49 protein-coding genes and 1 rRNA gene (1 of these 50 running past the window's edge) are annotated in these 57,671 nt (G+C 51.2%); 18 read left to right on the top strand and 32 right to left on the bottom strand.

Going from position 1 to position 57,671, the window contains the following annotated elements; translation table 11 throughout:
* From AB4876_RS14060 to AB4876_RS14125, 14 genes are all read right to left on the bottom strand, one after another.
* Window positions 1-214, bottom strand: a 16S ribosomal RNA gene (locus AB4876_RS14060); the annotation flags it as partial.
* Window positions 215-878: 664 nt separating this feature from the next.
* Window positions 879-2,171 carry an adenylosuccinate synthase gene (locus AB4876_RS14065; protein WP_368382414.1) on the bottom strand — a complete coding sequence of 431 codons (1,293 nt, stop codon included), beginning with the start codon at window positions 2,169-2,171 and terminating at the stop codon, window positions 879-881.
* 49 nt (window positions 2,172-2,220) lie between these two features.
* Complete coding sequence (locus AB4876_RS14070; protein ID WP_368382415.1) at window positions 2,221-3,393, bottom strand: ATP phosphoribosyltransferase regulatory subunit; 1,173 nt, start codon at window positions 3,391-3,393, stop codon at window positions 2,221-2,223.
* 35 nt (window positions 3,394-3,428) lie between these two features.
* Window positions 3,429-3,596, bottom strand: coding sequence for a DUF2065 domain-containing protein (locus tag AB4876_RS14075; protein ID WP_438273418.1), 168 nt, complete (start codon window positions 3,594-3,596; stop codon window positions 3,429-3,431).
* A 137-nt stretch (window positions 3,597-3,733) separates the two neighbouring features.
* The gene (hflC, locus tag AB4876_RS14080) at window positions 3,734-4,609 is read right to left on the bottom strand and encodes a protease modulator HflC (RefSeq protein WP_368382417.1); all 876 of its coding nucleotides are present in this window, start codon (window positions 4,607-4,609) and stop codon (window positions 3,734-3,736) included.
* Between the two features lies 1 nt (window position 4,610).
* Window positions 4,611-5,750, bottom strand: coding sequence for an FtsH protease activity modulator HflK (hflK, locus tag AB4876_RS14085; protein ID WP_368382418.1), 1,140 nt, complete (start codon window positions 5,748-5,750; stop codon window positions 4,611-4,613).
* Window positions 5,751-5,852: 102 nt separating this feature from the next.
* A complete protein-coding gene (gene hflX / locus AB4876_RS14090) occupies window positions 5,853-7,169 on the bottom strand; it encodes a ribosome rescue GTPase HflX (protein ID WP_368382419.1) in 1,317 nt (438 codons plus the stop codon).
* 31 nt (window positions 7,170-7,200) lie between these two features.
* Window positions 7,201-7,458 (bottom strand): RNA chaperone Hfq, encoded by a 258-nt coding sequence (gene hfq, locus AB4876_RS14095; RefSeq protein WP_008250581.1) that lies wholly within the window; start codon window positions 7,456-7,458, stop codon window positions 7,201-7,203.
* Between the two features lie 118 nt (window positions 7,459-7,576).
* Entirely contained in the window at window positions 7,577-8,491 is a 915-nt protein-coding gene (gene miaA, locus AB4876_RS14100) for a tRNA (adenosine(37)-N6)-dimethylallyltransferase MiaA (protein ID WP_368382517.1), read from the bottom strand.
* Window positions 8,492-8,537: 46 nt separating this feature from the next.
* A complete protein-coding gene (gene mutL, locus AB4876_RS14105; protein ID WP_368382420.1) occupies window positions 8,538-10,403 on the bottom strand; it encodes a DNA mismatch repair endonuclease MutL in 1,866 nt (621 codons plus the stop codon).
* Complete coding sequence (locus AB4876_RS14110; RefSeq protein ID WP_368382421.1) at window positions 10,403-11,737, bottom strand: N-acetylmuramoyl-L-alanine amidase; 1,335 nt, start codon at window positions 11,735-11,737, stop codon at window positions 10,403-10,405. The genes mutL and AB4876_RS14110 overlap by 1 nt, the downstream gene beginning before the upstream one ends.
* On the bottom strand, window positions 11,724-12,188 hold the full coding sequence (tsaE, locus tag AB4876_RS14115) for a tRNA (adenosine(37)-N6)-threonylcarbamoyltransferase complex ATPase subunit type 1 TsaE (protein WP_301029219.1): 465 nt from the start codon (window positions 12,186-12,188) through the stop codon (window positions 11,724-11,726). The genes AB4876_RS14110 and tsaE overlap by 14 nt, the downstream gene beginning before the upstream one ends.
* Complete coding sequence (locus AB4876_RS14120) at window positions 12,172-13,716, bottom strand: NAD(P)H-hydrate dehydratase (RefSeq protein WP_368382422.1); 1,545 nt, start codon at window positions 13,714-13,716, stop codon at window positions 12,172-12,174. Before AB4876_RS14120 ends, tsaE begins: the two co-directional genes overlap by 17 nt.
* Window positions 13,717-13,818: 102 nt before the next feature.
* The gene (locus tag AB4876_RS14125) at window positions 13,819-14,481 is read right to left on the bottom strand and encodes a DUF4197 domain-containing protein (RefSeq protein WP_368382423.1); all 663 of its coding nucleotides are present in this window, start codon (window positions 14,479-14,481) and stop codon (window positions 13,819-13,821) included.
* A 372-nt stretch (window positions 14,482-14,853) separates the two neighbouring features.
* Between AB4876_RS14125 and queG the strand changes: the two genes are divergently transcribed.
* Window positions 14,854-15,924: a tRNA epoxyqueuosine(34) reductase QueG gene (gene queG, locus AB4876_RS14130; RefSeq protein WP_368382424.1), complete on the top strand. Its 1,071-nt coding sequence runs from the start codon at window positions 14,854-14,856 to the stop codon at window positions 15,922-15,924.
* 70 nt (window positions 15,925-15,994) lie between these two features.
* Here queG and AB4876_RS14135 read toward each other — a convergent pair whose 3' ends face one another.
* Window positions 15,995-17,851, bottom strand: a complete 1,857-nt coding sequence (locus tag AB4876_RS14135; protein WP_368382425.1) for an autotransporter domain-containing protein — start codon at window positions 17,849-17,851, stop codon at window positions 15,995-15,997.
* Between the two features lie 191 nt (window positions 17,852-18,042).
* Window positions 18,043-18,588: an oligoribonuclease gene (gene orn / locus AB4876_RS14140; RefSeq protein ID WP_368382426.1), complete on the bottom strand. Its 546-nt coding sequence runs from the start codon at window positions 18,586-18,588 to the stop codon at window positions 18,043-18,045.
* Window positions 18,589-18,769: 181 nt separating this feature from the next.
* Between orn and rsgA the strand changes: the two genes are divergently transcribed.
* The 3 genes from rsgA (at window position 18,770) to asd (ending at window position 21,671) form a co-directional block, all read left to right on the top strand.
* On the top strand, window positions 18,770-19,780 hold the full coding sequence (rsgA, locus tag AB4876_RS14145; protein ID WP_301029355.1) for a small ribosomal subunit biogenesis GTPase RsgA: 1,011 nt from the start codon (window positions 18,770-18,772) through the stop codon (window positions 19,778-19,780).
* Window positions 19,781-19,949: 169 nt separating this feature from the next.
* The gene (locus AB4876_RS14150; RefSeq protein ID WP_368382427.1) at window positions 19,950-20,795 is read left to right on the top strand and encodes a sulfurtransferase; all 846 of its coding nucleotides are present in this window, start codon (window positions 19,950-19,952) and stop codon (window positions 20,793-20,795) included.
* A gap of 24 nt (window positions 20,796-20,819) precedes the next feature.
* The gene (asd, locus tag AB4876_RS14155; protein WP_368382428.1) at window positions 20,820-21,671 is read left to right on the top strand and encodes an archaetidylserine decarboxylase; all 852 of its coding nucleotides are present in this window, start codon (window positions 20,820-20,822) and stop codon (window positions 21,669-21,671) included.
* An 83-nt stretch (window positions 21,672-21,754) separates the two neighbouring features.
* Here the strand turns inward: asd and epmA are convergent, their stop codons facing one another.
* Together epmA and efp are read right to left on the bottom strand one after the other, a co-directional pair.
* Window positions 21,755-22,708, bottom strand: a complete 954-nt coding sequence (gene epmA / locus AB4876_RS14160) for an EF-P lysine aminoacylase EpmA (RefSeq protein ID WP_368382429.1) — start codon at window positions 22,706-22,708, stop codon at window positions 21,755-21,757.
* Window positions 22,709-23,278, bottom strand: a complete 570-nt coding sequence (efp, locus tag AB4876_RS14165; protein ID WP_301029231.1) for an elongation factor P — start codon at window positions 23,276-23,278, stop codon at window positions 22,709-22,711.
* A gap of 48 nt (window positions 23,279-23,326) precedes the next feature.
* Here efp and epmB point away from each other — a divergent pair, with 48 nt between their 5' ends.
* The 3 genes from epmB (at window position 23,327) to AB4876_RS14180 (ending at window position 28,271) form a co-directional block, all read left to right on the top strand.
* Entirely contained in the window at window positions 23,327-24,340 is a 1,014-nt protein-coding gene (gene epmB / locus AB4876_RS14170; RefSeq protein WP_368382430.1) for an EF-P beta-lysylation protein EpmB, read from the top strand.
* Window positions 24,341-24,414: 74 nt separating this feature from the next.
* Window positions 24,415-26,220 carry a cyclic-di-GMP receptor FimW-related protein gene (locus tag AB4876_RS14175; RefSeq protein ID WP_368382431.1) on the top strand — a complete coding sequence of 602 codons (1,806 nt, stop codon included), beginning with the start codon at window positions 24,415-24,417 and terminating at the stop codon, window positions 26,218-26,220.
* Window positions 26,221-26,264: 44 nt separating this feature from the next.
* Window positions 26,265-28,271, top strand: a complete 2,007-nt coding sequence (locus AB4876_RS14180; protein ID WP_368382432.1) for a sensor domain-containing phosphodiesterase — start codon at window positions 26,265-26,267, stop codon at window positions 28,269-28,271.
* 56 nt (window positions 28,272-28,327) lie between these two features.
* On the opposite strand, the gene serB is transcribed toward AB4876_RS14180, so the two are convergent.
* Window positions 28,328-29,539: a phosphoserine phosphatase SerB gene (serB, locus tag AB4876_RS14185; protein ID WP_368382433.1), complete on the bottom strand. Its 1,212-nt coding sequence runs from the start codon at window positions 29,537-29,539 to the stop codon at window positions 28,328-28,330.
* 119 nt (window positions 29,540-29,658) lie between these two features.
* On the opposite strand from serB, the gene AB4876_RS14190 reads away from it, so the two are divergent.
* A complete protein-coding gene (locus AB4876_RS14190; RefSeq protein WP_368382434.1) occupies window positions 29,659-30,879 on the top strand; it encodes a hypothetical protein in 1,221 nt (406 codons plus the stop codon).
* Here the strand turns inward: AB4876_RS14190 and parC are convergent.
* On the bottom strand, window positions 30,876-33,134 hold the full coding sequence (parC, locus tag AB4876_RS14195) for a DNA topoisomerase IV subunit A (RefSeq protein ID WP_368382435.1): 2,259 nt from the start codon (window positions 33,132-33,134) through the stop codon (window positions 30,876-30,878). The two genes, AB4876_RS14190 and parC, sit on opposite strands and share 4 nt — an antisense overlap.
* Window positions 33,135-33,314: 180 nt before the next feature.
* On the opposite strand from parC, the gene AB4876_RS14200 reads away from it, so the two are divergent.
* Window positions 33,315-33,557, top strand: coding sequence for a hypothetical protein (locus AB4876_RS14200; protein ID WP_368382436.1), 243 nt, complete (start codon window positions 33,315-33,317; stop codon window positions 33,555-33,557).
* 130 nt (window positions 33,558-33,687) lie between these two features.
* On the opposite strand, the gene AB4876_RS14205 is transcribed toward AB4876_RS14200, so the two are convergent.
* Complete coding sequence (locus tag AB4876_RS14205) at window positions 33,688-34,158, bottom strand: hypothetical protein (RefSeq protein WP_368382437.1); 471 nt, start codon at window positions 34,156-34,158, stop codon at window positions 33,688-33,690.
* Window positions 34,145-34,579, bottom strand: coding sequence for an OsmC family protein (locus AB4876_RS14210; RefSeq protein WP_368382438.1), 435 nt, complete (start codon window positions 34,577-34,579; stop codon window positions 34,145-34,147). The genes AB4876_RS14205 and AB4876_RS14210 overlap by 14 nt, the downstream gene beginning before the upstream one ends.
* Before the next feature lie 333 nt (window positions 34,580-34,912).
* Here AB4876_RS14210 and AB4876_RS14215 point away from each other — a divergent pair, with 333 nt between their 5' ends.
* The 4 genes from AB4876_RS14215 (at window position 34,913) to AB4876_RS14230 (ending at window position 40,237) form a co-directional block, all read left to right on the top strand.
* Window positions 34,913-36,403: a WS/DGAT/MGAT family O-acyltransferase gene (locus AB4876_RS14215; RefSeq protein WP_368382439.1), complete on the top strand. Its 1,491-nt coding sequence runs from the start codon at window positions 34,913-34,915 to the stop codon at window positions 36,401-36,403.
* Between the two features lie 53 nt (window positions 36,404-36,456).
* Entirely contained in the window at window positions 36,457-37,233 is a 777-nt protein-coding gene (locus tag AB4876_RS14220) for an SDR family NAD(P)-dependent oxidoreductase (RefSeq protein WP_368382440.1), read from the top strand.
* A gap of 104 nt (window positions 37,234-37,337) precedes the next feature.
* Complete coding sequence (locus AB4876_RS14225; RefSeq protein WP_368382441.1) at window positions 37,338-38,912, top strand: long-chain-fatty-acid--CoA ligase; 1,575 nt, start codon at window positions 37,338-37,340, stop codon at window positions 38,910-38,912.
* A gap of 170 nt (window positions 38,913-39,082) precedes the next feature.
* Window positions 39,083-40,237 carry a tetratricopeptide repeat protein gene (locus AB4876_RS14230; protein WP_368382442.1) on the top strand — a complete coding sequence of 385 codons (1,155 nt, stop codon included), beginning with the start codon at window positions 39,083-39,085 and terminating at the stop codon, window positions 40,235-40,237.
* Window positions 40,238-40,286: 49 nt separating this feature from the next.
* Here AB4876_RS14230 and AB4876_RS14235 read toward each other — a convergent pair whose 3' ends face one another.
* From AB4876_RS14235 to AB4876_RS14245, 3 genes are all read right to left on the bottom strand, one after another.
* Window positions 40,287-43,001 (bottom strand): TonB-dependent receptor domain-containing protein, encoded by a 2,715-nt coding sequence (locus AB4876_RS14235; protein ID WP_368382443.1) that lies wholly within the window; start codon window positions 42,999-43,001, stop codon window positions 40,287-40,289.
* 98 nt (window positions 43,002-43,099) lie between these two features.
* Window positions 43,100-44,794, bottom strand: a complete 1,695-nt coding sequence (locus AB4876_RS14240) for a beta-helix domain-containing protein (protein ID WP_368382444.1) — start codon at window positions 44,792-44,794, stop codon at window positions 43,100-43,102.
* A gap of 373 nt (window positions 44,795-45,167) precedes the next feature.
* On the bottom strand, window positions 45,168-45,749 hold the full coding sequence (locus tag AB4876_RS14245; protein ID WP_368382445.1) for a hypothetical protein: 582 nt from the start codon (window positions 45,747-45,749) through the stop codon (window positions 45,168-45,170).
* Window positions 45,750-46,151: 402 nt separating this feature from the next.
* Between AB4876_RS14245 and AB4876_RS14250 the strand changes: the two genes are divergently transcribed.
* Window positions 46,152-47,348, top strand: coding sequence for a cytochrome P450 (locus tag AB4876_RS14250; protein WP_368382446.1), 1,197 nt, complete (start codon window positions 46,152-46,154; stop codon window positions 47,346-47,348).
* On the opposite strand, the gene AB4876_RS14255 is transcribed toward AB4876_RS14250, so the two are convergent.
* On the bottom strand, window positions 47,345-48,856 hold the full coding sequence (locus AB4876_RS14255; protein ID WP_368382447.1) for a PQQ-dependent sugar dehydrogenase: 1,512 nt from the start codon (window positions 48,854-48,856) through the stop codon (window positions 47,345-47,347). The two genes, AB4876_RS14250 and AB4876_RS14255, sit on opposite strands and share 4 nt — an antisense overlap.
* Before the next feature lie 208 nt (window positions 48,857-49,064).
* Here AB4876_RS14255 and AB4876_RS14260 point away from each other — a divergent pair, with 208 nt between their 5' ends.
* Window positions 49,065-49,328: a hypothetical protein gene (locus AB4876_RS14260; RefSeq protein ID WP_368382448.1), complete on the top strand. Its 264-nt coding sequence runs from the start codon at window positions 49,065-49,067 to the stop codon at window positions 49,326-49,328.
* A 54-nt stretch (window positions 49,329-49,382) separates the two neighbouring features.
* Here AB4876_RS14260 and AB4876_RS14265 read toward each other — a convergent pair whose 3' ends face one another.
* Together AB4876_RS14265 and AB4876_RS14270 are read right to left on the bottom strand one after the other, a co-directional pair.
* Complete coding sequence (locus tag AB4876_RS14265) at window positions 49,383-49,721, bottom strand: HopJ type III effector protein (RefSeq protein WP_368382449.1); 339 nt, start codon at window positions 49,719-49,721, stop codon at window positions 49,383-49,385.
* 27 nt (window positions 49,722-49,748) lie between these two features.
* A complete protein-coding gene (locus AB4876_RS14270) occupies window positions 49,749-50,801 on the bottom strand; it encodes an AraC family transcriptional regulator (RefSeq protein ID WP_368382450.1) in 1,053 nt (350 codons plus the stop codon).
* 140 nt (window positions 50,802-50,941) lie between these two features.
* Here AB4876_RS14270 and AB4876_RS14275 point away from each other — a divergent pair, with 140 nt between their 5' ends.
* Window positions 50,942-52,117 (top strand): alkane 1-monooxygenase, encoded by a 1,176-nt coding sequence (locus AB4876_RS14275; RefSeq protein WP_368382451.1) that lies wholly within the window; start codon window positions 50,942-50,944, stop codon window positions 52,115-52,117.
* Window positions 52,118-52,183: 66 nt separating this feature from the next.
* Here AB4876_RS14275 and AB4876_RS14280 read toward each other — a convergent pair whose 3' ends face one another.
* The 4 genes from AB4876_RS14280 to pomA form a co-directional block, all read right to left on the bottom strand.
* Window positions 52,184-52,699, bottom strand: coding sequence for a hypothetical protein (locus AB4876_RS14280; protein ID WP_368382452.1), 516 nt, complete (start codon window positions 52,697-52,699; stop codon window positions 52,184-52,186).
* A 136-nt stretch (window positions 52,700-52,835) separates the two neighbouring features.
* Window positions 52,836-53,366 (bottom strand): hypothetical protein, encoded by a 531-nt coding sequence (locus tag AB4876_RS14285; RefSeq protein ID WP_368382453.1) that lies wholly within the window; start codon window positions 53,364-53,366, stop codon window positions 52,836-52,838.
* 299 nt (window positions 53,367-53,665) lie between these two features.
* On the bottom strand, window positions 53,666-54,508 hold the full coding sequence (locus AB4876_RS14290; protein ID WP_368382454.1) for a flagellar motor protein MotB: 843 nt from the start codon (window positions 54,506-54,508) through the stop codon (window positions 53,666-53,668).
* Window positions 54,509-55,279 (bottom strand): flagellar motor protein PomA, encoded by a 771-nt coding sequence (gene pomA / locus AB4876_RS14295; protein WP_368382455.1) that lies wholly within the window; start codon window positions 55,277-55,279, stop codon window positions 54,509-54,511. It abuts the gene before it with no gap.
* Between the two features lie 307 nt (window positions 55,280-55,586).
* Here pomA and AB4876_RS14300 point away from each other — a divergent pair, with 307 nt between their 5' ends.
* Together AB4876_RS14300 and AB4876_RS14305 are read left to right on the top strand one after the other, a co-directional pair.
* On the top strand, window positions 55,587-56,465 hold the full coding sequence (locus AB4876_RS14300; RefSeq protein ID WP_368382456.1) for an alpha/beta fold hydrolase: 879 nt from the start codon (window positions 55,587-55,589) through the stop codon (window positions 56,463-56,465).
* A 1-nt stretch (window position 56,466) separates the two neighbouring features.
* A protein-coding gene (locus tag AB4876_RS14305; protein WP_368382457.1) for a transglutaminase-like domain-containing protein crosses the window boundary here: on the top strand, window positions 56,467-57,671 show its 5' portion. 262 nt of this gene lie beyond the right edge of the window; 1,205 of the gene's 1,467 nt are visible here — the first part of the coding sequence; the start codon lies at window positions 56,467-56,469; the stop codon falls past the right edge of the window.

Here is a 57,671-nt window from a genome sequence, read left to right on the forward strand (position 1 = left end):
TGGAAGGTCCGAAGATCCCCTCCTTTCCCCCGTAGGGCGTATGCGGTATTAGCTCGAGTTTCCCCGAGTTGTCCCCCTCTACTAGGTAGATTCCCACGCGTTACTCACCCGTCCGCCGCTGTCTTGAATAGCAAGCTATTCTCAACCGCTCGACTTGCATGTGTTAGGCCTGCCGCCAGCGTTCAATCTGAGCCATGATCAAACTCTTCAGTTTAATCTTTTACATCAGCTTTCGCATGATGGAACCGTTTCGCTTTGCCAGCGCTACGATTCAAAATCTCGGCTCAGAAACGTTAATCTACAAAAATTCATTTCTGCATTTATGTAGGTCACTTGTTTCTGAAAATTGCTGTCGCAATCTCAACCAACAAGCACCCACACGAATTATCTAATCTCGTCTTGTTAAATAGCTCAAAACCGCCGGGGTTTTGATGTCCGCTTGAGTTATTACCCTTAAGCGAGGAGGCGTATTATATACATCTTAGCCTCGGTAGCAAGTAGTTTTTTAAACTTTCTTACCACCTCAACCGCTTCGTTTTGCTGCTTCCCTCACCTCGGTGAAGTCCGCGTCAGCAGTTGAGGAGGCGCATTATAGACACGCCAGCTTGGGAGTCAACACACTTCGCAAAAGAATTTGAAATACTTGTATAGCCGCTTATTAAACGAGCAAGCTGACTACTTATCACTCAAAAATCTAACATTAGCGGTCATTAAACAAACAAAGGGAAACCACGTAAGCTAGTAAATCGAACAGAGTATTTCACGAGAGTAGTCGCGAACAAGCCCGTCCACCCAACGAACAAACTTTTGATCTTGAAATTTTTTGCAAAAAAAAACCACCCGAAGGTGGTTTTTTGTCGTCACAACCTTTTTATAAATTAATCAAAAGGGTGACGCAGCACAATTGTCTCTACACGATCTGGGCCAGTTGAAATAATATCAATCGGCACACCGACAATTTCTTCTATGCGGCGAATATATGCCCGCGCTTTTTCTGGCAGCTCTGCAAGCGACTTAGCACCCACGGTAGATTCCGACCAACCCGGCATATCTTCATATATAGGGGTAATAGTGTCGTAGTCTTCACAGTCAAAGGGTGCTGCAATCGATTCACCGGCGGGATTTTTATAATCCACACACATACGAATGGTTTCGAGACCGTCCAACACGTCCAATTTAGTCAAACACAAGCCAGTCACGCTATTAATACGTACAGCTTGACGCAAGGCCACACCATCGAACCAGCCACAACGGCGAGCACGCCCTGTTGTTGCACCAAACTCATGCCCCTTCTTAGCTAGGTAAGCACCAACATCATCGAACAGCTCAGTAGGGAACGGACCACTACCAACACGCGTGGTGTAGGCTTTGGTGATACCTAGAACATAATCCAGATACAAGGGACCAAAGCCGCTTCCGGTTGCCGTACCACCTGCAGTGGTATTGGACGAGGTTACATAAGGATAGGTGCCGTGATCGATATCTAACAGCGAGCCTTGCGCGCCCTCAAATAAGATATTGGCACCATCTGCACGATACTGATGCAAAGCACTGGTGACATCAGTGACCATAGACCGCATTTCTTCGGCCATGCGCAATGCATCGTCGAGGGTTTTTTGGTAATCAACCGCTGCCACTTTGTAGTATTCGGTCAGCATAAAGTTATGGTATTCCATAACTTCTTTTAGCTTCACTGCGAAACGCTCGGCATTATACAGGTCGCCCAAGCGTAAACCGCGACGCGCCACTTTGTCTTCGTAAGCGGGGCCAATGCCGCGCCCAGTGGTGCCTATCTTTGCTTCACCACGCGCAGCTTCACGAGCCAAATCAAGGGCAACGTGGTAAGGCAAAATCAAAGGACAAGCAGGGCTCAAGCGCAAACGCTCACGCACTGGCACACCCTTAGCCTCAAGCTCAGCCATTTCTTTTAAAAGAGCATCCGGTGCCAAAACCACACCATTGCCGATCAGGCAAGTTACACCCTCGCGCAGGATACCTGACGGAATCAAGTGCAATACGGTCTTTTCACCACCGATAACCAAGGTATGACCAGCATTGTGGCCACCCTGAAAACGCGCGACAGCTGCCGCTTGATCGGTAAGCAAATCAACGATTTTGCCCTTGCCTTCGTCGCCCCACTGGGTGCCAAGCACCACTACATTCTTGCTCATATCCGCTTCTCTGGACAAAGGTTAGTCAACTGACCCACAGTACGCAGGCCTAATCTCGCAATGGTGTAAGACACCACTGTCCTTCGTGTTTGCCAACCAACCGGTCACATGTCGTATCGACATCTTGACCCGGCAGGCCGCAAATCACCCGCTCACCCGCATCCCGCAGAGACTGAACAAACAGCCACTGCTGAGGATCCGAGTCATAGGGTGCAAACACTGCCGACGGCTCTTTCACCGGCGACAACAATTCTAACAATGCTTTAAGATCTATACTAAAACCGGTAGCCGGACGAGCGCGACCAAATAGCACGCCAATATCGTCGTATCGACCACCTAAGGCCAGCGCCTGACCGTGCTCGCGCACCAGCGCCGAAAACACTACCCCAGTGTGGTAGTGAAGCCCACGCAACTCAGCCAAATCGAAGTAAAACTTGATATCGCCAATACGCAGCGCCAGAGCGCCGGTTAACTCTTCTAAGCTTGCGATGGCCGCGATCGCCTCGGGTATATCTGCGAACAATGCTCGCCCCCGACTCAGCACATCTACACCGCCATGCAACTCATTCAATTCCAGCAGCTGTTTGGCGACATTCGCAGAGACCGGCAGCGCTGCAACAAACAACTTCAATTCAGTTTTTGCTTTGCGCTGCAAGATATCGAAATAACGCGCCTCTTGCTCGGCACTTAAGTTCGCAGCCTTCACAACCGCACGATAGATACCAACATGACCGGTATCCAAGGTGATGCCATCTAAGCCGGCAACTCGCAGCGTTTCTAGCATTAAGCAAATGATTTCTAAATCACTTGCCGGACTATTATCACCATACAATTCTGCGCCCAACTGAATCGGCGAACGCGATGCCAGCGGCTGTTTCGGCTTGCTATGCAAGACGCTACCGGCATAACACAGCCGGACCGGGCCTTCGCGACCAAGACTATGAGCATCTATTCGGGCAGCCTGCGGCGTTATGTCAGCACGCAAGCCCATCATTCGACCGGTTAACTGATCAGTCACCCGAAACGTAAGCAAATCAATATCACTACCCAAACCAACCAACAGTGATTCGGTATATTCCAACATCGGTGGAATAATTAACTCGTAGCCCCAGCGCTTATACAAATCCAAAAGCTGCCGGCGCAAAGCTTCTACCTGTGCCGCTTGGGCGGGCAACAGTTCCTCTACACCATCTGGGAGTAACCAACGATCTACCGAAGTCATACGTGTTTTTTGCTCTCTTTCTCTGCCATCAGACGCTAGCGCAACAAGCTTAATAAAATAAGCCCCGCCAACATACTCACTAAACCGGCAATACGCACAGATCGACTGTCCATATCCGCCATCCGGTATGCCAATAAACGCCAGCGCTCAGGGCTGAGGAATGGCAGCAAACCTTCAATAATAAGCACCAGACTGAGAGCCACTGACAGTTCCTGCCACATGCGCTTTGCCTGCTACAAACATAAAAAATCCGCGCTGACCGTAGGGGTTTAGGCCTCGGAACAACCCGGATGCGTGAATGATACCACACTCCCCGCCGCAGCGAGGAGCGAAACAAGGCTTACTGCTTACTACCGCCCTGCTTCAGGTAACGAAAGAATTCACTTTTGCTGTCAACCACCAACAGATCACCTTTATTGCTAAAGGAAGACTGGTAGGCGCTAAGACTGCGCAAGAAAGCGTAGAACTCAGGGTCGCGATTATAAGCGGCCGCATAAGTGCGCGCAGCCTCGGCATCACCTTCACCGCGCAAGATTTCAGAGTCTCGATAGGCGTTTGCACCAATAACCGTGCGCTGACGATCTGCCGTGGCGCGAATTTTTTCAGCTAACTCACGGCCAGTCGAGCGATGCTCACGAGCTTCACGCTCACGCTCTGATTTCATCCGATCAAATACCGACTGACTTACCTGCGACGGCAGATCAATGCGCTTCACCCGCACATCAACCAACTGAATACCAAATTCCGAGGTGGTAATCTGATTCAGGTCGCGAGTTAAATCCGTCATCAACAGATCTCGCTCACCAGATACAACCTCATGAAACGTCCGCTCGCCAAATTTATTACGCAAGCCGGTATTAATCCGCTGAGCCAACAAACCTTCGGCACGACCTTCTTCGCCATTGGTTGCCGTGTAATATTTCTGGGTATCGATTACCTTCCACTTAGCGTAAAAATCAACATCCAGAGGCTTTTTCTCAATGGTCAAAAACCGCTGAGTAGGCGCATCCAAGGTAAGAATACGACGCTCAAATTTACGCACCATGTGCACGAATGGCGTTTTGATGTGCAGCCCCACACTAATATCGGGATCTACCACTTCACCAAATTTGAGCAACACACCGCGCTCAGTTTCACGCACGATATACAGCGAGTTTAAGGCCAATACGATAAACCCAAGCAGAACTACAACAATCGTAAAATTACGTCCGCCCATGTTAACGACCCTCCCTACGCGTACTTTGGCTATCGCGACGCAATTGCTCAATAACCTTGTCAGTCAACTGCCTCACGTCCGGCTCCGAAGCCGTTTGACGCGTTACCGCCGCTTTATCCATCAACTTATCCAGCGGCAAATACATCATATTATTACCGCCATCAACATCCACCATCACCTTAGTGGCATCACTGTACATAGTTTCTAAAGCATCGATATACAAGCGCTCACGAGTTACCTTCGGCGCCTTACGATATTCGTCGTAAAGGTTTACAAAGCGTTGCGCCTCACCCTCGGCTCTGGCTAGCACTTGCTCTTTATAGGCTTGCGCCTCTTCAAGCTGACGCTGAGCCGCACCGCGGGCCTCAGGAATAATGCCATTAGCATAAGCCTCAGCCTCATTCTTTAGACGTTCGCGATCTTCCTTAGCACGGGTTACGTCATCAAAGGCATCTTGCACCTGAGATGGCGCCTGCGCGTCTTCAATATTGACCTTAGCAACCAAAATACCGCTCTGATAGGTATCCAGATAACCCTGAAGACGCTGCTGAGTATCGATCGCAATTTGCTCACGACCTTCAGTAATAACCTGATCCATTTTTGAACTGCCAACCACGTGGCGCAGCGAGCTTTCTAGCGCATGCTCCAAACTCAGCTCAGGGCTTTTCACCTTAAGAAGAAAGTTAGCTGGATCCGACACTGTGTACTGCACCGACAAAGCGACATCAACGATATTCTCATCTTCGGTCAGCATCTGGCCGCGGCTCGCAATACCTCGCACTTTAGTGACATTGATTTTATTCACTTCGTCCATTAACGGCGGACTCCAGCGCAAACCAGGCATTACTGTCTCATGGTAGACTCCAAGGCGCAGAACCACGGCGCGCTCTTGCTGGTCAACTTGGTAAAATCCAAACAAGCCCCAAACGGCTAGCGACAATACCGCAACAACACCCAAGGCTCCGGCGCTGAGATTAAAATCACCGCCACTGTTGCTACCACTGCCTTTTTTGCCGTTACCGAAAATACTGTTCAGCTTTTCCTGCAGCTTTTTCAGAGCCTCATCTAAATCTGGCGGCCCTTGGTTATTTCCACCCCAAGGATCATTATCTTTACCGCCACCCGGTTCATTCCAGGCCATAGCCCTCTCCTATCGATTATCGTTGTGGTTCGCTATTTTTATGCCGCAGCCAACTTGTGCTGCGGAACGCCCGCGACATCACGACTTTGTCCGGCGGGCAGTCTAGCAGAATTCTTCCTTTGTGCTAACCGGACGACTAGAGTCCAGCGACGCTTCTGTAACTGATTCGCCAGCGAGTATTCGCTGCCAATCCGCCTCTGGAAGCCGTATTTTTAAGCGCTGAGAGCCATCATCATGCATCTCTTCGACCAATACCGCGTCGAGATTAAATAAGCGTGCGCGTAAGCGGCCCTGCGCTGCAGTTAAAGTAATACTGGTTTCACAAATTTCATTGCCAAGTAATTCACTCAAGGCTTGGTAGAACAGGCCCAAGCCTTGATCATCACGCGCCGACAACCACACCCGCACAGGAAGACCAGCTTCGTCACGCTCAATACGAGGCTCACTGCCAATTAGGTCAGTTTTATTGTAAACCTCGAGAATGGGAATATCCGCAGCGCCAATTTCGGCGAGCACATTCATCACCTGCTTCATATTGTCTTGGCGCTCTGGGTCAGCGCAGTCTACAACATGGATCAACAAATCAGCGATGACCGCCTCTTCCAAGGTCGCCCGAAACGCTTCAACCAACTTATGTGGCAGGTGGCGAATAAAACCAACTGTATCCGCCAAGATAACTGGCCCAACATCGTCCACCGTAATCCGGCGTACAGTAGGATCCAAGGTCGCAAACAACTGATCGGCAGCATAGACACTGGAGGTCGTTAACACATTAAACAGTGTCGACTTCCCAGCATTGGTGTAACCCACCAACGACAAAGCCGGAATCTCAGCTCGCCGCCGCGCTCGCCGCGCCTGCTCACGCTGGCGCCGCACTTTTTGCAAGCGCGATTGAATAGCGGTAATTCGCGCCCGCAGTAAGCGGCGGTCGGTCTCTAACTGGCTCTCGCCAGGACCGCGCAAACCAATGCCGCCTTTTTGGCGTTCGAGGTGAGTCCAGCCCCGCACCAGACGCGTCGACATATGCTGCAGCTGAGCCAGCTCAACCTGCAATTTGCCTTCATGGGTGTGAGCGCGCTGCGCGAAAATATCAAGAATAAGACCGGTACGGTCAAGCACGCGACATTGTAATTCGCGTTCGATATTGCGCTCTTGGCTTGGTGACAAGGAATGATTGAAGAGCACCAGCTCGCCTTTATTGGCGATCAGCGCATCACGAATCTCTTCGAGCTTTCCGGTACCCACAAATAAGCGCGCATCCGGACGTTTACGAGACCCCGTTATAAATGCAACTGGGTCGCCTCCTGCAGAGGTGACCAGCTGCACAAACTCATTGGAGTCTTCGCGCTCGTCTTCACTGTGAAAATCCAGGTGCACCAGTATTGCGCGTTCACCAGAATTAGGTCTTTCAAATAGCAAGGACGAACCTCAAATCAACAAATCGCCGTTATTATGCGTCTTCTTGCTCTTCGTCGTCTTCTGGCGGGTGCGCCATCGGCAAACGAACAACACGCGACGGAACCACGGTAGAAATGGCGTGTTTATAGACCATTTGACTAACCGTATTTTTTAGCAGCACTACAAATTGGTCAAAAGACTCAATTTGGCCCTGTAATTTAATGCCGTTAACCAGATAGATAGAAACCGGAATGCGCTCCTTGCGAAGAATATTCAGGTAAGGGTCTTGTAAGGTATGCCCTTTTGACATGGTGGACCTCCTGTATGCCCAAATCGGGCGTTGATAAAACGTATCAAAAAGCAGTATTAGGATCGCAAACCCAACAACAAGTTCGCAAACAGACTGGGTAGCGTCCAGTATACCTAAGTTATCGCAATTCGGCAGTGCCAGAATGCGCTAACACGGAATTTAGTTGCAAATCAACATTGCCGCCGGTCTCTAGCCACTGCAGGTCTGGCCAGCCGCGCAGCCATGTCAACTGCCGCTTTGCCAACTGCCGCGTGGCAATCAAGGCCCGTTCGAAAGCCTCATCAAGAGAGTAATCGCCGCGTAAATGCTCCCATACCTGCCGATAGCCCACCGCACGAATTGCAGGCAGATCAGCATGAAGATCACCTCGCGCCATTAAGGCCGCTACTTCCTCAACAAAACCCTGAGCAAACATCTGCTGTAGGCGCTGCTCAATACGCTGGTGTAAAACACTGCGCTCCGGCGGTGCAATGGCAAACTGACACACCCGATACGGCAAAACCTGCTCAGCTTGCTGAGCCTGCCACTCGGTCATGGTAACACCACTTATGCGATAAACTTCTAGAGCTCGGGACAAACGCTGGGAGTGGTTTGGATGTATCCGCTCCGCCGAAGCTTCATCCACCTCAGCCAGCAAGGCATGAACCGCGGGCCAACCTTCGGCCTCGGCTATGGTATTAATCTCCGCCCGCACCTGCTGATCGGCGGGCGGCATATCCGCCAAACCTTCCAGCAGAGCCTTGTAGTACAACATAGTGCCGCCAACCAAAACAGGGATCCGCCCCGCCACCGTGCTTTTGGCCATGGCCGCCAGTGCGTCTCGGCGAAAATTCGCAGCGGAATAGGCCTCACTTGGGTCGCAAATATCAATCAATTGATGAGGGTAGCGCGCAAGGGTTTCAGCATCCGGCTTGGCGCTGCCAATATCCAAGCCGCGATAAACTAAGGCAGAATCAACACTAATCAAATCACAGGGCAGGCGCTCACTCAGCGCCAAGGCCAGGTCAGTTTTACCAGCAGCAGTCGGGCCCATCAAAAAAATGACGGATGGCAAGGTCTCAATAGAATTACTCACCTGATCAGCGACCACGCAAAAACCACTTATCCAGCTCAGCAAGACCAACCTGCACCCACGTCGGCCGACCGTGATTGCACTGCCCGCTGCGCTCGGTGGCCTCCATATCCCGCAACAAGCCATTCATTTCCGGCAAGGTCAGGCGCCGATTGGCGCGCACCGAACCGTGGCAGGCCATGGTCGATAAAATTTCATTGATGTGAGCCTGTATGCGATCAGTACTGCCAAACTCCAACAAATCCGACAGCACGTCTCTGACCAGCTGCTCCACAGAGGTATCGGCCAGAATCGTCGGCAATTCCCGCACAATAATAGATTCGGCGGCGGCACGCTCTAGGCGCATACCCAGTTCAGCAAAGACCTCAGCATGCTGCTCAGCACAATCGGCCTCGCGCTCACTCACCGCCAAATTCATAGGCACCAGCAAGGGCTGACTGCGAATCCCCTCACCTTCACGAGCGTTTTTCATCCGCTCGTAGGTTATGCGTTCGTGGGCGGCGTGCATATCGACCAGGACCATACCCTGCTGATTTTCAGCCAAGATATAAATGCCTTTCAGCTGGGCAAGGGCATAGCCGAGGGGTGGCGCGGCACTGTCGTCTGCCGGTGCAACACTGTTTGGCCCCGCCTGCAAGCGCTGATAATTTGCCCGCTGATCTGCCACCCCCGCGTTAGAACGAGGAGTATATGACGAGCTGTACTGGGGCTGAAATGATGTCGGCGCCGCATTAAATGCACCCGCACTTGGCGCCGCCAAAGAGGCCGACCCCGCCTCGCCCAAGGGCATAGCCGCTTGGGTTTCCGGCATCGCCATTAGCGATTCGCCGCCATCCGCTGCAATCGCAGCCTGCTGAGGCACAGTGTCTGGCCGCACATCAGCAAGTACTTTATGCAAAGTGCGGAATATAAAGTCGTGCACCGTGCGGCCGTCGCGAAAACGCACTTCGTGCTTGGTCGGATGCACATTTACATCCACCGCCGCGGGCGCCAACTCCAGATACAATACAAAGGCGGGGTGGCGACCATGAAAAAGTACATCACGGTAAGCTTGGCGAACCGCGTGCACCACCAAGCGGTCGCGCACATAGCGGCCATTCACGTAAAAATGTTGCAGATCAGCCTGGCTGCGTGAAAAACTCGGCAGCGCCACCCAGCCCCACAACCGCAGGCCCACCGCCTCTCGGTCGATATACAAGGCCTGCTCCATAAAGGCCGGCCCACAAACAGAAGCCAAGCGCCGCTCTTGCTCAAGCTGGTTGTCGGCGGGCTTTAAACTGTGCACTGCGCGGCCATTGTGACGCAGGGAAAAGCCAACATCGTAACGGCTCAAGGCCTGACGCTTGACCACTTCTTCAAGATGATTAAATTCGGTTTTCTCAGTGCGTAAAAACTTGCGCCGCGCAGGGGTGTTAAAAAACAAATCCCGTACTTCTACAGTCGTACCTCGCGGATGCCCCACTGGCGCCAGCACAGTTTCCATATCTCGGCCCTCACTGCGCGCCGACCAGCCAGACGTCGCACCCTCTTGGGCTGTACTCAAACACAAGCGCGACACCGAGCTGATACTCGCGAGCGCTTCGCCGCGAAAACCAAGACTGGCAACCGACTCTAAATCTTCCAGTACCGAAATTTTGCTAGTGGCGTGACGACTGAGCGCGAGAGGCAAATCATCTTCGGCAATTCCTAGGCCGTCATCGCGAACCCGAATCAATTTAACGCCGCCCTCTTCGATATCCAATTCGATGCGGCGCGCGCCGGCATCAAGGCTATTTTCGAGGAGCTCTTTAACCACAGAGGCGGGGCGCTCAACTACTTCCCCCGCGGCAATTTGGTTGGCCAAACGGGGATCTAATAAACGAATTTTAGTCATTACGAAGCGGGAATCTGTATTTTTTGACCGACGCGGATACTACTCCCCGACAGTTGATTATGACGTTGGAGGTCGCCGAGGGGCACATTATAGCGCTGCGCAATGCCAGACAAGGTGTCGCCCCGCGCAATAGTGTATTCACGAATACCGGCCGTAGACGGCCGGCCAGCGGGGATATCACCGCGCTTTAAGGCTGCAAAATAGGTATCTGGCGGCGGGCTCTCTCTAAAGTAGCGGTCGATACCCTCAAAAATAGCTAAGGCCATACTGCTCTGGTAACTGCTACTTTTCAGTTTGTTCGCCTCACCTGGATTAGAAATAAAACCAGTCTCAACCAGCAGCGAAGGAATATCCGGCGATTTCAATACCGCAAACCCCGCCTGCTCTACGCGTTTACTATGCAGCCGAGAAATTTTAGACATCTCGCCCAATAGCTGGGCGCCAACACTAAGACTCGCATCGAGACTGGCGGTCATCGACAGGTCAGTTAACACCCCCGCCAACACTTGGTCTTTATCCGACAAGCTCACACCACCCACCAAATCGGCGTCGTTTTCGCGCTGAGCCAAAATTCGCGCCGAGGCACTGGTCGCCCCACGCTTCGATAAAGCGTACACCGAGCTACCATTGGCTTGTGGGTGAGTGAACGCATCAGCATGAATAGACACAAAAAAATCGGCTTGAGCCTTGCGAGCAAGATCTCGGCGCTTAGCCAAGCCCACATAATAATCGCCGTTGCGAATCATCACCACGCGGTAGCCCTTCTTGCGTTCAAAGCGCTCTTTAAGGCGCGAGGCGATCTGAAAAACAACATCTTTTTCTTTAACTCGGCCAGGGCCAATAGCACCAGGGTCTTCACCGCCGTGACCCGCATCGATGGCTATAACCACATCGCGCTGCGAACTAGTTTCTACGCTTTTAATCACCTGAGCTTCGACAGATTCGCCCTTATCTAAAAAGTCCACCACTAGGCGATCGTGCAAATCGCCACTCGCGGCTAATAAAAAGCTGCGCACTTGCACCTCAGCACTCAGGTCAAACACAATACGCAGAGCACCGCCGGGCTTGTCGGCATGACGCAAACCCGTCACCGGGCTGTTAGCAAACTGTAATTTTTTAGTGTCTGCGCCCAGCGTGGTGCTTTGAATATCAATAACCAGGCGATTGGGATTACTGAGAGTAATTAATTCATGACTGACAGGACCACTTAGATCAAAAACCACGCGGCTGTGATCGGGTGCTCGCCAAAATCGAACGTCGCGAATTTCGGCCGCCTGAGCGGCAGCGGCTACACAAAGTAGGCAAGTCAGGACAACACTGTTAATCCGTTTCATATTCGCTCAATTGCGCCAAGATTTGCTGCCCGCGTGGCGTAGCACCACTCGCGACAAGGAGGCGACCCGCTCCCTGCACCTCAATGCTAACCATTATATCGGCCAATGGCAAAACACCTGCGCCACGCTCAGGCCATTCGACCAAGCATACCGCGTCGCCATCGAAATAGTCGCGAATCCCCATATACTCCAACTCTTCCGGATCGCCAAGACGATACAAGTCGAAATGATACACACTGACCCCAGCCGCCTCATAGGGTTCAACAATGGTATAGGTAGGGCTCTTTACCGCGCCCACATGCCCAAAAGCCTGCAATACGCCTCGGCAAAACGTGGTTTTACCCGCGCCAAGCTGGCCACCGAGATACACCACAGCCCCGCCCTGCAAAGCCTTGCCCAGCCACATACCTGCCGCGACTGTGTCGGACTCGCCATCAAGATAACGCTGCATAGCCGTTTATTACACCTCGTAACTGATCAATTACATCGCTGGCCAACATGCCGCGCTCGCCCGCCTCAGCGGCAATATCCGCTGCCTCAGCGTGTACCGCAACACCAAGACAAATCGCACGCTGCGGGGATAAACCTTGGGCCACTAAACTGCCAATCACCCCCGACAGCACATCGCCCATGCCGCCGCTCGCCATACCAGGATTACCACCACTGCACAGATACAGCGCGGCATCAGTCGCGACAACGGTACCGGCACCCTTCAACAGCACGCTTGCAGCAAAGCGCTGGGCCAGCATACGCGCCGCAGCGAACCGGTCAGCCTGCAGGCTAGCAGTGCTGCACGCCAGCAACCGCGCCGCCTCGCCAGGATGGGGTGTGAGTATACGTGGCCCGTCGTGAGAAAACAGGAGCTGGGGTTCGCTGGCAATTAAATTTAAAGCGTCGGCATCAAACAGCGTTGGCTTATTGGCCGCTAACGCCGCCACTAATAACTCCTTTCCCCACGCCTGCTGCCCCAGGCCCGGCCCAACCACTACTACGCTGGCCTTGGCTAAAAGTGGCTGTAACTCATGAGCACTACCAACACCATGTGCCATTAATTCTGGCCGCGCGGCTACTAACGCCGCGATATGTTCAGGACGCGTGGCGCACGACACCAAGCCCGCACCACTGCGCGCAGCCGCGCTAGCAGCCAATAGCGCCGCCCCCGCCATGCCATAATCGCCACCCACCACCAGCACATGACCGGCCAGGCCTTTGTGAGCATTGCGGGGTCTTGGCCCCCACTGCGCCAACATCGCCGGCAAATTCAAATGACTAACCGCGCCATCAAGCTGCGCCGCCGCCAGTGTAGTGTACACATCTCTGGGCACCGCTAAATCGGCAAAACTGAGCTCGCCCACACAGTCGAGGGCATCTAGGGTGAACAAGCCGCGCTTTAAGCCTATAAAACTTAAGGTTTGGCTGGCCCTGACCGCAAGGCCCAGTATTCGACCAGTATCACTGCACAGACCAGAGGGCGTATCAATGGCCAGTACTGGAACGTTGGTGGTATTGATGGCTTGAATCGCCAAGCCGTATTGCTCGCGCACCTCACCACGCAAGCCAATGCCGAGCATGGCATCCACCACCACGCTATTTTCAGCAGGCAGCTCACCTCGCCACGGTGTCACCGCCACCCCCGCCCGCTGCGCCCACTGCCATGCCAAAGCAGCATCACCACCAAGCGCGGCTGGCGCCGCCAGGGCCCACACCCGCACCGGCAATCCCGCCTCAGCGGCCAGAGCCGCAAGCACATAGCCATCGCCGCCGTTATTGCCACCACCACAAAACACCTCGATAGGCGAATGATCTGGCCAGCATTGCTGCACAAGATCGAAAGCGGCCTGCCCAGCGCGGCGCATCAATTCAAAGCCCGCTATACCACTAGCAATTGCTAAACGATCTAACTCCCGAACCTGCGCAGCGGTGTACAGTAGCTGCTCTGGGGCAACGGCCTTTCTTGGCGATAATTGTGGCTGCGGCATACCATGACGTCCCGAATACGTAAAATACCTCTTTATCATAGCGCAAGCGGGCACCGGCAGTCCGACACTGCGTGCCGGCTGCCCTATATCACGCCTAGCTTATTACCGCGGGCTGGCGACGATACTGTTCAGCGAATCCCGAATGGCCAACTCCTTTATCGCCACTTTTTTGAATAAACCAGCGGCGGCCTGTTGGGCCACGTACTCCCCCAATTGATCTTGGGAAACCGCTTGTTCTGCCGCAGCTTGTTCGCCAGCAGCCGCTGTGGGATCTAGCACTGCACCGGTTTTTTGCTGAGCGTCCAGCAAATCGCCATACAATTGAATAGCGCCATTGACCGCCAAACTTTCCTTCACTGCCGGCAACAGAGCCAGCTGCACCGCCGAGCCACCCTCGGCCATTAACAGCTCTGTGGCTGCGCTCTGAGGAGAATTCAACAGTTTTTGCAGGGTATCGGCATCCATATTGGCCACAATGTTTTTCAGAATCGGCCCAGCGACAGGAATCGCGTTTTCGGCCGCGCGGTTCATCAGGGTTTCCAGTAACGCCGCTTGCGGGTTGTCATGAAAATCCCGCGCCACATCTATCACCAAGCCCAAGGGCGGCGGCAGCAGAATTCGCACGATGGGATCATCCAAGAAACCACCTTTAACCGCCAGCTGCCTCGCCACCAAATCAATCGCTGAGCTTAATTTTTGAGCAAATTGATTAGCCAGCATTTGCTGAAACTTGGCCTGAGCAGCCATAGACATATTTTCGAACATTGACGCACAGCCAGACGTCAGGAGCATTACCAACACAAGGGCAATTACACGCAATTATTAAATACCTAATAGTGAAAACACGAAGGGTTTGCCTAATCGGCGGTACTTTCTAACACATAGATCCAACGTCCCCGTAGGACCACGAATGAAAGCCCCGCTCCTTGGCGAAGGTTCACGGTTTTTAATGAATCCAAAACCCGCGCCCCATTGACCGCGACTATTGAATCTAGTTCGCAGGCGGGGGCGGCGGCATTCAAAATTCCACCGACTACAATAGTTTTACGCAGCTAAAAATGCCGGCAACATACGGCGACTTCCCAAATGTGTAAAATACCTGCCTATCGTAGCGCGCAAGCAAGCACTGGCAATCTAATGACCCAAACCTCCTCCGAATTCAACCTACTAGCACAGCAAATTAAAGACTGGGGCCGCGAGTTCGGTTTTGCCCATATTGGTATTAGTCCCGCCAGCAATGAGGCCCATGCCCAGCGCCTGCGGGAGTGGCTCAACAAACAATATCATGGCGACATGACTTACATGGCCGAGCGCGAGGGCCTGCGCGCCGCACCCGCCGAGCTCCACACCGGTACCATACGGGTGATAAGTGCCCGCATGGATTACCTGCCCAACGCCGAAAATATGAACACGGTACTCGACAAGCCAGACAAGGCCTATATCTCCCGCTACGCGCTGGGCCGCGACTACCACAAACTTATTCGCAAACGCCTGAGCCAACTCGCCGAAAAAATTAGCGGCATCGCTGGCGGGCAGCACCGCGCCTTTGTCGACAGCGCCCCCGTTTTGGAGCGGGGCTTTGCCGAGCAAGCGGGCCTGGGTTGGATTGGCAAAAACAGCATGCTGATCAATAGCAAAGCGGGCTCATGGTTTTTCTTAGGCGAAATTTATACTGATCTGCCGCTACCTATCGATCCGCCCCAAGAAACCGGACATTGCGGCAGTTGCCGCGCCTGCCTAGACGACTGTCCTACCGGCGCCATTGTGGCGCCCTACCAAGTTGATGCTAGGCGCTGCATTTCTTACTTAACAATTGAATTGAAAACCAGTATTCCGGAGGAGCTGCGACCACTGATGGGCAACAGAGTATTTGGCTGCGACGACTGCCAGCTGGTATGCCCGTGGAACAAATTTGCGCAAAGCACCGCCGAAAAGGATTTTTCGCCCCGCCACCAGCTGGACAATAGCGACTTAATTGAACTGTTTTTATGGGATGAGAAAACCTTCTTAAAAAACACCGAAGGCTCCGCCATTCGCCGTATTGGCTACCAGCGCTGGCTGCGTAACCTAGCGGTAGGCTTAGGAAACGCTCCTGCTAGCAAGGCTGCAATTAACGCCCTTAAGCAACAGAGATCAAATGCCGAGAGCATCGCGCTTGAGCATATCGATTGGGCATTGGAACAATTAAAGGAAAAAGCAGCGCCATAATCAGCGCTGCGAACTCGTCGGACATCGGGCTTTTAGCTTCTCCCGCCTCCCATCAAGCGTTTAGCGACTCTTAAAACGGCCGCGAATAATTCAACATCACGCTCTCACGCCCCTCACCCTCATCATTGTAATTCAGGTTCAGCGCCACTCGCGCCTTATCAATACTCACCGCCGCGCCCAAACTTACATCAGCAAAACTATCGCCATCATTCTGGTAGCTCGGCAAGCGGTAACTTGAATAGCCTAAGTTAGTATTGCGAATCTCAATAGTCTCATCAGCGTCCTCTTCCTCAGACACAGCAAATGCTTCTGCGTACAGGCTAAAGTTTTCATTTAAAGCTGCATTGGCAAGCATACCGAGACGGAATTGGCGACTTACACGGCTCTGCTCTCCCCACTGGTAATTCGATACCTCGCCGCCGGATTCCTTATAACCGTCAACCTTGCTGTTTAACCAGCGCAGTCCAAGTGCAGGCGCCAAACTTACGGTTTGTGAAGACAGCATGTTATAGGCGAGCTGACCATCTAAATGCCAACCGTGGCCATCGGTCCCACCCGTGGCCGTCAGGTTTTGGCTGCCGAGGCTAAATTTACGATCAATGTCGCTGTAGTCCACCACATTCAGACCAACGCTGCCTTCGGCAAGCCAGCGATCCTCCCGGTAATTGACCAAGCCACTAAAGCCAACACTGGTCGCCGCAATTTCACTGCCATCGGTATTTAACTCATGATCGGCCATACTAATTGCCGCCCCCAAACTCAAGCCTGGTGACACCGAGCGACTAAGACCCAAGGTTAAATGTTTAGACTCCTGATCGCCGCCCGTCGGTTCATCACCTGTTGCGCCGCTGGCGCTAATAAACAGACGATCACCATCTGCTAACCAGCGATTTTCGCGCATTACCTGAACCAAGCTTTGCTGCTGAGTGCGCGCAATACCCAAGCCTAAGCTAGGCACCTGGCCGACAACCTGAGGCGCCATTACAACGTCGATCAAATAATCACCGGTAATCGCGCCAAGACGTGCGGTTGGATGCACCCCGTCATTGAATAATAGTTTATCAGGGTTGGGATTTGAGCCGTCGATGCCGTATACCGGATGCTCGACACAACCGGGAGAATTAGTGCCCCCAGGTGCCACACCATCATTGAAACACATATAACGCTGATCAAAACCACCAACACTACCGTTGGCAAAGCCATAGACCTCTGCATTATCAGATACGTAACTAATTAAGCCAGCAAGATCGACTGGAATAATATTGGCACCACTAAAATTTGCATAAGTCTGCACCGCTTGATTAAAGCCTGCCGCGCCGGCAGATACCGTCGCAGCATAACCTGGCGTGAGTGCGTTTTGGGCCTGCGCGGCGGCGGTTTTACCAAGATCAGGCAAGTTACTGAGCATAATATAGCGACCACCAGCATTACTTAATGCCGTCACCCCGGCTATCAAGGTTTGTGCCGAAGCAATAATAGTCGCTTGGCTATTCGCTGTGCCGTTGAGGAAATCATTGCCGCCGCCGTCAATCAAGATCAAGGCATTGCGATTTATCCGCGGAAATTCGGTTAAATAAGCCGCCCTCGCTACTGCCCCACCGGCGGGCAGTGCTAAACCAGTACCGTTAATTGAGTTGAGGATATCCGCTGTTTCATAGCCACCGACCGCATAGTTTGTGCCGCCGCCGACCGCCGGATTAGTTGCTAAACCGAGCGCCTTACCCAGATGCTGAGGTGCAATTTCGGCATAAGCACCCGTTGAAAAATTACCGCTGCCGTCGTCGACGCGGTTGGTAAAACGCAAACCTAAATTGCCAGAGTCCATCAGGCTATCGCCGAAAATTAGCAATTCGTCAAAGTAGCTTTGCGCTGAAACTTGGGTACAACACAGCAGGCTTGCTGCGCAGAGTGCGGTCAGTTTTTTCATATTGGTTTCCCCTTATTATTGTTTACAAGATAGTTGATATATCTGTTTTCGCTAGTGCGACATAAAACTTCGCAAAATGCCCAACGAACAAACATGCAACTACATTATAAAAACAACAAGAAGACCCTATGTTGTCAGTGACAACAATAGGGGTTTATACCGACAGGGGGGCCGCAGCCAACCTAAAACTCTTAGGACATACGAATAAAATGTTCGCGGTAATATTGGAGCTCGACAATCGAGTCACGGATATCGTCTAAGGCCAGATGCGCGCCGGACTTCTTTAAGCCCTTCATCAACTCCGGACGCCAGCGCCGCGCCAATTCTTTCACGCTGCTAACGTCGAGATTGCGGTAATGAAAGAAGGCTTCTAGCTCGGGCATTTCTCTAGCCATAAAGCGTCGATCTTGGCAGATACTATTGCCGCACATTGGCGAAGCACCCTTCTCGACGTGTTTATCCAGAAAGGCGAGGGTCAGGCGTTCGGCCTCTAGCGCGGTAATGCAGGTGTCTTGCACCCGTTTAACCAAGCCCGACTCGCCGTGCTGGCGCGTATTCCATTCATCCATTGCCGCGAGCACCTCATCGGGCTGATGAATCGCCAGTACTGGACCCTCAGCCAACACATTGAGATCGCTGTCGGTGACCACGGTGGCAATTTCAATAATGTGATCATTGAGGGTGTCTAAGCCAGTCATTTCCAGATCAATCCAAATTAGATTCTGTGCTTTAGCCATGCTGATGCCTCTGCTATATAAAAAATGGGTGTATTGAATGCCATCCAAACCGCGCCGCGTCTGCGCATAAGGCTGTACAAAACTAGAAATGATGGCTAAACACGCGGTGTCTATCACGCCACAGTGTCGATTATATCAGCTCATGGGTTAAGATGACGCTTCTCCGGCGAATGACGTGTCTATGACCAAACGCAAACTCAGCCGCCAGCAACGCTGGCGGATAGAAAAAGTTCAGGCCGAACGCACCGAGCGCGCAAGCAAACGCGACAGCCGCGCCGACCAAGCCTTAAACGAGGGCGAGCTTGGCCCAGAGCAAAGTGGCCTGATCGTTAGCCATTTTGGCCAGCAGGTCGAGGTCGAGGGTGACGGTGGTCAGCGCCAGCGCTGCCATGTGCGAGCACAGGTTGAGGGTTTAGTCACCGGCGACCGCGTTACATGGCACGAGGGCAAGCCCACCGGCGTCGTGGTCGCCTGCAACGAGCGCCGCAGCCTATTGCAACGGCCCGACAATCACGGCAAGCTTAAACCAGTCGCTGCCAATATCGATCATATCGTGATCGTAATTGCCCCCGAACCCCGCGCCCACGCCAATCTTATTGACCGCTACTTGGTTGCTTCCGAGGCCATAGGCATTCGCCCGATCTTACTACTCAATAAAACTGACTTAGTTAACGAAGAGAACAGCGACTACCTTAACTCCATGCTCGCTCGATACGAGGAAATAGGCTACCCAGTCACTCGTGCCTCGACGGAATCCGAGCACGGACTCGACGAGCTGAAAGCCACTTTACGCGAACATATCAGCGTGTTCGTTGGCCAATCTGGGGTGGGCAAATCCTCGCTGGTTAACAGCTTACTGCCTGGCACCGACACCCGTATTGGCGCGCTGTCTGAAGCCACAGCTAAGGGCCGGCACACCACCACGACTGCCAGACTTTACCATTTCCCCGATGGCGGGAGCCTTATCGACTCACCCGGTATCAGGGAGTTTGCGCTGTGGAATATGGATCGCGAAAAAGTATTGGCGGGCTTTATCGAGTTCAGACCGTTCCTAGGTCTGTGCCGTTTTCGGGATTGCAAACACGAGCACGAACCGCGCTGCGCACTGCTTGCCGCGGAGGCCGAGGATAAAATTCGCCCCGAGCGCATGGCCAGTTATCGGCAAATTATTGACAGCCTCGGCGCGCAATAATTTACCGCCACTAGTCGCTCCTGTGAGTAAAATCGTATATACAGTGTCGTAATTTTAAGACTCGGCGTTTTGCATCACACTACCGCCGGCGGAAACGGGCCATTTAAATCACATCACACTAGCCTGTACTGCTACAATTCACCAAAAATCAGCGAACACATTACTTATTATGAAAGACTGGCCATTAGTTATAGAGGCGACCCAACTCGCCGACTCACTCCACGAGCCCAATCTGCTTATCTTAGATACCAGCAGCGCCGACAATTACGCCAAGCACCACGTGCCTGGCGCCGTTCACATTGCGCCAGCAGAGCTGCAGTGCGGCATAAAGCCGGCAGTTGGCAAGCTGCCCTCCGTTGAGCAGTTACAGGCGCTATTTTCGCGAGTTGGCCTAACGCCAGACAAACACGTTATAGCCTATGACGATGAGGGCGGCGGCTGGGCTGGGCGACTAATCTGGACCTTAGACGTGATTGGCCACCGCAATTATTCCTATTTAAACGGCGGCTTGCAGGCGTGGCTCAATGGCGGCCACCCCAGCGAAGAGGTGGCTAATTTACCACCGCCAAGCGAAGTTGAAATTATCCTCGACAGCGCCCCGATTGCCGAGATTGAGGATTTTATCAGCCTGCTCGACAACGGCCAGCTGGCAATCTGGGACGCTCGCTCTCCAGAGGAATATCGCGGCGAAAAAGTTCTGGCACAGCGTGGCGGACATATACCCGGCGCAATCAATCTCGATTGGCTAGAACTGATCGATCGCGACAATCATATGCGCCTGAAAGACCTGAAGGCAGTGCAGGCCAAGCTCGATATACTCGGCCTCAGCGCCGACAAAACCATTATCACCCACTGCCAAACCCACCACCGCTCTGGCCTCAGTTACTTAGTGATGAAGATTCTTGGCTACCCTCATATCAAGGGCTACCACGGCTCATGGGGCGAATGGGGAAATCGCGACGACACCCCAATTGAAATCGGCGACCGCCCGCAAACCAGCGCTCAGCAACCCTAAAACGCTACCCAGAAGGAAGGCTCAGTGAACATCGCGTTTATTATTTTGCAGTACCTGCTACCCCAGCATCTGCTGTCTCGGCTTGTTGGCAAATTAGCAGAAACTCAAATCCCCTGGCTAAAGGATATTTTAATTAGCCGCTTTATTCGTCAGTACAAGGTCGACATGAGCGAGGCCGCTGACCCCGACTACCGTAATTACAGCAATTTCAATGCCTTTTTTACGCGAGCATTAAAAGAGGGCGCGCGGCCTATTGCAGCAGCACCCCAAGACATTGCCTGCCCCGCCGACGGCGCTATCAGCCAACTGGGTCAGATCATTGACGGGCGAATTTTCCAAGCCAAAGGCCAAGATTACAGCTTGCTGCAATTACTCGGCGGCGATCGCGAGTCCGCAGCTTTATTTGAAGGCGGCAGCTTCGCCACGGTGTATTTGTCACCGCGCGACTACCACCGCGTGCACATGCCGCTCGCTGGCACCCTGCAATCTATGAGCTATATTCCCGGCGCGCTATTTTCGGTAAATACCACCACCGCGGAAAATGTGCAGGGCTTATTCGCCCGCAATGAGCGCGCTGTTTGCTTGTTTGAGACCGAAGCTGGGCCAATGGCGGTTATCTTAGTCGGCGCCATGATCGTGGCGGGAATTGAAACCGTTTGGGATGGGCAAATTGCACCACCACCCAGCGGCATAAAAATCACCGACTACCGCAAAGGCGCAAGAGAAATTCATTTAGAGAAAGGCGCCGAAATGGGCCGCTTCAAACTCGGCTCCACCGCCATCGTGTTGTTTGGCAAAGACCGCGCGCAGTGGGCGGAGAAATTTGCAGCGACAACACCTACCCGATTGGGAGAGACTTTGGGCACCCTCAAGTAATTCGGAAAACGCTGAACGGGAGACGAGAGACAAAACTGTATTCAGGCCCTTGCACCTCCCGTAATGCGTCTCCCGAGCAAAGATCACACACTCTCAAGCGGGAACGCGATCACCTCATCTATTCTCTCAGCACCGCAGGCAATCATTGCCAGCCGATCAAAACCAATCGCCACACCGCTGCACTCCGGCATTTTCGCCATTGCCTTGAGTAAATAGCGATCTATCGGCGGCAAGTCTTGTCCCGCTGCAGCGCGGCGGGAATGATCGTCACTAATACGCCGCACCAGCTCGCCGGCATCGCGCAGTTCATCATAGCCATTGGCTAACTCCATCCCCGCGTAAAAAGCCTCAAAACGACGCGCTACGCGCTGACCATCGCCATTCACAGCTATTTTTGCCAGCGCCGCCTGCGTTTCGGGAAAGTCATAAACAATACTGATTTGCTTAGGATTCAATGCGGGCTCAACTACCGACGACATCAGCAGCTGCAACCACAGATCGCGATCGTCGCTGTCAAAGCTGAGATCCAGATGCTCCATTGCACAAGCTTTTAGCTGATCTAGACTAGCCGCATGGGGGTTTAATCCGCAATGCAGCTCAAACACCTGCTGATACGTCATCTGCGCAACATCCGCATCGCCGACGGCCAACGCAACGACCGCCACTACCTCGTCAATCAAGGCATCGAGGCTCATGTTCGGGCGATACCACTCGAGCATAGTGAACTCTGGATTGTGGCGCCGGCCCCGCTCACCGCGTCGAAACGCTTTGCAAATCTGATAAATTGGTCCACTACCGGCCGCCACCAAACGCTTCATGGCAAATTCAGGGGAAGTTTGCAAATACATCAGCCCCTCACCGGACGGTGATTGGGCAGAAACAGCTTCTATATTGGGATCAGTAACGGGCGCAGAGGCGAGCAGCGGGGTCTCGACTTCAAGCACCCCGCGCGCCGCAAAAAAACCGCGAATTTGACAGAGAAGCTGGGCGCGACGGCCCAAGGCCGTAAAATCGGCAGTGGGCCGCCACTCACTCATTTAGCTTTTAACTCGGTTCTGATATTCACCAGTGCGGGTATCGACCTTGATCACTTCGCCTTCGCTGAGGAATAAAGGCACTTTTACCACTGCGCCGGTACTCAGGTAAGCGGGCTTAGTACCGCCTTGCGCAGTATCACCCTTCACACCGGGGTCGGTCTCAACGATGGGCAACTCAACAAAATTGGGCGGGGTAACCGAAAGCGGTGCGCCGTTATACAAAGTCACTGTGCACACATCTTGCTCTTTTAACCACTGAGAGGCATCGCCAACCGCTTTAGTGTCGGCTTGAACCTGTTCAAAGGATTCTGGATCCATAAAGTGGTAAAATTCGCCGTCGTTATAGAGATACTCCATACTTTGGTCAATAACGTCGGCGCCTTCCAGTGATTCGCCAGACTTAAAGGTGCGCTCCCACACTCGACCAGAATTGAGATTGCGCAGACGCACTCGGTTAAAGGCCTGACCTTTACCGGGTTTAACAAATTCATTATCTAGAATAGAACAGGGCTCGCCATCGAGCATAACTTTAAGCCCGTTACGAAATTCGTTAGTTGAATAATTGGCCATGATTCTCCTCAGCGGCTATGTTGAAAACCGTAGATTAAAAAGGCAACAATGATACCCCTTATCACCGCAATTTGGCAGACTGAAAGCTGGCAACGGCAAATGCAGCAGATGATTCGAGATCCAGAGCAGCTTTTTAGCCGCCTTGGTTTAGACATTGCCGACCGCCCCGATCTTGCCGCAGCACTCGCACAATTCCCGCTGAGAGTCACAGAAGCCTTTATCGCCAAGATGCAAACTGGTGACTGGAACGACCCGCTGTTACTGCAAGTATTGCCACAAGCACAGGAAATGACACCCCAGGCCGGATTTGTTGACGACCCCCTCGCCGAGCTCGATGCGAACCCCGTACCAGGCTTAATCCACAAATATCACGGCCGCGTACTACTCATTACCAGCCCCGCCTGCGCCATTCACTGCCGCTACTGCTTTCGCCGCAACTTCCCCTACAGCGCCAACAATCCCAGCCAACGGGATTGGCAGCAGGCGCTTGACTATATTGCTGCGCATCCAGAGATCAACGAAGTCATTCTCAGTGGCGGCGACCCGCTCGCCGCGAGCGATGATTATTTACACAAATTAATCAGCCGTATTGCCAGCATCCCCCATGTCGACACCCTGCGCCTGCACACACGACTGCCGCTGGTGCTACCCGCGCGAATTACCCCTGAGCTAATCGCAACGCTAAGCCGGCATCGCTTGCGCACTGTTATGGTGATTCACTGCAACCACGCCAACGAAATAGATAACGCAACTAGGAATGCCCTCAGTGCGCTGCAAAAAGCGGGAATAACACTGCTAAATCAAAGTGTTTTACTTAAAGGAATTAATGATAATGTCGATACTTTAATTACGTTAAGTCGTCGGCTGTTTGAAGTTGGCGTTATGCCCTATTATTTACATGTATTGGATAAAGTTAGGGGGGCAAGCCACTTTGACGTGAGTGAACACCAAGCGCAAACGCTAATGCGGGGGGTCTTGGCTGGTTTACCGGGCTATTTAGTACCACGCTTAGTGAGAGAGGACCCCCATGCAAGCAGTAAACGACCACTTGCGCTATTATGAATTAACGCGTAAAAACATAGACTTAATACACAAACTTAAAATATGTGCTTTGAGACTGCGGAAAATATCAGGATATGATGAATAGTAGCTCAAAACTCGCTGTGACCCTACCCAAGTACAATCGCGACACCCACAGCCAGTTTGCTCTAAATGCCAACGCGGTAAACACCTGGTTAAGCAGCCTGCCGCTCGCTAATCTCGGCGAATCTACCCGCCAGCTGTTTCAGGCGCTGTCGGAGCTTAGTCACGTCTCTTGCAAAGCCAAAGATCGCTATGAGATTCTTGAAAAAATTCGTCCTCAGGTGCATTACGTCACCAAGGGACTATCGCAACATTATCTAAACAAGCCGATTATTCTGCCCGAAAAAACCCAGAAAATCGTACTGCTAGCCGACACCTTAAACACGCAGCTGGCCACTGCCTACTGCCAAGCTTTCCAAGGCTTTGAGTCTGAGAATCGCCTGCTGCGCCCCAAAGAGGCAATGGCGACCTGCCTGCACCGCGCACTAACCGAATACAGCTGTATTTTACTCCGCAGCTACCAGCTTTACCGCAATTGTCACAGCGGCTTCTGGCTAAACCTGCACCGCATTTACCACTGCGCTCGCGTTATGAAGCTGTTTAAAATCAAAGTTACCGATGCTGCTCATGGCAATGGCGCTGTAGTTCAGGCGTATTTACGTCCTTTAATGCTGGCCTGTAGCCGCACGCATCAATTACCCCAACGCCATATTGAAGACATATTCAAAGCCCTCAATGCCTGGACCGGCTTCATTGAACTTCGCGATGACCGCTTAGAAAGCTGCGTGTTTTTACTAAACCCAACAGAAGACAATCAGCCGGTATATCGAGAGTTAGCACAAAATGCCCCCGCACTAGGCTGGCTTGGCATCGACACTAAGTTAATACTTACGCAGGGCGGCGCTCTCTCTAGCAATCCCTCGCCAGCTCGCAAAGCCGATGCTGCGGATCACTTGCCAAAAACTGTTATAGACCACATTTCGATCGCTTGGAATGCAGCCACCTCGCGAGCCGCTGAACGGGTGCCCTGTGACGAGCCAGTGCTGATTACCCTCGGCATGAACGCCACCCACTATTTTGTGGCCAACCAAGTTGATTTTGAACAATTCCAAATTGATCGCGATCAAGCCGAATCCCGCCCAGCCCCCTATTTAAACAACAAGAAAGCAGCGGATAGCTGGGGTGACAGTGGCGGCTTAGATACTCGCGACGTCGACAGCAATACCAAAGAGCATTTGGATATCGACTTTGACCAACAGCCACAGCACATAGAAACCATCAGCTACAGTCTCCCCACTAACGGCAGCAGCAGCCCAGCACCAGATACCAGCTATCAATACCTGCGCTCAAGAATTCTCGATGCCAGCGGTGCCGGTTACCGCTTGGAATGGCCTGAGTCGTCGCAAATTCGCATCCGCACAGGGGAGTTGCTTGGCGTCAAAGCCGACGACCACGACGGCTGGCGTATTGCGGTAGTGCGCTGGTTGCGCAGCGACGATATTCACCAAATTGGCATTGAGACGATTGCCTCTACCGCCACACCCTATAGCGTGCGCCTAGTGAACTCAGGATTAGCTGTTCAAGATTACCAACGCGCCATGCTTTTGCCGGGCGGGCAGCTCGCTAAAAATCCACTATTACTACTATCTAGTGTCACCGGCTTCGCCGAAGGCCAGACCGTCGAGCTAGTGCGTCCCGGCCATGCTATGCGGGTAAAACTAGACAAAAAAATAGAGGATTCCAATGCCTTTAAATTATTTACCTTCCAAGATATTTCGCGTCACGCGAATAAACTGGACGTAGCTGACACAGACACAAACAATAAAGGTGACTTCAACCAGCTCTGGGAAATACTGTAAGCTACTCCAGCGCGCACTCACCACTGCCACCTTAATGAGTTTCTATGAGTAACGACACCGCCATCAATATCCTGCTGTTTTGCCTTGCAGACAATGATGCCGAACAAATTATTGCCTGCTGTCGTCGCGCGGGAAGAGTTGCCCACACCCACACATTGGAAACTGGCGAGCAACTCAGCAAATCCATTTCTACTAAACACTGGGATGTTCTTGTCTTTGACGCCGAGCGCTCGCAACTTGATGTGCAGCGCTGCGGACATTTACTGCGCAAACATCAGATTGATCTTCCAATCATTTACATGGGCGAAGGCGACCCATTGAGCCCCCCCGACCCCGCTGTGGTCGACATTATAAGCAAATACAACATCCCCCAGCTCGTCAGCGCTGCGCTGCGCGAACAACGCGGCCAAGTCATACGCCGAAATTTAAAAGCCAGTGAAAACGCCCTTCGCGAAGCCGAACAGCGCAATGCACTGCTGCTTAGCGACCACCAAGATCCGCTCGCGTATATCACCGACGGTATGGTCATTTACGCTAACCCTGCCTTCTGCGAGCTGATGGGCCGGCAAGACCTAGACGGATTCCCCATTGTTGATTTAATAACCAACAAAGATCAGGACCGATTTAAAAATGCGTTAAAAAAGCAGCAACTCCACAAAGAGCAGCAGCGGCTCGAAATCTGCTTCGCCCGCGACGATAGCAGTGAATACAAGAGCCTAATCACTTGCAATAGCGCAACTTACGACGACGAAGAATGCGTGCAACTCACTCTGCACGATGATGACAGCAAGCACCAAGTTGGCGGCCTGGATCTAAGCACCCAAATGGCCAGCAAATTCCGATTCCAAGAAATCTTGCAAGAATTCATAGAGAACGAGCGCAATAGCGACTCATCTTTATTACTGCTGTCGGTCGACCACTTTAGTAAACTTCGCCAAAGCTCCAGCCTGCTAGATGTTGAGACCTTGCTGACCGCCGTCAGCAAACATGTTCGCCACATTATGCCCGCCCAGCATTACGGTCGCGTGTCCGACGATATGATCGCCGCCATTGGCCACCACGTGAGCAGTGACGCCGCATTAGAGATGGGCCTTGAGTTGTGCAGGGTCATTGAAAATGACATCTTTGAAATTAAAAAGAAATCTCTTCAGTGCACCGTGAGCGTGGCAATTACAGCAATCAACCACCTCACACCACCCCGCGCCGGCTTGTTACTAGACAATACTTTCCACGCCGTAGAGAAAATATATCTCAGCGGTGGCAATAATGCGGCAATCACCAGCCGTGAGCGCCAGCAACTCAGCGGTAAAGAGTCAGTAAGCTCGGTATTTAGCGAAGCCTTGGCTCAAAACCGCCTCGCCCTAGTATTTCAACCCATGATAAATCTCGGTGACGCCGACGGTGATCACTACGAAGCCTCGCTCGAGATAAAAGACTGGACCGAAGGCGATGTGACAGCAGGAGAATTGCTTCGGGTCATCGAGCAAGAGCCAGAAAACAATAAGCTCGACCACTGGATTGTGGTAGAAGCCACCAAGCAGCTCGCCAAAGAACGCCAAGCTGGGCAAGATCTAAAACTGATCATCAACCTTAGCGGCAATGTATTTCACGATCCCGAATTTTGTTCATGGCTGAGCGTTGCCTTTAAAGCAGCTGGCCTGCCGCCGTCTTCAGTCATACTGCAATTTAATGAAGAGAGCATCGCCAGCGCCTTAAAACCGGCGCTAAATTTTACTCAACAATTACAGAAAATGGGGTCTGCGCTTAGTGTTCGCAATTTTGGTAGAGCCAAGAAAGGCAATAAATTTCTTGCTCACATCCAGCCTCATCTCGTAAAGCCTGGGTTCAGAAAAACCGACACGCCAAGTAATGAGCAGATTAAAACGATTGTTGAGCAGGCTAAAGTGCTAAAGAGTCGAGTACTGATACCCAATGTTGGCAGCGCAGCCACCCTCGCCATGCTGTGGCAATTGGGCCCCGACTTTATTCAAGGCAGCTATGTAAATGAACCGATGCCGACAATGAGTTACGAATTCGCGGCATTTAACTAGGTCTCTTACTTCGATATTCGCAGGCTCAATAAAAACCAAGCCTGCGAGCTCTACGATCAGCCTGTCAAACGGTCACTAATCCCCAAGAGATATAGAATTCCATCCAAGCCTAAGGTGGAGATCGACTGCTTGGCATTTTCCCGCACAATAGGCTTAGCCCGAAACGCGATTCCCAAACCAGCAATACTCAACATAGGTAAGTCGTTAGCACCATCACCAACCGCGATAACCTGCTCTAAATTCAAGCCTTCACGCTGGGCAATCTCACGCAATAAGTCAGCCTTGCGCTGACCGTCGACCACAATGCCCTCAACCTCACCGGTCACTCGGCCATCGCGAATCACCAGCTCATTGGCATACACATAATCGATCCCAAGCTTTTTCTGCAAATAATGGCCAAAATAGGTAAAGCCTCCCGACAAAATTGCAGTTTTATAACCCAGCTGCTTCAAGGTTGAGACCAAGCGTTCGGCGCCTTCGGTAATGCGCAGGTTTTCAGCAATGCCTGTCAGCACAGACTCATCCAAGCCTTTGAGCAGCGCAACCCGCGCTTTAAAGCTCTCGGTAAAATCGATTTCACCACGCATTGCGCGCTCGGTGATCTCGGCGACCTGCTCGCCCACACCGGCGGCCTTCGCCAACTCATCGATAACTTCGGCCTCGATCAAGGTCGAGTCCATATCAAAAGCCACTAAGCGCCGAGTGCGGCGGAACATATTGTCTTCTTGATAGGCAATATCAATATCCAACTCACTGGCCAGATGCAGCAACTCGCGGCGGAAATCTGAGGCGTCCAGTAAATTGCCCCGCACCGATAACTCTACACAGGCTTTGGACTGTTGGGCCACGCCCTCGAGCGGTACTCGGCCCGACAAACGGTCGATACGATCTATATTGAGGGCGTAGCGCGACACAATATCAGTAACGCTCGCAATGTGACGACCGGTGATTTTGCGCGCCAACAGAGTCACAATATGACGCTGCTTACCCTGGCCAGTCACCCACTGGTTGTAACTCTCGGGGCTAACCGGCAAGAAGCGCACTTGCATTTGCATTTCGTGGGTGCGGAACAGAATATCTTTGAGAATACTCGCCGCCTCGGCACTGGCCGGCACCTCTACCAATAAGCCCAGCGATAAATTATCGTGTATCACCGCCTGACCAATATCGAGGATATTCACCCCGTGGTCAGCTAAAATGCCGGTAATGCTACTGGTCACGCCCGGACGATCATCTCCGGCAATATTGATCAATATGATTTCGTTCACACCACCCCCTACGGTAATCGGCGTATTGTAGCGGTTGATGTGATTCCACCCAAGTGCTGCGAGCCTTGATATACTCGCAACTCAAATAAAACCTCTAATTCCGGATGGAATGTTAGCAAATGCTGAAGCTGCTTCTAAAGCTCCCCCTGTCTGCCAAATGTGGATTCGTTACCGCTCTAATCTGTGCTATCGCTGGACTCACGCTATTGCTCACCAGCATGACCGCTAGCAAACAAATACTACTGGAAACCACCCGCATGATTGGCCAGCAGTGGACCAATCAATTGGCATCCCAAAGCCAACAAGCCTTACTGCGCAATGATAAAGTCAGCCTGCAAGCCATCTTACAGGATTATATAAACAGCCCACTGATCGTTTACGGTAGCATCGCCAATGCACGGGAAGAAGCCGTGGCCGAAGCTGGGCACTGGCGCGCCGAAAACCTCAATTACCAAGCGCAGGTAGCGGCAGACGGCCGCTTGGGACTGGTTAAACTCTCCTTGAGCCGCGAATTAATTGGCGATGAGATTCGCGATTTAGGTAAAACCCTACTGATTTTAACTGGACTACTTGCCTCCTTTAGCTACGCCATTGTGGCCGTCCCGCTGCGCCGTATCGAAGAACTCTTAGAGCTCGCACGAGCTAGACTCGCGCAGCCATTGCGCAATGACGAGTGCCTATATCGCGGCAGCGACAGCTTGGGCAAGCTCCTTGAAGAAATTCACAACCCCCAAATACGGCTTAGCCAGCTCGGCAAGCACCGCTTTAAAGACTATTATGTGCTGCACTGCCACTGGCAGGCTTACGACTCCCTGCAAACCCAAATGGCCCCCGACAGCTTCCGCGAGCATCTGCGCACCAGCTACGCCCGCGGCGAAGCCATTGCTAGGCTTTACCACGCCGACATCGTAGTCCACCGCCACAACGCTATTAGCTTGCGCTTTTTTGAGATTCCCGACACCGACCACCCCTTATTTCGCGCCTTGTGCTGCGCCGAGCTGTTTCAAAAACTGGACAAAATTCTGCGCAGCCACGCCGGTATAGCCCATATTCTTGGCGAGGGTGACCACTGGGAGTGCGCAGCACTGGAGTGTGCGGCGATCGATCAGCTACACTCCGTGACGACCGAAGGCAAGGGCACATGGCTAGATAAAGGCAGCCGCCAGCACGAGCGCCTCGAAGCCTGGGGAGATTTTAGAGGTAATCAGGTTATCGGTATGAAGTCGCCATATAACGACTTACTTGAAAGACAGCAGACTCAGCTTAAAAAGCTGAGTCTTGAATCCTTCAAGCAAGACAATTTACGGCAACAGGAAGGTCAGGCAGACAACCCTGATTAAGCAGGGCTGACGGTTTCAATGGCATCCACTTTCTGGAAGCCGCGCGGCAGTTTATGACCTCGGCGACCACGCTCACCCACATAGTGTTCAAGCTCGGCAAACTTCAGTGACAAGTGGCGCTTACCCGAAATAACTTTCAGCACGTCGCGCTCACCAAATACCGCAATAGCCGTCACATACTCTTCGCGACTCGCCAGCCGCGCGGAGGGAATACCAATCATCTTATTACCCTTACCGCGGGGCATGACTGGCAACTCAGCCGCAGGGAAAATCAACATTCGCCCTTCGGTCGTCACCGCCACCACATAGCTACTCTCTAGATTGGCTATCGGGATAGGCGACAATACTTTAGCGCCACTTGGCAGAGTTAAGGCGGCTTTACCGGCCTTGTTTTTGCTCTGCAACTCGGCCAATTTGGCGATAAAGCCATATCCAGCATCCGAGGCCAATAAATAGTGCCCCTCGTCACTGCCCATCATCATGCCCGTAAAGCTGACCCCCGACGGAGGGTTAATTCGCCCGGTTAGCGGTTCGCCCTGCCCCCGCGCAGAAGGCAATGTATGTGCCGCCACGGTGTAACTGCGGCCGGTGCTGTCGAGAATAATCACCGGCTGATTACTTTTGCCTCGCGCCACTAGGTTGTAACGGTCACCGGATTTGTAGCTCAAGCTAACAGGGTCAATATCGTGACCTTTACCAGCACGAATCCAGCCCATTTCCGACAAAATGACCGTTACTGGCTCGGCGGCGACAATATCCTCTTCCAAAAACGCCTTGGCCTCGCCACGCACCACTAGGGGTGAGCGCCGCTCGTCGCCAAATTCTTCGGCAACGGCCAGCAGCTCTTTGCGCACCAAGCTTTTCATGCGGCGCGCAGAGCCAAGGGTTTGCTCTAGTGAATCACGCTCTTTGGCCAACTCGTCTTGCTCGCCCCGAATTTTCATCTCTTCGAGCTTAGCCAAATGGCGTAACTTTAACTCTAAAACCGCTTCCGCCTGGGTATCGGTTAAATCAAAGCGCGCCATCAACACCGGCTTGGGCTGATCTTCTTCGCGAATAATGGCGATAACTTCGTCAATATTCAAAAATGCGATTAATAAGGCGTCGAGGATATGCAGGCGCCGCAGCACCTTATCCAAACGAAACTCAAGACGGCGGCGAGTAGTGTTAGTACGAATTTCCAGCCATTCGCTCAGAATACGATCTAGGCTTTTTACCTGTGGTCGGCCGTCCAAGCCGATCATATTCATATTAACGCGGTAGCTGCGCTCTAGATCGGTGGTGGCAAATAAGTGATTCATTACCGCCTGCGCATCAACCCGATTCGAACGAGGAATTACCACCAAACGAGTAGGGTTCTCGTGATCTGATTCATCCCGCAAATCCACCACCATCGGTAGCTTCTTGGCCTGCATCTGCTGGGCAATTTGCTCCAAGACTTTGGAACCAGAAGCTTGATGAGGCAGCGAGGTGATTACAATATCGTCACCCTCGCGCAGCCACAATGCCCGCATCCGCAGTGAGCCACGGCCGGTTTCATAAATTTTACGCAGATCTTCCGGCGGCGTAATAATCTCGGCGTCGGTGGGGAAATCCGGCCCTTTTACATGCTCGCAAAGCTCGGCTACCGAGGCATTCGGCGCATCCAACAAATGAATACAGGCGCTAACGACCTCCCGCAAATTATGCGGTGGAATATCGGTAGCCATACCGACCGCAATACCGGTGGTACCATTAAGCAGTATATTGGGAACCCGCGCCGGCATGGTGGAGGGTTCGTCCATGGCGCCATCAAAATTCGGCACCCAATCCACCGTCCCTTGACCCAACTCGCTTAATAAGACTTCGGCGTATTTGGTGAGTTTAGACTCGGTATAACGCATCGCCGCGAAGGATTTTGGATCATCTGGCGAACCCCAGTTCCCTTGCCCATCTATTAGCGGATAGCGATAGGAAAAGTCCTGCGACATCAACACCATGGCCTCATAAACCGCACTGTCGCCGTGGGGGTGAAATTTACCAATAACGTCGCCGACCGTACGCGCCGACTTTTTGTACTTGGCATTTGCCTTTAAGCCCAGCTCGCTCATGGCATACACGATCCGCCGCTGCACTGGCTTTAGACCATCGGCAATATTCGGCAGGGCGCGATCGAGAATGACGTACATGGAATAGTCCAAGTAGGCCTTTTCGGTGTAGCTCTTCAGGGGCATTTGTTCGACGCCGTCAGCGCCAATCACAATAGTTTCTGACATACGGTGGTATTCAATCCTTATTTCTACAATAGCGCTAAGACTAGCGGAAATGTCCAGTATTAGCGACGTAACAGTGGCTGCGACTACTAAGAAACACTAGCGTAGCTACGGGTAATTACGAAGGGTTTGTTGCCACCGCCCCTCCTATACTGATCGCAAGTTGATCAAAGGAGATCTGAGATGGCCGCCCAAAAGATAGTTAGATTAGCAGAATATCGTCAAAATACGCAGCAGATGCATATCGACGACATCAGCGCGCAGGCCTTTCTATTCCTACAAGAACAAGCCCAAGAACACGATCTGCCAATGCGAACCCTGCTTAAAGAACATTTACTGGGAATTGCCTGCGTGGTCAAGGCCGTAGAAGGCATTGATGAGGCCCAAAACTGGCTCGCCATGATTAGCGACGAAATCAATCAATAGACCACAAGCAAAGGCTAATCACTAGCCTTTGCGCTATTAAGAGTAGGCAATACCGTTGGCGTCAGCATATACACCGCCAACGCCCCCAGCTCGCCAAATCGCTCAATTATCACATTTCAACGACCACTGCTTATTTCTCCGGTGACTCGGGAACGATATTATCAGGCCGATAGCAATACTTAAGCAGCATAATAAACGCCACAAATATCAGACAACAGCCAATAGCAGTCAACAACTCCCTGGGCACCGGAGAAAAAACAAACAGGTAATCTCGCCCCTTTATCAGTGCCGAAAAACTAGATACGCAAAACGGCATAAGGAATAGCCTAAAATTTTGCCAGGGGTCGGCGCTGCGACCAACACTGAGCATTAAACCTAAGCCAATGATTGCACTTATGCCTAGGGCATTTACCCAAATTTTTGGCGAGCCATCAAAACACATATACACATTACTTAGGTACCAAAGCAAATAGCACCATAAAATAAGCTTGCCGCCTTTTAGATTAACAAAATAACTTCTTAATACTCGAACTGTTCTCAGCAAAAAATAGCCCTCGCCTAATTCCCGCAGCTCGGTTATCACTACGCTAACTATCGACAATCTCAATTTCTAAATGCTTTTCTGCTGAAAGAGAATTGCTAACGATACAAATCTTCTCCGCTTTTTTGAGCAAGGTCTCCGCTTTGGATTTACTATCAATGTCTTTCAGCTGCAACTTTACCTTGGTAGTAATTGTAGTAAACAGCATAGTTCGTGCCACTTTATCTAGCTCACCTTGTGCCTGGCATTGAATCGACTCCCACTCCAACTTAGCGATATCCGCCACCGTTCGAAAAGACAACACAAAACAGTTGGCGACAGCAGCCATCAACAATTCTTCTGGCGACCATTGATCGCCTGGACCGTCAAACTGTGTTGGCGGAGCAACCACCAGTTCAGGTAAATTTCCAGTGTTGCAGCGCAAGGTATCGTGCGCCGACGCGTCAACCGTAACCGAATAAAAATGAGGTAATTCATGCATAACAGCATCCTTATATAATCGATTCATATACACCAAAATAACGTGTACTTATTCAGCATACACCCTAGTGGCACGCATCGCGATAATGAACAAACTTTAAGTTTAAATAGCGCTAATACATACATATCTCGGTTGATTTTTGCCCTCGGGCTCACGCACACTAAAGTCCGCAAACAACCCCAACACGAACATTATCATGTATTCACAGGCAACTTATGAATACTGATGATAGCTCACGCACGGAACCACCAACCGCCGCCAAGTTATATAAAACGGGCAACGGCTAGTAAAAACCGAGTGAAATAAACGCGTGTTTAAACAAGGAAAACTCATATGAAGCAGTTGTCACAGTTTGATTCCATTTTTGTTTATAACGAAAGTAACTCCACGCCGCTTCATATTAGTCCCATCCTAATTTACGACCCCAGCAGCGCACCTGACGGCACTGTTCGCTATAAAGATATTTTGGCAAAATTTAGCGAACGTATTCATAAGTCGCCAGTGTTTCGTCGCAAACTGGTGCGAGTGCCGTTTAATTTAGACAGCCCTTATTGGGTAGAAGACAAAAACTTTGATCTTGAGTTTCATGTACGCCATATCGCGCTTCCCCAGCCCGGCGACTGGCGACAGTTTTGCATTTTGCTCGCCCGCTTACACAGCCGCCCCCTCGATCTAAATCGGCCGCCATGGGAGGCCTACATTATTGAGGGCCTCGACAATATCACCGGCTTGCCAAGCGGCTGCTTTGCCATGTATCTAAAAATTCATCACAGTGCGATCGACGGCGCCACCGGCAATCAGATCATTGAAGCCTTACACGACCTCGGCCCAGACAACGTCATCATCGGCGAGCCCGATCAATGGCAGGGCGAAGACGACCCCAGCCAATTCACTCTAATAAAAAACGCCTACTTAAATTTATTTAAATCGCCCCAAAAGCTGAGTAGAGCCGTTAAGCACGCACTTAAATCACGCAAAGAAGAATACAAAGGCTATGGTGGCAAAGCATTCACTAACCATAGTGTTAAAGACCGTACTCGCTTTAACAATGCCGTTACGCCCCACCGCGTTTTTGGCGGCCTGCGAATGGATTTACAAGAACTAAAATATATTAAAAATACCGTAGGCGAGTGCACCCTAAACGACGTATTACTCAGTATCGTCGGCGGTGCAATGCGCAGCTATCTTGAATCAAAAAATGAGCTACCAACAAACTCCCTAGTCGCTGGCGTCCCTATTAGCACCCGCACCGAAGCCAATGCCAACGCAGAGGGTGGCAATGAAGTTGCCGGTATGCGCTTACATTTACGCACCGACATCGCCGACCCAGTCGCGCGCCTCAAATTAATTCACAGCGACGCAATGGCCAGTAAAGCCTATGCAAACGCGATTGGCGTGGAACGAATCTCGACCATCGTAAATTCGATCCCCTCCGGACTCGCCTCATTGGGCATGCGAGTGGCGGCCAGCACCGGCTTAAGCAGCAAGGCTCCAGTCCTACACACTATTGTCACCAATGTGCCGGGACCGGCTTTCCCCATGTATATGTGTGGCGCCAAGGCCATGCTCTGGCTAGGTGCTGGCGCACCACTTGATGGCGCTGGTCTATTCCATACCGTAAACAGCTATTTTGGCAGTGTTTCACTAACGTTTATCTGCTGTAGAGAAATGCTACCGGACCCCGACTTTTATCATCAGTGTATCAACACCGCCTTTCGCGACTTGCTTAGCGCAGCAAAAGCACTAGATCAGGGCGTACAAACCGCGAACAAGACGGCGGCACCAATTAAACCAAGAGCGAAGAAGGTGGCTAGCAAAGTTTAGCTACACCCTAGCGACATCGACGTATACCGATCAACATTAAAAAGGAGCCCATTTTGGCCAGTAATTACTTTAACCTCAAAGGCAAAATCTGCCTTATAACTGGCGCCTCTAGTGGGCTCGGCGTACATTTTGCCAATGTACTGGCCAACGAGGGCGCTACTGTTATTCTCGCCGCCCGCCGTGCCGACAAACTCGGCAGCGCTGTCGAGAGCATTCGTAAAGACGGCGGCAGCGCCTATGCCGTAACAATGGATGTTGCCAATAGCGATAGCGTAACTAAGGCCTTTGCCGTCATAAAGGCAGAGTACGGCGGCCTCGATGTTCTCATCAATAACGCAGGCGTCGCCGACGAGCCCAAGAAATTTCTCGACACCAATGAGCAAGATTGGAACTGGGTAATGGAAACTAATCTCAGCGGCGCTTGGCGAGTAGCGCGAGCCGCAGCGCTACAAATGGTTGAAGCAGGCACTGAAGGCAGCATTATTAATATTGGCTCAATCTACGGCCAGCACACTGGGGTAATGAAAGTTGCCTACAATGTTTCGAAAGCGGGGGTAGTGCAATTAACAAAATCCATGGCCATGGAGCTATGCCGCAAAAACATCCGTGTTAACGCCCTGTGTCCTGGGTGGTTCTTAACAGAAATTAACGACGATTATTTCGCATCGGAATCCGGCCAGCGCTATATTCAAGGCTTCCCCGCGCGACGTCTGGGCGCAATGGAAGATCTCACCGTACCACTATTACTGCTCGCCAGCAGTAGCGCCGGCGCTTACATGAACGGCACCAGTATCACTGTTGACGGAGGCTTGGTGGAGTCACCAATTTAAGCCCTAAAGATGTGTTATTTTCTTGGACCCAGCGCGATAGCGCTGGCCCAATTACACCGTTAAGGTTTTCAACTCAACTATCAGACATATGGCGGGAGCCACCTATGACCAGAGCCAGCCTTGCATCGCGTACGTTCAGCGAACTGATTCGTCACTATGCAGCGACTCAGCCTGACTATCCTGCGCTGATATTTAAAGGTCGCCACAGTAGTTATAACGACCTCGAAAAACAAAGTAACGCCATCGCCAACACTTTGCTTGCTGCGGGGATGCGCAAGGGCAGCCGAGTAGGGATACTAGCCAAAAACTCTGATCAGTATTTGAAAATATTAATAGGCACTGCTCATATTGGCGCAGTCACGGTAGGTCTTAACTGGCGACTTTCGCCCAAAGAATTAAGCTACATTAGTAACGACAGCGACATGGAGGCCCTATTTGTAGGCCCTGAGTTTCTGGAAACCGCGGCACTAATCAAGCGGGAAACACCCACTTTAAAACTTATTATTAGCATAGATTCGATCCACCCAGAGTGGCCGACACTGACAGACTGGGTTGCAAACAGTCCGAGCAGCCAGACCACGATAAGCGTCTGTGCAGATGACGCAGCGCTACAGCTTTACACCAGCGGCACTACCGGCAATCCGAAGGGTGTAGTTCTACCCAATCGCGCTTTCTTCGACCCTTGGGTCTACCAAGATCACCCAGAGATGGCGTGGAACAATATACAGTCTAACGATGTGTGCTTACTCGCCATGCCATTTTTTCATGTTGGCGGTATTGGCTTGGCCTTTATGGCGCTGCGCGGCGGCGCCAGCGCAGTGATTGTGCCAGAGTTCTCACCCCGTGAATTACTCAAGATCGTGCCCGAATTTGGTATTAGCCGCACTTTTTTGGTTCCTGCAGCGCTCCGCGCCATATTACTATTACCCGAGGCCGCCGCAGCCGATTGGTCATCTTTACAGCAGATCATTTACGGTGCTGCTCCGATGCCCGAAGCCCTGCTACTAGAAGCGCTGCGCATTATAAAATGTGACTTCGTACAAAATTACGGCATGACCGAGCTTTCGGGAACTGTGGTGCATCTGCCACCCAAGGATCACGTACCAGGTAGCAAGCGTTTGCGAGCCGCCGGCTTAGCAACCCCCAATACCGAGATAAAAATTATCGACAGCCATGGCTACGCCGTCTCCCAAGGTGAAGTAGGTGAGATATTAATTCGCAGCCCCGCTACGATGCTGGCCTACTGGAAAAACCCCGAAGCCACAGCAAGCACATTAATAGATGGCTACATCCACACTGGGGACGCAGGGTATCAAGACGACGACGGCTATCTGTATATTTTTGATCGCGTCAAAGACATGATCATTAGTGGCGGGGAAAATATTTACCCCATTGAAGTTGAAAATGCGCTTTTTAATCATCCCGACATAACCGATGTTGCCGTCATCGGGATCCCCGATGAACAATGGGGCGAGGCGGTGACGGCGGTTGTTGTTCGCAAAGAACACAGCAAGGTCTCTGAGCAGGAGCTAATCACCTTCGCCAAAGAGCAGATAGCTACCTACAAATGCCCCAAGAAAATTGTTTTCAGCGCAGAACTGCCCCGCAACGCCTCTGGCAAAATACTAAAACGCCAACTGCGCCAACCCTATTGGGAGCAGCAGGACCGCAATCTTTAAGCCGCTAGCCTCAATGGCTGGCAAGGCTGCCGCCATTGATCGCCGCTAAAACATAAAAATAATTATTTAAATACCTTAAGAAGCAGACATCCCAAGACCAATTCGGTCTATAGTTAGGCAAACACATTCAAGATCCAGAAATCTGCTTACAATAAAACTCGATGTAATTTATGCAACTGCGACTTAAACCAACGCCAGCGTTTACACTTTCCGTTTTGCTCAGCACCGCGTTATTGGCGATCAATGCTGGCTGCGCCACAAACACCAGCCCGCCGCTTGCACTCAATATTCCCGCGCCAACAACTGCGCAGGTAAACGCTCTCTTGCAAGACGATGCCAGCGGTAATGAAAGCAATCAAAATCCTAAAGCCTTTCCCGAAGAGAACATTTTAGCAATAGACCCCGACATGCGTTACTTCGTCGAAGAGCATGTGCCCGCAGCACTGAGCCCGCGCGCACGCCTAAGCTATCTACTCGACAGTATGGTGCGACCCTCACAACTGGGCTTAAGCTACGACCCAGGAATCACCTTAAACGCGACAGAGACATTTTATGCTCACCGTGGAAACTGCCTGTCCTTAAGCTCATTATTCATTGCCCTTGCCCGAGAGGCCAACCTCAACGCCTATTACAATGAAGTCACTATTCCACCCAGCTGGGATATGATTAGCGACAACAGTATGGTGTTTTACAAACACATCAATGTTGTTGTCGACTTTGGCGACGATGGCCAAGAAGTCGTCGACCTCAGCGTGGATAATTATGAGTACAACTACCCCCAACAACGCCTCAGCGAACAAGAGGCCGCCGCACAATACTACAATAATCGTGGCGCAGAATTTTTGAATCAAGATCAGAATGATGAAGCGATGCGTTACTTTCGCCGAGCCCTGTATTTAAACCCCAATGCTGGACATATCTGGGGCAACCTCGGCACCCTGCTGCGCCGCTATAAGCGGAACGATGACGCCGAGATCGCATTTCGCCAAGCCCTAACACTCAACCCCAATGATCAGGTCGCCATCAGCAATTTAAGCAGACTTTACCACGACCTCGGAAAAATAAAACAGGCAAAGCAGCTTGAAAAAGCATCCGAGGTATTTCGCAAACAGAATCCATTTTGGCATTACAGTAAGGCGAAATCAGATTTCGAGCAGGGCGATTTTAACAGCGCACTCAAATCAATTAATCAGGCGATTGACCTAGATCGAAGCGAATATCGATTTTACCAGTTCTCTGCACTGGTATTACATCGCCTAGGCGATGTCGAGCGAGCCAAAAAGCAGGCTATTAAAGCGGCACGCTTAAAATTGAAGAGTAACTAAGACATAAAAAAGGCGCCCTAAAGGCGCCTAACAATAGCATTTCAATAAATTAAAACTGGTATTGAACACTTGCACTCAATGATTGACCAACGTCTTCAGAAAACGTCACCACATTATCGCGCTCGATTTGCAGGCTTTCATCTAGAATATTTTTCAATTTTAATTTAACAATAATCGCTTCAGTGGGATAGTAAGAATAAGTTGCATCCAGCGAATTGAACGGTTGCTCATATGCGTCTGGCTCTCCATTACGACCAGCAAAATACAAGCGCTCACCAAACACATTGTAGGATAAGGTTGCAGAGTGCTGTTCATTAGGCGCGTCATAACCCAGTATCAAGTTTGCTGAATAATTGGACGCGCCAACCAAGTCGCGAGTTGGATTGGTTGGTGCGTCAGCTTTTGAGCCGGCAACCAATTCCGTATCCAGTAAGGTTAAGTTGCCCTGCAAGAAGAACGGCATTAGCTTACTGGAAACATCCCCAAGGTCTTTCATAAACTCTAATTCAACACCGGTAATCGTTGCACTCTCTGCATTGATAATTTCAACCGCGGTATTGGTATCTCCTGCGGCAGCTTGAAACTGTTCGATAGGATCATTTATGTCTTTATAGAATAGCGATGCAGTTAAATTATCGCCGTTGCTAAAAAACCATTCTGCGCGCACATCGTAATTTTTAAACTGCGCAGGAGTAACATCTGGATTACCAAAAACCAGCGCACCGGTAATTGGGTCAATGTAACTGGCCTTAGATATCTCGCGCAAATCAGGTCTAACCGTAGTTTCGCTATAGCCAAAGCGGAGCTGGAAGTCTTCTGCAAAAAAGCCAGGTCGCATATAGGTCGCAGCCAATGATGTATAAGTATCATCATTTGTAAACACTGCATCTTGCAGCTCTTTCGCTATCGCCTCCTGCCCACCCGACTCAGACGTAACAATAGGAATGCCGGTAAAATCTAGGGGATCCCAAGTAAGGCCAACTTGCTGATAGTCTTCGTAGCGTAACCCCGCCACTACACGCCAAGTTTCCTGCCAGGTGATATCAAACTTGCCATAATATGCATCAACTCGGTTGGCGGCGAGATAACTCTCCGAATTACTCCCAGCTACCGCTACTTGGTAACCTAGATCTTGATCAAGAATATTTCGATCACCGTATACCATTGCCAGCGGCCCAGTTAAAGCTTCGTTAGGTGCACTTACACTGCCAAGCCCAAACTGAGTTTGCTGGTACGTTCGTACTTTTTGCCAGTACTCTGCACCACCCGATACCTCAAATGCCCAATCCCGAGTAGTCAATGGCATGTTCACTTCCCAGCCGTAGCTCTCAACCTGATCTTCTAGATCGGTGAAGCGATAATCTGCGGAAGAGCTGTCGCGCACCACGGTGGTTACCGACGGCGAACCAAATTGATGATTGCTTTGCACCGACACTTCATTTGGAATTTCAGTCGTTGACTCGCTATCTGAGTAGAACCAATCGAAGCCTAGTCCTTCAAATATCGCCAACGCTTCGCTGCCAAAAAGCTCACGACTAGCCTCGCCAAATTTATGCTCACCGCGAATTTGATGTATTTCCAGTTCGCGCTGCTCATAACGAAGCTTAAATACACGATCCGAATTAGAGCCCACAGAGAAAGGCTTATCCAGATCGTATTTATCGGTGATCGATATTTTGTCATCGGTATTACGCAGATATAAGCTCGTTGTTTCAATATAGTGATCTTCGTTTAAGCGCAGACCAAAGCCAAGATTAGCGGTTAAAGACACATTCTGTGTAGTCTCATTTTTGACATCCACTTCTTCGCTTTCAGTAACCGAGCGACTCACACTTTTCTTATTGCGCCACTGAGAGTCGTACGCTATACCAGCGAGAAAGCCAAACTCTGTTTCTTCAGCATCGCCTAGGTAAAATCGATTCCCCAAGTTTGCTTCTGCCGAAAAATCTGGATCACCGCTAACTTCATACACATTAATTTTTCGATAAAGCTCAGTTGCCAGCTGCCGATTTACCGCTTCGGCATCTGAAATCGTTGCGTTAGGATTGGTTTTACGCATTTCAGCGAGAATATCATTGCGGTCAAAGCTTCCGCCGTAGGTTCTCAACGCTTGCGTCAACGCCGGTGACAGCGCCCGTGTACCATCATCTTTACCCCAAGCGTCATCGCCACCGCCCTCGTAGCTGAGAAAATCACCATCGGATTCAGTGTTCATTCCGCTACCGATTTCAATATTAAAAACCAGATCTGTCGGGATTCCCTTGGTTCTAATATCAACACTGCCACCGCCAAATGCCGCAGGCATGTCTGCAGAGTGCACTTTTTGAACTGCCAGAGATTCAACAATCGAGGTCGGAAAAATATCTAAAGGTATAACACTGCGCGATAGATCGGGCGACGGCACTACCGCACCATTGAGTAAAGTACTTGAATAGCGCTCACCTAAACCGCGAACAAATACATATTTGTCATCCACCAGGGTAACACCCGGCACACGGCGCAGCGCCGCTGCGACAGTCGAGTCACCGACTCGGCCGATTGCCTCTGAGGTCAAGAAGTCTATTGCGACCTCTTGCTCTAAACGCTCTATCACAACATTTTCAGCACTACTTTTAAGACGCCCAACGACGACGACTTCCTCTATCGGCTTGTTAAGAGCAAAGCCGTCAGAGCCGGCTTCCTGAGCCACTGCGCCTATCGCAAGGCTAAGTGCGCTGACGGTAAACGCAGGCAACACACCTTTTTTAATTACGTTTTTTTTCATGAGAAACGACCCACGTGCATAAATTGATCGGGTTTTAACAGAAAGGGCGCCGTAAGGCGCCCTCTGATTTACGGCTTAAGCTGAACCTGTTTTACTGCTTACTCGAACCAAAGCGGCTCACCGCGATTCGCAGGATCAATCCCGTAAGCCCAGCCAGCAGTCCAATCGTCATCCTTTACGACTGCGCCGAAAAATGCGCGACCAATAGGCGCTACCGTTGGCGCCGCACCGCCAATTTTCATATCAGCCACTGGCAGCGAAAAGAAACCGTCAAGAATATCTAGGTTGGCATTGCTAGCTGCTGTAGGGTCCTCGCCAGCCTCTAATGTCGTCAATGTTTGGCTATTTTCATTAAGGAATTCCAGCTGGGTCTTACCGCCAGGCAGCAAATCGCCTTTTGTAAGATCAGAGCAAGCGATGATAGAGCCTTCGATTTTAAGTACACCCTCAGCTGCGGCTTTCAAGCCTTCAGCACTTTCGATACGTACACAGTAGTTGTAATCGTCATCGCCAGTTAATACATCGCCTTGGTAGGCAGAAGTAATCAGGGCGTTTTGAATTATAGGGAAATGCGCTTCACGAATTCGCATGCCTGCACCTGGATCATGAGTCCCTAAGCCGGCCGCCGTGCCTGCAGGGCCATCATTAGAAGACATGATACAAGTCATGTTTTTAATCGTGGCCCGAGAGTTCAAGCCCCGCGCTACAAAATCGTCAATGGTGGCCTGATCCTTACTACTGTAGCTACCAATACCGTCAGATTCCACGCAGTGGTTACCATCTGTTTCTGACTGAATAACAAGTGCGTAATCAAAAGTACCGCTGTAACCTTCATCGATATCGATAGAGTCGTCACGAACATACATTGCAATGTAGTGGCTAATATTTACCGCACCGCCGAACATTTCAACGCCATCGTCATAGGTAGAATAGGCTTGCAAGAAATCAACCGTCGTACCTGAACCTACGGCATCGAAAGAAATACCGTTTAATTCATTACCTTCTTCAACCTGTGCGCCAGTGTGTTTAACGATGAAGTATTTCAGTGAGCCTGAGCTGTCGGCATTGTTCGCACCGCCGTAATGAGTCTGGCCACCACCAGCCTTACCTTCAGCAGCTACATGACAGCCAGATGCAGTTGTCGCCAAATCATTTGTCGCTGGACTACCGGTATAGGCACACTTATTCGTTAAACCAAAACCGTTGATGATCATGCCGCCCCAGGCCTGAACCTCTTCCGCGCCAACAGTGCCATCCACTGCATCAGATACAGAGGTAATAGTAATTGGCGCAGATGCGGTGCCTTCGGCAAAAATCTGAGAGCCGCGGTTGATTACTACGTAGTCATCTGAAGACTGAAAAGCCAGAGTTGTACCTGCTTCAATTTCAATTTTTGAACCGTCGCCACCTTTTTCGATGCCCGCAGCCACAAGGTCGGCATCGCTACTGTAGTTGCGGCCCACCACTAAACTGTCACGAAACACGTGAACACCGCCGTTGGCTAATTTGGTAAATACCACCGGAGTAGAAGGACCAATATCGATAGGGTTAGTCAGGCTAACGAAATCAGGACCATATACACAGTTAACACCGCTGTCGGCGCCCTGACGAGTAATTCCACCTGTAGTACTATAGCTCGCGCAGCCGTTGGCAGATGTGTTGCCGCCGTTGCCACCACCGGTACTGGTAGTAGTGCTATTGTTTTGCGCATTTATATTAATGTCGCCACCACCACCGCAGCCCGCAAGTACCATGGCAGCCGCCATCGTGCTTAAAGCAAAAATCTTTTTCATAAGAACTAATCTCCGGAACAGACTCTAAGGTTTTCTAGGTTTGTATTAATGGAGCGTATGTTAGGGAGACTTGGTGACAGATATATGAACCGTGTATTGCAGTTATATGACAGCGCGATAAGTTCGCTTATGCTGTAATAAAACTTCTGTTCGGGCAAGGATCTCTGATGACGGCAGAGTTTTGCAGCGAAGCGGTTACACTAAGAATTTAATTAGGGGGGAGTTTTGGCACGCAATATGAGTACGTCAAAAGCCATTGAAACGCCAACATTAAAAAAACGTTGGGTAATATCAATGTCGTGCAAAGGCTAAGCGGAAACACCTTATATATAGACTGGTTGCCGCTAAATACCTCTATACCAGAAGCACTTAGCTATTCAGAAAAATCTGGTGTTAGCGAATAAGGCTTTTCCGCTGCCGACTCATATTCGTCATATTCATTACTATTCACAGACTCAGCGATAGGCACCGCCCTGCTGCGCTCAAGCGAACGGCCATTTTGCACATTCAACTGCTTGTCACGCTTAATTGCGGCAACCACCGTATTGCTCACTAGCTCAAAAATATCCTTGCGATCATCGCGGTCGAATAAGTCGCCTTTTTCCGTTGAGCCAATCGTGGCCACCGTGCGACCAGTGATAAAATCTTGAAAGGAAATACCCAGCATGATGCGCTCATCGCTACCGCTAACCGACAACTGCACTCCTAATGTGCGTTTTTTGGCTGTGTAGGGCAGGTTTTCAATTTCTTTGGAACCGACCACCGCCATATTATAGGCGCCAATCATATTGCCAAACTCAAGATCCATACCGTAAATAGCGCTATTGGTATCACGTTCGATTACAACATAATCGTAATTACCAAAACTGAATCCATTGGAATACACCACAGTCTCGTTACTGGCGCAGGCAAATAAAAACAAAGCTGAAAATATCAGCGGCAGAATGGATTTCATTAATCGTCCTTTGGCACCCGAATTTGTCACAAACCAGCGGCCGTAGTGATAAGCCAACCAATCTCTTTAATGTAGCCTCTCGCAACAAGCACATAGTATTCCAGCTTGCTGTATAGCTATCTTATTAAGCGGCGGTAAGTCTACTACGATCTCGTATTGTATCGTAGGCCCTCTACTAAATTGACCGCCCATCCAAGCAGTGCCGGCGACCGTCAAGAGACTCGAAAAAATGCTAATTCATTCTATTTTTCAATAGCTTAAAACAACAAAAAAACACCCAACGGCACTGCATAGGTATAAATACAGCATGGAATAATTTTATTCTTCCGCCAATACTGATAGATTAGTCAATAAATATTGAATTAGATGGCCTACGCACAATAAAATTAGGATTTACAGACTATGAGTTCTCTCTACGCCAATTACGACCCAACCAAAGCCATTGTTCAAGCCGACCCCTACCCCTATTACGCCTACCTTCGCGAACACGAACCGGTTAAGTACATCCCTGAAATGAATGCCTATGCCGTCAGCCGCCACAGCGACGTGCAAGCGGTACTGCGTAATCACGAGCAATTCTCGTCAGGCCCTTTAATTCAGCTGGCCTTCGGCGATTTCAACCCTGCGCCCGATTCACCTTACTTACTGGCGAGCGATCCTCCAGACCACACTCGCTTGCGCAATTTAGTGAACAAAGCCTTTTCAAAGCGGATGCTGGACAGCAAACGCACCGAAATTGTCGCGATTGTTAAACAATTGCTCGATGAAGCCTCAGAGAACGAAGAATTTGATGTTATTGAAGAGTTCTCATCACCGCTGCCGGTCCATATCATCGGTCAAATCATGGGTATTGAAACAGAGATGCGCGCAGATTTTCGGCGCTGGTCTAATAATGTCACCGCCGGCGGCAATGCGGCGGCATTAACCGATGCCCAGCGCGCAGAAATGCGCCAAGACACCGAAGATTTCCGAGATTACTTCCTAAAGCGCATAGCCGAAGTTCGGAAAAAGCCCGAAGCCAACCTGATTTCTGACTTGGTGCAGGCCGAGGAAGCAGGCGACAAACTTACTGCAGATGAAGTACTGGCCATGTGCGTGTTGTTGCTGATTGCCGGCAATGAAACCACCACCAGCCTGATCTCTAATGCCATTATTTGCCTGCGGGATTTTCCAGAGCAGGAAAAAATCGCCCGCGCCGACCGCTCTCTGGTACCCAACATGACCGAAGAGGTGCTGCGCTACCTGTCACCAATTCAGTTTTTGTTTCGCCAATCAATCTCGGAAACCCAGGTTGCCGGCGTGACGATTCCCAAAGACGCCACCGTGCTGGCCATGTATGCCAGCGCCAACCGCGATGAGTCGGTGTTCAAAAATGCCGATCAACTCGATGTGCGGCGTGAGAACCTGCGTCAGCACACCGCCTTCGGTTGGGGCATTCACATGTGCGTAGGGCGCGCACTAGGCCTGCTCGAAGGCGAACTAGCCTTAAATCATATGTTTGATCGCTTTAAAACTATTGAGATAACCCAGGAAAAAATAGAATGGTGCGACGCATTTTATTTGCGCGGCCCCAAAAATCTAAAAATTCGCTGCCGCTAGTCAGTATTAGGCCTTAGTAGTAAATATACCGCCAAGGCCTCGCGATCTTCTGCGCTGAGTGGAAAAGCCGGCATCGGCGGTGTTGGCGCGCTAAAAAAGCTGGCTAATTCATTTAATTCGTAACGCTCAACCAAGCCCGACAAGGCTGCACCGCGATGACAGCCACTGCAATTATAGTCATTGAACAGCTGTTCACCGCGACGCCTCAAGTGATCGCGCTGTTCAGGGCTATACGCGCCTAACATCGGATCGCTCTTGCTGCTCCCCTGAGGTTGCTGCGGCAACTCAAGACGCCTGCTACTAACAGCTGTTTTACCTGCCACTACGCGGTATATCGAACCCGAATAGTCATCCGAAATATAGAGGCTGCCATCATTGGCCTCGGCAATATCCACCGGCCGACCTATTAGCCGATCACCCTGTAAAAATCCACTCAAGAAATCCTGCTCAACAATAGTACCGTCGTCCTGCCAGTGCAGCGACACCACTTTATAGCCGTCCGGTTCACTTCTATTCCACGAACCGTGCAGGGCTACTAAGGCTGTGCGCTCGAAACCACCAACCGTGCTATGCCGCAAAAAGCGTAAACCCAGCGGCGCATTGTGAGCGCGAAACTCATGGCTCGGCGGTATATTTTTAGCTGTAGCTGCCGCGTTTTTTCCGCCAAAATCAGGGTCCGGCGTACTGGCGTTAACATAGGGCCAGCCGTAAAATCCGCCTTTCTCAATACGATTCAGTTCACAGGGCGGAAAATTGTCGCCCAGTAAATCACGGCCGTTATCGGTCGCGTAAAGGGCGTTATTCCACGGCGCCCAGTCCAGACCAACGCTATTGCGCAGGCCTGTGGCGTAAACCCCAAACTCGCTACCGTCCATGCGAAATCGCATGATGGTCGCCCGGGTGGGATCTTCCTCTTCGCACACATTGCAACTAGAGCCCCCGCTCAAGTACAGCCAGCCGTCATCGCCTGCGCGCAGAGTTTTAGTCCAGTGATTACCCTTGTCATCCAAGTCATCAACGATGCGTTGGTAGCTGCCATTGGTTTGTCCTTGGGCGCTATCAAAGGCAATTTTGCCAACCCCGTTAGATTCGGCTATGTACAGCCAGCCCGCCGCAATATCCAAACCATGGGGTCGCGTTAAGCCACTCAGCAGTACTCGCTGAGCGTCGGGCAAGCCATCGCCATTGCGATCGCGCTCAAGTAAGACTATGTCGCCGCTACGCGGGCGGCTAACAAGTAAATCTCCGGCGTCAGTCGAGTGTAAAAAGCGAATTTTACCGAGATCACTGGCGTACAAGCTCACGCCAAAGCCCTCAGCAACATCGAGCTGCTGCTGAATATCACTTGCATCGGGTGCCTCGCCGCCGTAGCCAAGCACCATATTGAGCACAACTTTCGAGGTAGTTGCCATGCCCGCAGAGCCAAATTGAATCACGGCCAAGGGGGTCAACACGATCAGCGCAAGCAGTGCCAACAAGGTGTAGCACAGCCGTTTCAGTATTCTCATTGGGTTTTCGCCTAGATTATTTACCACCAGCAGCCCCACTGGCGCCGGCCCATTATTAAAATTAACTCTCTAGCGTACACCACACCTCGATTCTAAGTGCAGACGGCGTTAAACTGGAAAGTCACTGTACTTATTAGTTAGCCGAGCCAATACGGCGCCAGCAACTAAAGATCGCAAACCTAAAATCAATAAACAGAGATGATAAGCCATGATGGATATGGGTAGTAGCAGCGGCGAAAAATGCCCGTTTGAACTAAATTTTAAGCCCGAGACCTTTAAAGCCGGCGACCTAGTCAGTTACCGCGTGTCTGGTAGTATGATGGACATGCCCTTTGTTGGCGTTTTGGTTGAGGTTCACGACGATCACGTCATGCTAGCCCACTATGGCGGCGACGACGCAGTAGCGGGTAATGTTATGCGCGGCACAAAAACCGACCGCCCCGTTGTTAGCGAAGAAGACGCCCTGCGCTAGTCACAAAATAGCGATAAAAACTGGCGCCTAACAATAACTGTAGGCGCCAGGATGCTACTTACTGATTAAAGCACTGTCTTCAAAGCGAATTCCCGCCCAACCACTGCGCATAAAGTTACGAATATTAGCGTGGTCTTCCCCGCTGGGGTTCCCCAACACATCCTTGCTGTAATAATCGCCAAAAGCGTTTAACGTCGCCTCTTTACTTAGCTGATTTAAAGCTGCAAACGCAAATATTTTACATGAGCCATTATTGCTGCCCGCGGCATTATGCTGCTCGCCATTTTGAAAGGCACTTGGCGTAAAATCATACTCGGCGTCAATAACAGCCATTACGTCGGAGAAATCCACTGGCCGCTCAGCCAAACGATCGATAAGTTCTTGTATTGTCATGCCACACTCCCATTTTAACGCCGAGTATTATAAAGGAATTTTGCTATTAGCATGCTTGCAGCTAAGCCGATATTCCCCTGGCGTCATTCCACTCCAGCGCTTAAAGGCGTGACTGAAGTTAGCTGCCTCACTATAGCCCAGCTTTTCAGCCAACTGATCGAGCCCTAAGCTATCGTCAGCAAGGTATTGCTGCGCCAAATCTAAACGTAATTGCTGACTTAGCGCGCGATAACTCGCGCCCTCGTGTTGCAATAACCGGCGCAGGGTTCGCTCGGGAATAGCTAAGCGCTGCGCCACCGCGCCAATTCCTTTAAAGGCAGAATCGACGATAGCCCGTTGCACGCGATGCGTAAAACTGCGCTCCCCATGCTGACGACTAATGAGCTCGCGACATTGCCTAACACAGGCCGACCACGTCACTGCATTCGCCTGAGGAAGGGTAATCTGCAGTATCTCGCGCGCAAAGCTCACCCGCGTATGACGAGCATTAAATACCACAGGGCAGCCAACGAGCCGTTCAATCTCCTTGGCGTGGGCCGGCTCGGGAATAGCGACCTCCAGATGCATAAGCGGTAATTTCTGAGCCGCGGCCTCCGTCGCGACCACCAGCGTGACGATTAGGTCGCGTTCAACCACAAAATTGCGCACTGCGCCGGCGGGGTAGTTGTCGCGCAACGCCAAGCTTGCTGCTGCGCCGTCGACATTCAGCTCCAAGCCCACAAAGCTGTGGGTCAATTCAATAAATTCCTGAGCCACCTGAAACGCCTGCTGTAAATTCTCACTACAAATAAGCGCCAAGCCCCAAATACCAAAAACGCCGAAGTGGTAGCGTCGGCCAACAAGATAGGCAAGATCCGGACGTGGGTTCGCCGCGAGCGTTGCCTCAATAAAGGCAATTTCCTGATCTGAGCGTATCAGGTAGCCCGGCGTCTCCAGCTCCCGCCGACCCAAACCCGTTATTGCACTCGCCGCTTCATGATCTAAACCCAGCTCCTCCAGGGTTTGGCACAGAATCAACAAACCCAGTGCAGGCCGCAACCCAGCGGGAAAAGTTGAATTAAAACTGTTATTTTTATCCATAGTGGCCGAAATTAACAATTTCGGCGGTCAGTAGCAACATTTCACTCCTTAAGCGCTAAGCGTAGGCTAATGAATGAGCCTAACGCCTCTAACGAGACTTGGTGGCACTAATAAAGACCACATAATAAGGACGATAAACTATGGCAACGACAATATCGCGTTTCTCGATTACCGACCTGACCCAGCGCTTTCGCTGGCTGTGGATGATCAATGCCTTTTTTATGCCCTGGCTGGCCCTAATCGGCATTATCCCAGCGATAAAAACCGGTAACAGCGCTTGGCTAGCCTTAGGCTTTATTATTTTTTATGTCGCGATCCCTATACTCGACTATGTTTCCGGCCAAGACCCCAACAACCACGACGAAGCCGATGTACCCGCATTGGACGCCGACAACTATTTTCGCTGGGCTTTGTTCGTCGCGCTCGCAGGCGTCATAGTGGTTTGGTTTAGTGCTATTGCCTACGCGTGGTATGCACAACTATCCATTTTAGGTCTAGCGGCGCTGGCCTTATCTTGCATGGGTTTAGGCGGCGCATTTTTAAATCTGGGCCACGAATTAGGCCATAAGAAAAATCGGCCAGAACGCTGGGCGGCAAGCCTTGCCTTAGGTATTGCGGCACTGCCCCATTTTAGTGTTGAACATAATCGCGGCCACCACCGCGATGTCGCCACCCCCCACGACCACGCATCGTCACGCCTAGGTGAAAATTTTTACCGTTTTATGTTCAGAGAAATGCCTGGCACATGGCTGCGCGGCTGGCGCCTAGAAGCAGATAGGCTACATGCTAAAGGCCTATCTTTCTGGTCGACAAAAAACGAGATACTGCCGGGAGCAATAATCACATTGCTATTTTTCACCCTAGTAGGCGCTCTCTGCGGACCAACAGTGTTGGCGTTTGTGATAATTACTAGTTTACTAGGGCACACTAACTTAACGGCCGCTAATTATGTTGAACACTATGGTTTACTGCGCCAAAAACTCGATAACGGCCGCTATGAAACACCGCAGCCCCAGCACTCATGGAATCAGAATTCGCTGATTTCGAATCTCATTACCTTTCAGCTACAGCGCCACTCTGACCATCACGCCCATCCCAGTCGTCGCTACCAATGTTTGCGACACTTTGATGATGTTCCGCAGCTCCCAGCAGGTTATTACGCAATGTTCCTACTCGCGTATATTCCACCACTTTGGTTTAAGGTGATGGATAAAAAAGTGCTTAATTGGGCTGCTAACGATATCGATCGTATCAATGTTTTAGCGGGAAAACGCGAGCACTACCAAGCCAAAATCGCGACGCTCGCACATAGCTAAATCACAAAAAATGTGGCGGCCAAAGTAGCCGCCACATTTGTCTCCGCACACTATTCATCGTTAGTATTAATGCCCTTGGCTAACTCGTACTCGAGTATTCCAAGATTGATTACCATGACGGTCATCTCTGCGATACTTACTGCCTTTATGGTCGTGACGGCTGTATCTATCGTGTTTGTCGTGCTTTTTAGCGTATTTATTACCGTGTTTGCCTTTGTGCTTTTGATCTACATATTTATGATGCTTACCGTAGGATGAAGAATAGCGATCGCGCTGATGTTGATTTTGATAATAAACATGCGCATTACCGTAGCGATGGTGGTCATTACCACGATACTCCACATGATGTCCGCAGTAACGATCATGCACATGGTGCTTTCTGTATTTTTTATCAGACTTATAAGAGTCATGAGCTGCATACAATACCGCGGCACCAATTAATACCGCTGCGGCGGCCTCTGCATTGTCTGCATGAGCTTGCTTTGGGGCAAGGGCCACGGCCAGTGCAAGTAATCCCGTTAGCAGCATATTTCGCAGCAAGCGGGGGCTTTCTAAACTAAGAGCTGTTGTATTTGTCATCATCAGTTCCTCCTGAATGTGCTTGTACATTATCAGGACGTAGCTGAACGAAGGCTGAAGACAATCGGAATAAATTGGCCGGTGCAAATACCCGCATATTCGCCCCGGCCCCACCCAGTCTATTCAATTTGGAGTTAATTCAGCTACTCTGTGAATTGCAGCGCGTTAACGCCTGTGAGCGCGCCTGGGCAAAGCCTGCCAAGGAAAAACTATCGCCAGTCTGTTTAAAGTATTTCGCCAGTTCCGCAGAGGGCATCAGCACATTCACTGAGCTGGCTTGGCTCATCAAAGCCAATAATTCTTGGTTAGCAAAGGAATGACCAAAAATAACTTGATGCACATTGCCGCTCATCGGCTTAATTGATATGACCTCAAGCGGGATATCCATCGGCACGCCGTCAAAATCAGCAGCTAGCGACACTTTCTGACCCGCAAGTGCCCAGATATTGGCACTGTCGCTAGCCCAGCTAATGTATAACTCGTCGCTGCTACAAGTATTGCTGTGTTTAACCAAGCCAAACTGATTTCCCTCCGTTTGCTGGCCGTGCACGGTATAACCGGTAGACTTAGAAATCGCCTCAAAATCCCAATTAGCTCCGGTAGTTGCATGCACGTTAAGCGACAGCAGTGTAGAAGTAATTCCCGCGGTTAACATTGTACGAATAGTCATTGAATTCACCTTTTAAGCAGCCGTGTATTTGGGGTGGTAGCCAATACATTGGGCAACTAATCAGGTTTTTGAACTATACGTAGTCTTCCCGCCTGTGAATTCCATCACAAAACTAACAGCAAAGATAAGCCGCAAATTTAGATCAAAACGCAGGAAATTCACACGAAATTAATTTCTCGTCGAGACCAAGTAAAATGTACAACATAAAGAGAACTACGCGATCGAAATCTGGAGCAGTGTTTAGCAAGGAGTGCAACGCCGTCAAAAAGGACTCTCAACAGCGCGCAGTAAACTTAGAATCAATCTGAACCGAGTAACGAGGTCTCACGCCCGCCAATTGCTGGACCCATCGCAGGTTCATGCTTAGCACCGCGCAACAGAAATATCTCTACACGCCGATTTCGCGCCCGTCCGTCTGCCGTCTCATTATCGGCAAGCGGCCGGGTCGCCGCATGCGCCATTACACGAAACCGTTCATTGGGTTGGCCACTGGCCGCAATAATACCGCGCAATACCGTGGTCGCCCGAGCAGACGACAAGTCCCAATTGGAGAAATAGCGGTCGGTATGAATCGGCACATCGTCGGTATGTCCTGCAACCACAATCTGACCGTCAATTTCATTGAGTAATGAGCCCATTTTAGCCAAAACCGGCTCAAAACCCGGAGACAAAACAGCACTGCCAGAGGGAAAGGAGCCCCGTTCACGAATACGGATAATGATGACCCGCTCACCGTCGTCGACAACCTCCACCAAACCTTCAGCTATTTCCACCGCGAGATGAGCTTTTACTTTCTCTAAATCATCATTGAGGGCCTCGTCGGCCTCCACTTGCACGAAATCGCGCATTTCGCGAACTGCTTCCTGACGCACCTGATTCTCTACCGTGGGCTTGGGTTGGCCGGGGCTAAACTCCCGAGCAATCATGCTGGTACCTATTGGCGGCTTAAACGCGGGGATTTCACGCTGCACGCCAAAGGCATCCTTCATAGACCCAGACAACTCTTTAAACTTTTGCTTGTCCATTTCTGAGAACGAAAACAACAACACAAAGAAAGCCAGTAGCAGCGACATTAAATCAGCAAAAGTAAGCACCCACGCCGGTGCGCCAGCGGCCTGTTTTTTTACCGGAGCCTCTTCCACTTAGGCTTCCTCAGACTTAGGTTCTACTTCGCGTTTATTGTCCGGTAGGTAGGTTTGCAGTAATGATTCAAGTACGCGAGGGTTAATACCCTCTTGAATACCGTCCACCGCCTCTAAAATCAAATGCCGATTACGACGCTCTTCAGCAGTACGGAAGGCCATTTTCTCGGCCATGGGCAGGGCAACAACGTTTGCCAATACCGCGCCGTACAAAGTTGTTAACAGCGCTACTGCCATTGCTGGGCCAAGCGCTTTGGGGTCAGACATATTGGACATCATTTGCACTAACCCAACCAAGGTGCCGATCATACCCATGGCCGGTGCCGATTCACCAAAACCTTTAAATACGGCCTCGCCCATTTCATGGCGCTCAATAGTTTGGTTAATCTCTTTATTTAATACGCGACGAACAAACTCAGGGTCGTGACCATCTATGGCCATTTGCACGCCCTTGTTTAAAAACTCATTGCTAATTTCCAGAGATTCTAAACCCAGCAAGCCTTCTTTACGGGCCACCCCCGCCATCGACATACACTCGGCAATGAGGTCTTCGGAACTGGTTGGCTTGTGCACAAACGCCCGCGACGCTACTTTAAAGGCGCCCAGCGTTTGATCTAAAGGGAATTTAACCAAGTTAGCCAGCAAACCGCCGCCAACAACAATCAACAGGCTCGGCGTATCAATAAAGCCGCTAGCGCTCCCACCCAGCACAATCGCGGTAACAATAACCCCGAGCGCGCCCAACATGCCTAATAACGTTGCTATGTCCAAAGAAAACTCCGCCTATCTCTGTCACTAACTCTGCAAAACGGCCTATCGCCTGCGGCTAACAGCCGCCATTTCACCCGTACGTATACACGGTAACGGCAAAGGAGCTTATAACTTTATAGAAGAACAGAATGAGATTCTCATTATTATCGCGCTCTCGACTCACCTACACCCTGAAATTCGGTTGATTGCTACAATATCTCGACGCGCGCCGCTCCGCCATAGCGGATTTCAACGATGCCAAAACTCCACTCGCCCCAGTGCACCATGTTATGCTCATCACCGCCATCAAAGTATAAGACAAGTATCTATGTTGACCACCCGACAATCCGATTTTGGCCGCGGCCCTGCTATTTGGCAGACTCTTGGCAATGGCAGTGAACCCCTGCTGTTTGCCGCCGCCAATGGCTTCCCTATTGGCAGCTACCAAACTTTTCTCAGCCACTTTGCAGATGACTACCGCATCATCGGGCTAGAAAATCGCGGAATGTGGGGCAGCGCCCACCCGCCCAGAAACTTTACCTGGCGCGATCACGCCGACGATCTTATTGCCTTTTTAGACCATCAAGCAGCCCCCCCCCTAATTGCGATGGGCCACTCTATTGGCGGCACCGTACTGGCCTTGGCGGCGGTTAAGCGCCCCGATTTATTCAAGGCCGTACTAATGTTTGACCCGGCAACAATTCCCGGCCGCTTTTTGCATGCGCTGGCAAGCCTTGCTCCCACCCAAGTAATGGGCCGTAGCAAATTGGTTAAACGCACCCAAAATCGCCAGCCACTGTGGCCAAGTCGTCAAGCTTTTATCGACTACCACAGACCCAAAGCCGCATATCGCCAGTTTTCTGAGGCGGCATTTATCGAATATGCCGACGCTGGGCTAATAGAGCAAACAGATGGGCAATTTAAGCTTGCATATAGCAGAGAATGGGAGGCACATAATTTTCTGCACACCTATTCGCCGTGGCAAGCTCTACGGCACATTCAAGTGCCAAGCCTAATCCTGCGCGCGGAACACTCTTATCTACACAAGCCCAAAGAATTCGAAAGCAGGGTAAGGCGACTACCCGCCAACGTCAGCCACCAAGTTATACAAGGCGTTGGCCATATGGCGCTGCAAGAAGATGGCGAACAGGTTGTTGAGCTTAGTCGCGATTGGCTAAGTGCGAACCAGCTGCTAGCCACCTCATAGAATGCGCGTCGCTACTCGACTTTTTTATACTGCGCTGATGGTCAACCTGCTCGGCCAACCGCAAACAAGTCTAGCGCAGGCACGCCAAGCTCAAGACCATGTTGCCCAACACCCCACAGAGCAGTGGCAGACGCTCGGCCTAGGTGGGCATAAAATGGGTTATCGCCATATTCTGCGCCACCCATCTGAAAACCAGCTGCTCACCCGTGAAACCTTAGTGCTAACCGTAAGCCAGCCCGGCGCGCCCAACGCTACTAGCACAACGGTTTTAGAATATCGCGAAAGTAGCACTGGCCAGCCACTCGCTATCACTAAACGTGTCACATCAGCCACGGCAAACCACCAGATGCAAGCCACAGTGGACGAGCAAATATTGGTGGTCAGTCAGCTCAATTCTACGAATAGCCCCCGTAAACACGCCATTCCGCAGCCATTTTATTTACCCGAGGGGCTGCGCCTAGCCCTACTGGGTAAAACCGAGCACGACAGCCCGTTTAACTATTTCAGCTGGAATTTCAGCAGCCAGAAATTTGACCACCTGCAACTGCAAATCCAGCCCTACAATTCACCGGACCACCCCGAGGCTCGCTGGCAAATTCGACGTCATCAACTTGGCGACACCAAGCGCAGCACCCTTATCGTTGCCGATCAATATTTTTATTTCACCGAAGAGCGAAGCACTAGCGGAGGCGACGAAGTCATTATTTCGGACTGCAGCCAAACCTGTGCCCAAGCCGACTTCGAGCCGGCGACCCACGTCTATCGACAGCTCATTGCCTCACCCTACAAAATTACCGACACCGCCCTACGCGGTAAAATTCGCTACCGCTTACAAGGGCTGTCTACCCCGCCGCCCAGCACCTTTGAACAAACCGTTAAACCGCTGACCGACGGCGTAGAAATCCTCGTATGCGACGACTGCGGGGCAGAAGCCCCGCCAGCCCCAGAGACCCTGGCCGTGGCGCTGCAGGCAAACTACTGGCTACCGAGCAGCGAGCCCGTTTTTAAAACTGTGGTCGACGATATCCTTGCCGACAAAGACATCACCACTGCCGCCCGCATGCGCAGGCTCAGCCGCTTTGTGAGTCGGCACATGAACAGCGAAGCCAGCTACTCTGGCTATGCCACCGCGCTTGAGGCCTATAACAGCAAACAGGGCGACTGCACCGAGCACGCCCTGTTACTGGCAACCTTGGCGAGGGCCGC

The sequence above is a fragment of the Zhongshania guokunii genome, from assembly GCF_040892635.1.
In the GTDB taxonomy this organism is placed as follows: Bacteria; Pseudomonadota; Gammaproteobacteria; order Pseudomonadales; family Spongiibacteraceae; genus Spongiibacter; species Spongiibacter guokunii.

What these genes read in the sequence shown, in the direction of transcription:
- AB4876_RS14065 (WP_368382414.1), bottom strand. Translation starts at nt 2,171, where the DNA reads ATGAGCAAGAATGTAGTGGTGCTTGGCACCCAGTGGGGCGACGAAGGC.
- AB4876_RS14210 (WP_368382438.1), bottom strand. Translation starts at nt 34,579, where the DNA reads ATGCATGAATTACCTCATTTTTATTCGGTTACGGTTGACGCGTCGGCG.
- AB4876_RS14285 (WP_368382453.1), bottom strand. Translation starts at nt 53,366, where the DNA reads ATGACTATTCGTACAATGTTAACCGCGGGAATTACTTCTACACTGCTG.
- AB4876_RS14255 (WP_368382447.1), bottom strand. Translation starts at nt 48,856, where the DNA reads ATGAGAATACTGAAACGGCTGTGCTACACCTTGTTGGCACTGCTTGCG.
- AB4876_RS14125 (WP_368382423.1), bottom strand. Translation starts at nt 14,481, where the DNA reads ATGTTCGAAAATATGTCTATGGCTGCTCAGGCCAAGTTTCAGCAAATG.
- queG (WP_368382424.1), top strand. Translation starts at nt 14,854, where the DNA reads ATGACCCAAACCTCCTCCGAATTCAACCTACTAGCACAGCAAATTAAA.
- AB4876_RS14235 (WP_368382443.1), bottom strand. Translation starts at nt 43,001, where the DNA reads ATGAAAAAAAACGTAATTAAAAAAGGTGTGTTGCCTGCGTTTACCGTC.
- AB4876_RS14215 (WP_368382439.1), top strand. Translation starts at nt 34,913, where the DNA reads ATGAAGCAGTTGTCACAGTTTGATTCCATTTTTGTTTATAACGAAAGT.
- tsaE (WP_301029219.1), bottom strand. Translation starts at nt 12,188, where the DNA reads ATGCAGCGTTATCTTGATGGCGAGTCCGACACAGTCGCGGCAGGTATG.
- mutL (WP_368382420.1), bottom strand. Translation starts at nt 10,403, where the DNA reads ATGACTAAAATTCGTTTATTAGATCCCCGTTTGGCCAACCAAATTGCC.
- epmB (WP_368382430.1), top strand. Translation starts at nt 23,327, where the DNA reads ATGATACCCCTTATCACCGCAATTTGGCAGACTGAAAGCTGGCAACGG.
- AB4876_RS14275 (WP_368382451.1), top strand. Translation starts at nt 50,942, where the DNA reads ATGGCAACGACAATATCGCGTTTCTCGATTACCGACCTGACCCAGCGC.
- AB4876_RS14175 (WP_368382431.1), top strand. Translation starts at nt 24,415, where the DNA reads ATGATGAATAGTAGCTCAAAACTCGCTGTGACCCTACCCAAGTACAAT.
- AB4876_RS14240 (WP_368382444.1), bottom strand. Translation starts at nt 44,794, where the DNA reads ATGAAAAAGATTTTTGCTTTAAGCACGATGGCGGCTGCCATGGTACTT.
- AB4876_RS14280 (WP_368382452.1), bottom strand. Translation starts at nt 52,699, where the DNA reads ATGATGACAAATACAACAGCTCTTAGTTTAGAAAGCCCCCGCTTGCTG.
- efp (WP_301029231.1), bottom strand. Translation starts at nt 23,278, where the DNA reads ATGGCCAATTATTCAACTAACGAATTTCGTAACGGGCTTAAAGTTATG.
- AB4876_RS14225 (WP_368382441.1), top strand. Translation starts at nt 37,338, where the DNA reads ATGACCAGAGCCAGCCTTGCATCGCGTACGTTCAGCGAACTGATTCGT.
- AB4876_RS14265 (WP_368382449.1), bottom strand. Translation starts at nt 49,721, where the DNA reads ATGACAATACAAGAACTTATCGATCGTTTGGCTGAGCGGCCAGTGGAT.
- AB4876_RS14245 (WP_368382445.1), bottom strand. Translation starts at nt 45,749, where the DNA reads ATGAAATCCATTCTGCCGCTGATATTTTCAGCTTTGTTTTTATTTGCC.
- rsgA (WP_301029355.1), top strand. Translation starts at nt 18,770, where the DNA reads ATGACCAAACGCAAACTCAGCCGCCAGCAACGCTGGCGGATAGAAAAA.
- miaA (WP_368382517.1), bottom strand. Translation starts at nt 8,491, where the DNA reads ATGGGCCCGACTGCTGCTGGTAAAACTGACCTGGCCTTGGCGCTGAGT.
- AB4876_RS14190 (WP_368382434.1), top strand. Translation starts at nt 29,659, where the DNA reads ATGCTGAAGCTGCTTCTAAAGCTCCCCCTGTCTGCCAAATGTGGATTC.
- AB4876_RS14300 (WP_368382456.1), top strand. Translation starts at nt 55,587, where the DNA reads ATGTTGACCACCCGACAATCCGATTTTGGCCGCGGCCCTGCTATTTGG.
- orn (WP_368382426.1), bottom strand. Translation starts at nt 18,588, where the DNA reads ATGGCTAAAGCACAGAATCTAATTTGGATTGATCTGGAAATGACTGGC.
- parC (WP_368382435.1), bottom strand. Translation starts at nt 33,134, where the DNA reads ATGTCAGAAACTATTGTGATTGGCGCTGACGGCGTCGAACAAATGCCC.
- AB4876_RS14120 (WP_368382422.1), bottom strand. Translation starts at nt 13,716, where the DNA reads ATGCCGCAGCCACAATTATCGCCAAGAAAGGCCGTTGCCCCAGAGCAG.
- AB4876_RS14270 (WP_368382450.1), bottom strand. Translation starts at nt 50,801, where the DNA reads ATGGATAAAAATAACAGTTTTAATTCAACTTTTCCCGCTGGGTTGCGG.
- hfq (WP_008250581.1), bottom strand. Translation starts at nt 7,458, where the DNA reads ATGTCAAAAGGGCATACCTTACAAGACCCTTACCTGAATATTCTTCGC.
- AB4876_RS14150 (WP_368382427.1), top strand. Translation starts at nt 19,950, where the DNA reads ATGAAAGACTGGCCATTAGTTATAGAGGCGACCCAACTCGCCGACTCA.
- hflK (WP_368382418.1), bottom strand. Translation starts at nt 5,750, where the DNA reads ATGGCCTGGAATGAACCGGGTGGCGGTAAAGATAATGATCCTTGGGGT.
- AB4876_RS14110 (WP_368382421.1), bottom strand. Translation starts at nt 11,737, where the DNA reads ATGAAACGGATTAACAGTGTTGTCCTGACTTGCCTACTTTGTGTAGCC.
- AB4876_RS14200 (WP_368382436.1), top strand. Translation starts at nt 33,315, where the DNA reads ATGGCCGCCCAAAAGATAGTTAGATTAGCAGAATATCGTCAAAATACG.
- epmA (WP_368382429.1), bottom strand. Translation starts at nt 22,708, where the DNA reads ATGAGTGAGTGGCGGCCCACTGCCGATTTTACGGCCTTGGGCCGTCGC.
- AB4876_RS14260 (WP_368382448.1), top strand. Translation starts at nt 49,065, where the DNA reads ATGATGGATATGGGTAGTAGCAGCGGCGAAAAATGCCCGTTTGAACTA.
- AB4876_RS14135 (WP_368382425.1), bottom strand. Translation starts at nt 17,851, where the DNA reads ATGAAAAAACTGACCGCACTCTGCGCAGCAAGCCTGCTGTGTTGTACC.
- AB4876_RS14070 (WP_368382415.1), bottom strand. Translation starts at nt 3,393, where the DNA reads ATGACTTCGGTAGATCGTTGGTTACTCCCAGATGGTGTAGAGGAACTG.
- AB4876_RS14230 (WP_368382442.1), top strand. Translation starts at nt 39,083, where the DNA reads ATGCAACTGCGACTTAAACCAACGCCAGCGTTTACACTTTCCGTTTTG.
- hflC (WP_368382417.1), bottom strand. Translation starts at nt 4,609, where the DNA reads ATGGGCGGACGTAATTTTACGATTGTTGTAGTTCTGCTTGGGTTTATC.
- AB4876_RS14250 (WP_368382446.1), top strand. Translation starts at nt 46,152, where the DNA reads ATGAGTTCTCTCTACGCCAATTACGACCCAACCAAAGCCATTGTTCAA.
- AB4876_RS14180 (WP_368382432.1), top strand. Translation starts at nt 26,265, where the DNA reads ATGAGTAACGACACCGCCATCAATATCCTGCTGTTTTGCCTTGCAGAC.